The following is a 55,385-nucleotide window of genomic DNA, read 5'->3' as shown; positions in this document are numbered from 1 at the left end:
GCGCTGCCGGCCCTGGTGCGCAGGCTGCTCGCCGAGCGGGGCTGAACCGGGCGGGGGCCGGAGCGGGAGAGGTCAGGGCGGGAAGGGGTTAAACCGGACACGCCGCGTGCGTACGATGATCACTCCGGCTCCCCCTCACGGCCTGGAGTGATCGATCAATGACGACGACGGCGAAGTTCGACCCCTGGTCGGCGGAGTTCGTGGCTCATCCGTACGACGCGTACGCCGAGCTGCGCGAGCACGCGCCCGTGACGTACTACGAGCCCACCGGCCAGTGGCTGGTCTCCCGCCACGAGGACGTCAGCGCGCTGCTGCGGGACCGCCGGCTCGGCCGGACGTACACCCACCGCTTCAGCCACGAGGAGTTCGGCCGACCCGCGCCCGACCCGGCGCACGAGCCCTTCCACACCCTCAACGACAACGGGCTGCTCGACCTGGAGGCCCCCGACCACACCCGGATCCGCCGGCTGGTCTCCAAGGCCTTCACCCCGCGCATGGTCGAAGGGCTGCGGCCGACCGTCCGGCGGCTGGCCGGAGAGCTCGTCGACGATCTGCTCGCGGCCGGAGGCGGCGACCTGATCGGCGCCGTAGCCGAGCCGCTGCCGGTCGCGGTGATCGCCGAGATGCTCGGCATCCCGGAGGCCGACCGCCACCTGCTGCGCCCGTGGTCCGCCGACATCACCGGCATGTTCGAGCTCAACCCCGGCGAGGAGACCGCGCGCCGGGCCGTCACCGCCAGCATCGAGTTCTCCGAGTACCTGCGCGTCCTGATCCGCGCGCGCCGGGCCGAGCCGGGCGACGACCTGATCAGCGCGCTGATCCGGGCCCAGGAGGGCTCGGACGCGCTCAGCGAGCAGGAGATGGTCTCCACCTGCGTCCTGCTGCTCAACGCCGGCCACGAGGCGACCGTCAACACCACCGGCAACGGCTGGTGGGCGCTGTTCCGCAACCCGGACGAACTCGCCCGGCTGCGCGGCTCGGTGGACGCGCTGCTGCCCACCGCCGTCGAGGAGCTGATGCGCTGGGACACCCCGCTGCAGATGTTCGAGCGCTGGGTGCTGGAGGACGTCGAGGTGCGCGGCGTCACCATCCCGCGCGGCTCCGAGATCGCCCTGCTGTTCGGCTCCGCCAACCGCGACCCGGCCCGCTTCGCCGACCCCGACCGGCTCGACCTCGGCCGCGCCGACAACCCGCACATCACCTTCGGTGCCGGAATCCACTTCTGTCTGGGCGCCCCGCTCGCCAGACTGGAGCTCACCGAGTCCTACGGCGCACTGCTGCGCCGGGCGCCGGGCCTGCGGCTGGTCCGCGAACCCGGGTGGCGCCCGGGGTACGTGATCCGGGGGCTGGAGGAACTGCTGGTCGAGATCTAGGGTCCGCCGTGAGGACGGCCCCTGGGAGGGGGAGTTGTGGGCAAGGCGACGGGAACACTGCTGGGTCTGGCGATCGGGGACGCGCTGGGCCGGATGACCGAGTTCCGGACGATCGAGATGATCGCCGCCTACGAGGGGCCGGACTGGCGCGCACTGCCGCTCCCGGACAGGGCGCTCGTCACCGACGACACCCAGATGACGCTCGCCCTCGGGCGCGGCCTGCGCACCGCCCTGGAGCGTGGGCCGCTCGGCCCGCTGTTCCTGGAGCGGCCGGTGCGGGAGGAGTTCGTCGACTGGTGGCGCTCGCCGGAGAACAACCGGGCCCCCGGCGGCACCTGTATGCGCTCCTGCCAGCGGCTCAGTGACGGCCGCCGCTGGCAGCAGGCGAGCGACGTCGGCTCCAAGGGCTGCGGCGCCAACATGCGGGTCGCGCCGATCGGCCTGGTCAAGGAACTGACGGTGCAGCAGCTCTCCGGCGCCGCCCAGCTGCAGTCCGCCCTCACCCACGGCCACCCGACCGCACTCGCGGCCAGTGACCTCACCGCGTACGCCGTCCGCAGGCTCACCGAGGGCCTGGCGCCGTCCGCGCTGACCGCCGAGCTGCGGGCGCACGCGCTGGCCAACCGCACCCGGTACGACGGGTTCTGGCTCGGCGACCTCGCGGCGCACGCCCAGGACCCCTCGCCCGAGCACTTCATCGCCCGCGGCTGGGACGAGTGCCTGGGCGTGCTCGACCGGCTGGACGCGGCGCTCGCGGCACCCGACGCCGAGGCGGACCCGTGCCTGGCCACCGGCGAGGGCTGGATCGCCGAGGAGGCCCTCGCCACCGGCCTGCTCTGCTTCCTGCTGTTCCCGGACGACCCGGTCGCGGCCGTCCGCCGGGCCGCGTACTCCTCCGGCGACTCCGACTCGATCGCCTGCCTGTCCGGCGCCTTCGCCGGCGCCCGGCACGGCGAGGCGGTCTGGCCGGAGTCCTGGGTGGAGCGGATCGAGTACCGGGACGAGCTGCTCGCGCTCGGCGCGCTCTGGGACTGAGGCGCGCTCGGCGGCTGAGGCGCGGTCCGGACTGAGGCCCGGTCACGGGGCGTCGGCCGGTCCGACGCCCCGGGACCGGCGGAACCTCCTGGGGGGCTGCCGCGTCGAACCGCCATGAACAGCCGAACCCGCCGAATCCGCCGGGCCAGCCGCGGCCGCCGTCCCTCGGTCCCGTTCCTCGCCGCCGCGCTCGCCGCACTGCTGCTCACCGCCACCGCCACCGCCTGCGGCGGCGGAGCCGACCGGCCGCCCGTGGTCCTGCGGGCCCCCGCGCCCGCCACCCCGGCCCCCGTCGACCCCGCCCAGGCCGCCGCGACCGCCGATGCCACCAACGCCTTCGGCCTGGACCTGCTGCACACCCTCACCGCGGCGCCCGACCAGGCCGGCCGCAACCTCGTGCTCTCCCCGTCCGGCCTGGCCACCGTGCTCGCGATGGTCCTCCCCGGGGCCCGCGGCGCCACCGCCGCGGAACTCGCCAAGGCCCTGCACACCGACCTCACCCCGCAGCAGTACGCCCTCGCCACCGGCGCCCTCGACCGCGGCACCCCGCCCACCGGCGGCCCGACCCTGCGCCGGTCCGACGACCTCTGGGTCCAGCAGGGGTTCCCGCTCGACCAGCAGTACCTGGGGACCCTCGCCGCCGCCTTCGACACCGGCGTACACACCACCGACTTCCGCAAGGACGCCGAGGGCTCCCGGCGGACCGTCAACGCCACGGTGGAGAAGGAGACCGAGGGCCGGATCAAGGACCTCTTCGGCGAGAAGGCGATCGACCCCAACACCCGTCTGGTGCTCACCGACGCGCTCTACCTGAAGGCCGACTGGGCCTCCCCGTTCCGCCACGGGAGCACCACCGACCAGCCCTTCCACCGCCTCGACGGCTCCGCCCCGACGGTCGCCACGATGAGCCGGACCGGCGTGCTCCGCTACGCCGAGGGCTCCGGCGGCATCCTCGGCGAGCCCTGGCAGGCCGTCGAACTGCCCTACGCGGGCGGGACCCTGGCGATGGACCTGGTGGTGCCCGCGCAGGGCGGCTTCGAGGCCTTCCGCAAGGGCCTGGACCAGGCGCAGCTCGCCCTGGTCCTCGGCTCGCTGGCCGACCGCCCGGTCGACCTGGCCCTCCCGCGCTTCCACTTCGACACCGCCGAGGACCTGGTGCCCGCCCTGCGCGCGCTCGGTGTCGCGGCCGCCTTCGACGCGGCCGACTTCGGCGGCATCCCCGGACCGGGGGCGCAGGAGTCGCTGGCGATCGGCGCGGTGGCGCAGAAGGCCACCGTCCAGGTGGACGAGCAGGGCACGGTGGCCGCGGCGGGCAGCGGCGTCGGCATGACGGCGGCGGGCGCGCCCGCCCCGCAGCAGGCCGTCCAGCTGCACATCGACCGGCCGTTCCTGTTCCTGATCCGGGACACCGCCAACGGGTGCCCGCTCTTCCTCGGCCAGGTCACCGACCCGCAGGCGCGCTGAGTCCGGTACGAGGAGCGGCGGCTACCAGGCCGGGTAGCGCCCGCCGAGCGCCGGATGGGCGGGCTCACGGCTGCCGAACAGCACCAGCAGGTCGTCCGCGACCCGAATCAGCGTCTCCCCGCCCTCCACCGCCTCGGTCCAGTCCGCCGGCAGGGCCGAGGCACCGTACGCGGCGCCGACCAGGTTGCCGCAGACCGCACCCGTGGAGTCGCTGTCCCCGGAGTGGTTCACCGACAGCAGCAGCGCCTCCCTCGCCGGATCCGGCCCGGAGGCGGCCAACAGGCAGTACACCGCGATGGCCAGGCACTCCTCGGCGATCCAACCGAGCCCGACCCGCTCCACCGCCTCCGCCGACGGCTCGCTCGCCTCGGCCACCCGCACCGCCCGGTGCAGCGCCTGGACGGTCTCCTTGCCGCCCGGCCACTCGCCGACCTGGTCCACGGTCTGCCCGACCGCCGTCCACGCCTCCATGCCGTCCGCCAGCCGCTCCACCAGCGAGGCGAACGCGCCCGCCGCCAGGTAGCCGGTCGGGTGCCCGTGGGTCAGCTGCGCGCACTGCGCCGCCAGCCCGAAGGACTGCTCGACGCCCAGCCGGCCCAGCCCGAACGGCGCCGAGCGCATCACCGTGCCGCACCCCTTGGAGTGCGCGTTGATCGGACCGGGCTGCCCGAACGCGGCCGGCGCCTCGAACTCCTTGTGGTACGACACCCCGCTCAGACAGGCGTTGCCCGGCGCCCGCCGTGCGTACAGGAACGGGTGCCGCAGCAGCCAGCCGTCGTACGGGCGGGGGAGCGGCCGACGGCTCGGCGCGCCCTGCTGCTGGGTGAGCAGCCAGCGCTGGTAGGCGCCGTGCACGGCCTCCGGCACCGAGCCGCCGTCGCCGGACCAGCCCCGGACGAAGCCGCGGATCAGCCCCTCGGCGGTGAACAGGGTCATCTGGGTGTCGTCGGTGACCTCGGCGATCCGGCCGCCGGTCGGCAGCCCGGCCACCCCGGCCGGGCCGTGCTGCTCCCGGATCTGGTGCAGCTGCTGGAACTCCACCGGCCAGCCCAGGGCGTCTCCGATCCCGCCGCCGAGCAGTGCCCCGCGTACCCGGTCCGCGTACCCAGGCTCCGTCACCGTTGCTCCCCCTTGTTCGTCGCTGTCCGTTCTATCAGGCCCGCCCCGCCGCGCCCGGGGGCCCGGCGTCCACACTCCTAGGAACGGATCTCCCCGGCCCGGCCGTGCAGGGCGGCCCGGTCGGCGGCCGCGCGGCCGGCCGCCCAGCCCTCGCCGTCGCTCACCCGGACCCGCTGCGAGACCAGCTTCGGGAACATCCGCCCGACCTCCTGGTCCACCGCCTCGGCGCGCGCCAGCAGGACCGGCAGCAGCCGCTCGTCGGGCGTCAGCTGCTCCTCGGTGCCGTCCTCGCGCAGGTGCCGGCCGGCCGCCGCGTCGCTGGTGGCCTGCTCGGTGGCGGCGGTGAGCCGCTCGCGGATCCGCGCCGCGTACGCCACCAGGAAGGACTGCCGGAACGCCTTGGTGCGGGAGGCGCCGTCCAGGTGCTGGCGCGAGCCCGCCTTGTGCATCGCCGCCGTCGCCTGCACCAGCAGCGAGGTGTACAGCAGCTCGACGCCGTCCAGGTCCCCGTCGAAGCCGACGATGGTGCAGAAGCCGAACTCCTTCGCCCACACCACCCGGCAGCGGTTGGCCGCCGCCACCGCGTCCAGCAGCATCGTCTTCGGGCTCTCGTAGGGGTTGTCCACCCCGATCCGCAGCGCCGCCGGGGCGTTGCGGTCCGGCACGCCGACGGCCAGCAGGGCCTCGTCGATGCTGTGCTGGGCCATCAGCTGCTGGGCCTTGGCGGTCAGCGCCTCGGCCTCCTCCGGGTACTCGGTGGACTCGGCCTTCGCCAGCAGCGCCCGGATCCGCGACAGCATCCGCGGCTCGCCCGGCACCGGGCCGCTCTGCGGTCGGTTCACCCGGGCGCCGCCGGAGGGCGCCCCCGCCCCCGGAGCCGGGCCGACCGGCGAGATCGGGGGCAGCCGGCCCCAGGTCCGCAGCAGCTCCAGCGCGGCGGTCGCCAGCGCGAAGCGGTCCAGCCGGTGCCGGTGGGCGAAGGCGGCGAGGTAGGCCTCGTCGCCCTGCCACCACACCTCGACCTCCAGCTCGCGCAGCTGCTCCAGCCAGCGGCGGTCCGGCGCGGCCGCCGGGTGGCGCCGGCCCTCGGCGGCGATCAGGTCCACCGCGAGCGCCAGGTGGACGGGCTTCAGCTCCCGCCGCACCACCCGGACCAGGTCCGCCGGGCGCCACCCGGCCGACCAGCACCGCCCCACCGCGGTGTCCGCGTGGCCGAGCAGCGCCCGGCTCACGGCCGGCCACTGCGCGACCGAGGCGGCCAGCAGCGAGGCCCCGGTGTCCAGCGCGAGGTCGAGCCGCTCCTCGGGCGCGACCAGCACCGCCGCCACCGCCTGCTCCAGTAGCGGCCCGGCGCCCCCGTCCGCCCGGTCGCCGCCCTGCTGCCTGCGCTTGCCCACGGTGTGTCCCGTTCCTCGTCGCGTCCGCCCGATGGATCGGAACGGTCTCCCGCCCATGATGCCGGAGCGCCCGGCCCCGCCGACGGGACGTGCCCGGCCTGCGGGGGCCGGGCGCTCCGGCGGGGCCTCAGCGCTGGACGGCCTTGGCGAGGATCTCCGGCGTCCGCTCCAGCAGCCGGCCGGCGGCCAGTCGGATGCCCAGGGCGGCGATCAGCGCGCCGTACGGCGGGCCGACCAGCAGGACCGGCCAGCCTGGCCCGTCCGTCGCCAGCGCCCACAGCAGGAGGCCTCCGACGGGCAGGCCGAGCAGCACGGCGCCGACCATCGAACCCATGCTGTTGAGGATCACCAGTCCGCTCTGGCCGGGCGCGGCGTTGCGCATCGGATTGCTGTCGGAGGGCATGGTGTACGGCGCCAGCACGCTGAGCACCGCGCCGACCGCGAGGCCGCAGCCGAGCAGCGCCAGCGCCAGGCCGATCGCGGGCGCCAGCCCCGCCCAGTCACCGGTGACCGCGGCCAGCACCACCGCCAGCACCACCGTCACCGGCACGGCGTACGACAGCACCGCGTACGCCCGCCCGCGCAGCTCGTCCCGGGCGTCGGCCGGGGTGAGCAGGGTGGCCGCGACCATCCAGAACGCCGAGCCGTCCATCCCGAACAGGTTGAGCATCTGCAGGCCGAGGAACATCCCGGTCATCGCCACCAGGTACACGCTCGCCCAGCCCTGGACCACCGACAGCACGCAGACCACCAGGGTCATCCCGATACTGGTGAACACGGCGGCCTTGGCCCGCGGCTCGCGCCAGGCGTACCGCAGGTGGCGCTGCATCACCGCGCCCACCCGCCCCTCGGGCAGGAAGCCCCAGCCGCGCGAGGCCTGCACGCCGCGCGCCACCTCCAGGGTGGAGGCGTCCGCGGTGACCATCAGCTGCTGGAGGCTGCCCAGCCACCAGCGCAGCAGCAGCGCCAGCAGCGCGGCCGCCGAGGCCAGCTGGAGCACGGCGAGGCCGTAGTCCCCCTCGCCCGCGGTACGGGAGGCGTCCACGGCGCTGACCGGCGGCACCCAGCGCAGCACCGACGCGATCGGCGCCAGCGGGCTGAGGTCCAGGCCGTCCTCGCCGGCCTTGCCGAAGACGCTCTGCGAGCCGATGTTGGCGATCTGGATCAGCAGGGCGAACAGCAGCCCGCCGAAGATCGCGAAGTCCTTGCCGCGCCGGCTGGACAGCAGCCGGGCGTTGCCCGCCGCGACCGAGCGCGACAGGGCCACCAGGGAGACCACCGCGAGCGGCACGCCGACCACCGCGGCCACCGCAGACCCGGCGCCGTCCGCACCCGCCAGCGCCGCACCGGTGGCCAGCACCAGCGTCACCAGCGGGCCCGGGCCGATCAGCGCGGCCAGCAGCGAGCCGCGCAGCAGCGGGCCGGGCCGCAGCGGCAGCATGGTGAGCCGGGTCGGGTCGGAGCTCTCGTCACTGGAGAAGAGGAAGAGCGGCAGCGCGGCCCAGCCGATGGTCAGGACGCCGACCAGCATCACGCCCGCGTCGCCGGCGCCGTCGATCCGGCCCAGGAAGGCGAAGGCCACCGCGACCAAACCGGCGAACAGCAGGCCCAGCACGCTGCCGACGACGTAGACCGCCGTCCGCCCGGGGCTGCGCCGCAGTCCGTTGCGCAGCAGCCGGAGCTTGAGCGCGACCAGGGTGCGCACGACGACCCGGCCGTCGGGGACGGCCGGATGGAGCGGAGCGCTCACCGCTCGCCCCCGAGCCAGCCGAGGGCCTGGCCGTCGTCCTCGCGCACGCCGACCAGCTCCAGGAAGGCGGCGTGCAGGGTGCGTCCGCCGCGCACGGTGTCCAGCGGGCCCTGGGCGATCACCCGGCCGGCGTTGACCACCGCCACCCAGTCGCAGAGCTGCTCGACCAGCTCCATGACGTGGCTGGAGAAGACCACCGTGGAGCCGGCCGCCGCGTAGCGCTTGAGCACCCCGCGGATGGTCTGGGCGGAGACCGGGTCGACGCCCTCGAAGGGCTCGTCCAGGAACAGCACGTCGGGGTTGTGCAGCAGCGCCGCGGCCAGGCCGATCTTCTTGCGCATGCCGGTCGAGTAGTCGGCGACCAGCTTGTCGGCGTCGCCCAGCAGGTCCAGGACGGCCAGCAGCTCCTCGGCACGGCGGTCCACCTCGGCCCCCGGCAGGCCGCGCAGCCGGCCGTTGTACTGGAGCAGCTCCCGCCCGCTGAGCCGCTCGAACATCCGCAGGCCCTCCGGCAGGATGCCGATCCTGGCCTTGACCGCGACCGGGTCGGCCCAGACGTCGGCGCCGTGCACCAGCACGGTGCCCTGGTCGGGCCGGAGCAGCCCGGTGACCATGGACAGCGTGGTGGTCTTGCCCGCGCCGTTCGGGCCGACCAGTCCGATGAACGCGCCGGCGGGCAGCTCCAGGCTCAGCCCGGCGACGGCGGCCTGGCTGCCGAAGTGCTTCCACAGCCCCTGGATGCTGACGGCGGCCGGGGCGCTGGGCACGGGGACGGGGGACGGCGGCGGCGCTGACGCCTGCATTGGCGGCCTACTCTGCTCGGTGGTAGGAGGACGGACCAGCTCAGCCTGCCACTGCCCGACCGCACTGTCTCCTCCGGGGATGATCTTCGTCGGCGGGGCCGGCCGGGCGGGCGCGGAACGTCAACCACTCGCACCGCAAAAGTGGCAACTACTCAGGACCCCCGTTCGTCCTGCACTATGAAGGCCAGTGAGCGCGCACGGCGTGCCGGGGTGTCGGAGGTGGCGGATGGCCGTTCAGCCGTGGGGCGAGCAGGGCCCCGGTTGGGGTGGCCGACCGCCACAGGTGCCGGCGGCCAAGCCGTACGGTCAGCCGTGGCAGCCGGCGCACACCCCGCAGACCGCGATGCGGGCCGCCCACGCCGACCGCGAGCGCACCATCGACGTGCTGAAGGCCGCGTACGCCGAGGGCCGGCTCTCCGCCGACGAGTACGCCCAGCGCTTCGACGTCGCGAGCGCCGCGCAGACCTACGGCGAACTGGCCATGCTGGTCGCGGACCTGCCGTCCGGTCCGATGGGTGCACCGATGGGTGCACCGATGGGTGCCCCGATGGGCAACCCCCTGCCGCTCGTCCCGCCGACCTTCCTGCCCCCGCCGCCGCGCCGCACCAACGCCGCCGCGACGGCCTCCCTGGTCCTCGGCGTGCTGACCATCCCCACCATGGGGATGACCGGTGTACCCGCTGTGATCTGCGGACACATCGCCAAGAACCAGCTGGCCACCCGGAACGAGGAGGGTGACGGCATGGCCGTCACCGGCCTGGTCCTCGGCTGGCTCTCGGTCGCGAGCTGGCTCCTGCTGCTCGCCGCGCTCGTGTTCGCCTCCTGACCATCCGGCCCTGCCACGGGCGGACGGGCGGATCTCGCGTGAACTCTTGTGCGGTCAGGCCTTAGGATTCCGGGAGCAGCTGCCCCGGACCCTCGCCGGGACCCCGCACGTCCTGTGGCGGGCCCGTGAACCGGTGGGCAGCCCGTCGGAGAACCCACCAGCTGAGGGACCAGTCCAGTGACAGTCAGTGCCGAGGACACCAGTACGCCCTCTTCGACGGGGGGCCGCTCCCGGACGGTGGCGACGACCCGGCGGCACGGCTCCGGCGGGTCCTTCTGGAGCTCCTCACCGATCCTGCTGGCCGGCGAGGCGGTGGTCGCCTTCCTGGCGGCCCTGGTCCTGCCGCTGATGGCCCGCGGCTTCGACCTCAACCCGCTCAACCGGATCGCCCAGGTGAGCGGTCTGGCCGCAATCCAGCTGCGGTTCGCGCTGATCGGCCTGTTCCTGCTCGCCGTGGTCGTCGTCGCGATGCGGCTGCGGGCCGGCCGCCACTTCAACCTGGCCGCCCGCTTCGCCAGCGCCGGACTGGCCGGCCTCGCCAGCGGCTTCGTCGCGGCGGGCGCGGTCGTCGCCCTGCTCGGCACCCCGTGGCCGATGTTCGGCCTCAACGGCGACAGCGGGCGGATAGTCGAATGGGCCCACGCGGTGGCCAACGGGCAGCCCTCCGGCTCCCCGGTCTACCCGCCGCTGCCGCTCTACACCCTGGGCTACTACGCCGAGTGGTTCCGCGGCGGCAACACCGCGTACGCCTTCAAGGACCTGCAGATCCTCGGCGCGGCGGCGTTCGGCCCGATGGTCTACCTGGCCTGGCGCACGCTGCTCAGCCCGGTGCGCGCGCTGGCCTTCGGCGTGCTGCCGGCCTTCGCGCTGATCGACGCCTACAAGCCGTACAGCCAGACCGTGCTGGTCCTGCTGGTGCCGGTGCTGGTCGCGATGGTGGTCGAGCTGCGCCGCAGCGGGACGGCCGGCTGGCCCCCGGTGCTGCTCAAGGCGACCGCCTTCGGGGCGGTGCTCGGCGTGCTCTTCCTGACCTACTCCGGCTGGTTCCTGTGGAGCGCGGCGGGCGTCCTGGTCGCGGTGCTGCTCTACTTCCCCTGGCGGACCGGCCGGCTCAAGGGGCTGGCCTTCCTCGGGGCGACCGGCGCGGCCTTCCTGGTCGTCGCGGGGAGCTACCTCGTCACCATGCTGACGGAGGGGCAGGACACCAAGGACTTCAACTTCCGGTTCGACAACTTCGTCGACCCGGCGTACTTCCTGATGTGGCGCACCGACATGCCGGGCAAGGTGGGCGAGTGGCCGCTGCCGGGCGAGTTCGGCGGCATGGGCCTGTTCGCCGTGGTGATGTTCGTCTGCCTGGGCGCCGCACTCTGGCTGGGCCTGCGCAAGCCCCTGGTGGTCACCATATGCTGCATGTTCGCCAGCGCCTGGGTGATGCGGATGTACATCGCCTCGCACATGTACGAGACCCAGACCGTCCAGCTCTACACCCGCACCAACAACCAGCTGCTCTACTGCGGCCTGATCCTGTGCGCCCTGGTCGCCCACCTGGTCTCGCTGCGGCTGGCGGAGCGCCGGGCCGGTACCGGCGAGCTCACCGCGGCCGGGTCGGCCACCGCGTCCGGTGAGGCCTTCCCGAACCTGCGGGCCGCGGTGGTCGGCACGCTGTTCGCGCTGCTGTTCCTGTTCGGCACGGTCTCCTCGTCGATGTCGGACCGCTACATGCCGGCCAAGGAGAACACCTACCGGATCCTGCCCTGGGTGTCGCACACGGTGCAGAAGCTGGACGGCAGCTGCCCCACCTTCGCCCCCGAGGGCAAGTGTTCCAAGGACGGCGACCAGACGTGGCTCACCCTGATCCAGTGACGGCGCGCCGGCGGCTCCGCCGGCGCGCATCCCGACCGACCTGAATCCCATCGAGGCCCAGCAACCGATGATGAACGTCATGAAGCGACTCGCCGACCGGCTCGCGACGACTCCCAGACGCCTCTGGACGGTGTCCTTCGCGCTGTTCCTGGCCCTGGGGGCGTCCTGGTCGGTGGCCACCCCGATCGGGGCGTCGCCGGACGAGCACGCGCACCTGATCCGCGCCGCCGCCGTCGCCCGCGGCCAGATCGAGGGCCGCGAGGTGATGGTCCCGCACATGGTCGCCGGGATCGAGGGCCACTTCGCGGAGACCGGGGTGACGCTGCCCAAGTTCTACCAGGACCTCAAGGACGTCAACGCCTGCTACGTCTTCCAGTCCGAGAAGTCGGCCGCCTGCGCGCCCGCGCTGAAGGACAGCGAGACCGAGGCACTGGTCACCACCGCGGCGGGCCGCTACAACCCGGCCTACTACCTGGCCGTCGGCTGGCCCAGCCTGGTGGTGTCCGGCGAGGGCGGGCTCTACCTGATGCGCCTGATGTCGGCCGTGATCTGCGCCGCACTGCTGGCGAGCGCGGTGGTCTCGGCCGCCGAGTGGCGCCGCCGCTCGCTGCCGATGCTCGGCGTGCTGGCCTCGGCCACCCCGATGGCGCTGTTCATGGCCGGCATGGTCAACCCCAGCGGTCCGGAGATCGCGGCCGGCATCCTGGCCTGGAGCGCCGGGCTGCCGATACTCATGTCGCCGGAGCCGAAGCTGCTGACCCGCCGGCTGGCCCGGCTGGGCATCGGCGCGATCGTGCTGATCAGCATCCGTCCGCTGGGCCTGATCTGGTTCGCCGGCGCGGTGGTGTTCGCCCTGCTGCTGCAGGAGCGCGGAGCCCTGCGCGAGGTGCTGCGCCGCCGCTCCGCCTGGCTCTGGGCCACCGCCGTCGTGGCCGCCTCGGTCGCCGCGCTGGTCTGGTCCTCGGCGCACCCGGACAACTCCGTCATCCGGACCCCGGACACCCTCACCGCGCTGACCGCGGCCCGCAAGACCTTCGACAACACCTTCACCTACATCCAGCAGATGGTCGGCTTCTTCGGCTGGCTGGACACCGCGCCGCCGGCCGCGACGATCCTGCTCTGGGCCGGGATCGTGGTGATGCTGGGCCTGCTCGCGCTCTGCTTCGCCCGCGCCCGCGAGGTGCTGGCCATCGTCGGCTCGCTGATCGGCATCGTGATGATCCCGGTGGTGGCCCAGGCCATGCAGGCGAGCACGCTGGGCATGATCTGGCAGGGCCGCTACCTGCTGCCCTTCGCGGTGGGCCTGCCCATCATGGCCACGGTGATCTGCGCCCGGCAGTCGTGGCGGCCGGGGATGCCCTGGCGCCGGCTGCTGGTGCTGTCCTCGTTCACGCTCTCGGTCGCCAACGCGGCGGCCTTCGTCTGGGCGCTGCGCCGCAACACCGTCGGCACGACCGGGCCGTTCCTGATGCGCCCGGCGCTGTGGGCGCCGCCCGGCGGCTGGCCGCTCTGGGTGGTCGTCTACACGGTGGCGGCCCTGGTCCTGGCCCTGCTGGTGGTGGTGACCGACCGGGAGGATCCGGCCGCCGCGTCCACCGGGAAGCGCGCCCGCGAGGCGGGTGGCCGGCACCGTCCGCTCGCGGCCATACCGGCGGACGCGTAGGGTCGGGACAGCGGGCACCCGGGATGTGTGGTATGCGGAGCGGGCGCCGGGGAGATCCCCGGCCCGCTCCGGTCGCGCTTCCGTCACAACCGCCACGACCTGCGGCGTTACATTTGTTTTGACCGAGCCCGATGCGCTAGGTACGCTCTGACCTTGTGCCTGGGGTGTCCCCGGGTCCTTGTGCGTGCATGCACACCGGTCGCCGCGCCAAGCCGGAGCGCCTTTTCGGCGCGCCGCGCGTGAGCGCCGTCGCTGTACAGCAGCCCATGGGATTCCGTACCGGAATAAGCCCAACACACCCGACCGCGTGGGTCGACCACGGGGCCGTGTGCGATGGGAACACCGCAGGTTAGTTTCACCAAGCCTTGGCACACAGAAAACGGAGAAACGGTGCCTACGATCCAGCAGCTGGTCCGAAAGGGCCGGCAGGACAAGGTCGAGAAGAACAAGACTCCCGCGCTGAAGGGTTCCCCGCAGCGCCGTGGGGTCTGCACGCGTGTGTACACGACCACCCCGAAGAAGCCGAACTCGGCGCTTCGTAAGGTCGCCCGTGTGCGCCTCACCAGCGGGATCGAGGTCACCGCTTACATCCCGGGCGAGGGCCACAACCTGCAGGAGCACTCCATCGTGCTGGTGCGCGGTGGTCGTGTGAAGGACCTTCCTGGTGTCCGCTACAAGATCATCCGCGGTTCGCTTGACACCCAGGGTGTCAAGAACCGCAAGCAGGCTCGCAGCCGCTACGGCGCCAAGAAGGAGAAGTAAGAATGCCTCGTAAGGGCCCCGCCCCGAAGCGCCCGGTCATCATCGACCCGGTTTACGGCTCCCCGGTCGTCACCCAGCTGGTCAACAAGATCCTGCTGCACGGCAAGCGCTCCACCGCCGAGCGGATCGTCTACGGCGCCCTCGAGGGCGTCCGTGAGAAGACCGGCTCGGACCCGGTCGTGGCGCTGAAGCGCGCGCTGGAGAACGTCAAGCCGGCCCTCGAGGTCAAGTCCCGCCGTGTCGGTGGCGCGACCTACCAGGTCCCGGTCGAGGTCCGTCCGGGCCGCGCCAGCACCCTGGCGCTGCGCTGGATGGTCGGTTACTCCCGCGCCCGTCGCGAGAAGACCATGACCGAGCGCCTGATGAACGAGATCCTCGACGCCAGCAACGGTCTGGGCGCTTCCGTGAAGCGTCGCGAGGACACTCACAAGATGGCCGAGTCGAACAAGGCCTTCGCGCACTACCGCTGGTAGTCCTAACCCCGTCACTAGACAGAGAGAGAACGAGCCACCATGGCTGCAACCTCCCTTGACCTTGCCAGGGTCCGCAACATCGGGATCATGGCGCACATCGACGCGGGCAAGACCACCACCACCGAGCGGATCCTGTTCTACACCGGTGTCTCGTACAAGATCGGTGAGGTCCACGATGGCGCTGCCACCATGGACTGGATGGAGCAGGAGCAGGAGCGCGGCATCACGATCACGTCGGCCGCGACGACCTGTCACTGGACGCTCGACGGCGTTGACAACACCATCAACATCATCGACACCCCGGGCCACGTCGACTTCACCGTCGAGGTGGAGCGTTCGCTGCGCGTCCTCGACGGTGCCGTCACGGTGTTCGACGGTGTCGCCGGTGTCGAGCCCCAGTCCGAGACCGTGTGGCGGCAGGCTGACCGCTACGGCGTCCCGCGCATCTGCTTCATCAACAAGCTGGACCGCACGGGCGCGAACTTCTTCTTCTGCGTCGACACCATCGTGGACCGCCTCGGCGCGACCCCGCTGGTGATGCAGCTCCCGATCGGTGCCGAGGCGGACTTCCAGGGCGTTGTCGACCTGGTCCGCATGAAGGCGCTGGTCTGGACGGCCGAGGCCGCCAAGGGCGAGATGTACGACATCGTCGACATCCCGGCCGAGCTGGCCGACCAGGCCGCGGAGTACCGCGAGAAGCTGCTGGACACCGTGTCGAACGTCAGCGACGAGGTGATGGAGCTCGCCATGGAGGGCGAGGACGTCCCCCAGGAGCTGCTGATCTCCGCGATCCGCAAGGGCACGCTGAACTCGGACTTCACGCCGATCTTCTGCGGTACCGCCTTCAAGAACAAGGGCGTTCAGCCCCTGCTCGACGCGGTCGTGAACTACCTCCCGTCGCCGCTGGACATCGAGTCCATCGAGGGCACCAAGCCCGGCGACGACACGGTCAAGATCTCCCGCAAGGCGTCGGACGAGGAGCCGCTCGCGGCTCTGGCGTTCAAGATCATGTCCGACCCGCACCTCGGCAAGCTCACCTTCGTCCGGATCTACTCCGGGCGCCTTGAGGCCGGCACCGCCGTCCTCAACGCGGTGAAGGGCCGCAAGGAGCGCATCGGCAAGATCTACCGCATGCACGCGAACAAGCGTGAGGAGATCGACTCGGTGGGCGCCGGCGACATCGTCGCCGTCATGGGTCTCAAGCAGACCACCACCGGCGAGACCCTGAGCGACGAGAAGCACCCGGTCATCCTGGAGTCCATGGACTTCCCGGCCCCGGTCATCCGCGTCGCGATCGAGCCGAAGTCGAAGGGTGACCAGGAGCGTCTGGGCACCGCGATCCAGCGGCTGGCCGAGGAGGACCCGTCCTTCCAGGTCAACACCGACGAAGAGACCGGCCAGACCATCATCGCGGGTATGGGCGAGCTGCACCTCGAGGTGCTGGTCGACCGTATGAAGCGTGAGTTCAAGGTCGAGGCCAACGTCGGCAAGCCGCAGGTCGCCTACCGCGAGACGATCCGCAAGGCCGTCGAGCGCATCGACTACACGCACAAGAAGCAGACCGGTGGCTCCGGCCAGTTCGCGAAGATCCAGATCGCGATCGAGCCGATCGAGTCCGGCGAGGGCTACGAGTTCGTGAACAAGGTCACCGGTGGCCGCGTTCCGAAGGAGTACATCCCCTCGGTCGACGCCGGTTGCCAGGAGGCCATGGAGTTCGGCGTGCTCGCCGGCTACGCCCTCCAGGGTGTCCGCGTGACGCTGCTCGACGGTGCCTCGCACGACGTCGACTCCTCCGAGCTGGCGTTCAAGATCGCCGGTTCGATGGCCTTCAAGGAGGGCGCTCGCAAGGCGTCCCCGGCTCTGCTCGAGCCGATGATGGCCGTCGAGGTCACCACGCCCGAGGACTACATGGGCGATGTGATCGGCGACATCAACGCTCGCCGTGGCCAGATCCGGTCCATGGACGAGCGTTACGGTGCCCGCGTCGTTTCGGCGCTGGTGCCGCTCTCCGAGATGTTCGGCTACGTCGGTGACCTGCGCAGCAAGACCTCTGGTCGCGCGAGCTACTCGATGCAGTTCGACTCGTACGCCGAGGTTCCGCGGAACGTGGCGGACGACATCATCGCCAAGGCCAAGGGCGAGTAACTCCGGCTCCTGCCGGTAGTCGTGTCAGCCCGACATTCGGGATGATTACGAACCCTTAGGCTTGTAGGAGGCGTTCCGGGAGAATCCGGCCGGATTCTCCCGGGGCCCTCCGGCCCCCCCACCCGCGGGACGGCATGGGGTGCTTCGGCTCCCCGTACCCAACCCGATCAAAGACCAACTGACGTCAGCACGGCGTACAGAACTGTCCTCAGGAGGACTGCAGTGGCGAAGGCGAAGTTCGAGCGGACGAAGCCCCACGTCAACATCGGCACCATCGGTCACATCGACCACGGTAAGACCACTCTTACCGCGGCGATCACCAAGGTGCTGCACGACGCGTACCCGGACATCAACCCCTTCACGCCGTTCGACCAGATCGACAAGGCGCCGGAGGAGCGGCAGCGCGGTATCACCATCTCGATCGCGCACGTCGAGTACCAGACCGAGGCGCGTCACTACGCCCACGTCGACTGCCCGGGTCACGCGGACTACATCAAGAACATGATCACCGGTGCGGCCCAGATGGACGGTGCGATCCTCGTCGTCGCCGCCACCGACGGCCCGATGCCGCAGACCAAGGAGCACGTGCTCCTGGCCCGCCAGGTCGGCGTCCCCTACATCGTCGTGGCCCTGAACAAGTCCGACATGGTGGACGACGAGGAGATCCTGGAGCTCGTCGAGCTCGAGGTCCGCGAGCTGCTCTCCGAGTACGAGTTCCCGGGCGACGACCTGCCGGTCGTGCGCGTCTCGGCGCTCAAGGCGCTCGAGGGCGACAAGGAGTGGGGCGAGAAGCTTCTCGGCCTCATGCACGCTGTCGACGAGGCCATCCCCACCCCGGCCCGCGCCACCGAGCTCCCGTTCCTGATGCCGATCGAGGACGTCTTCACGATCACCGGTCGTGGCACCGTCGTCACCGGTCGTATCGAGCGTGGCATCCTCAAGGTCAACGAGACTGTCGACATCATCGGCATCAAGGAGACCAAGACCACCACCACGGTCACCGGCATCGAGATGTTCCGCAAGCTGCTCGACGAGGGCCAGGCCGGTGAGAACGTCGGTCTGCTCCTCCGTGGCATCAAGCGCGAGGACGTCGAGCGCGGCCAGGTCATCATCAAGCCCGGTTCGGTCACCCCGCACACCGAGTTCGAGGCCCAGTCGTACATCCTGTCGAAGGACGAGGGTGGCCGTCACACCCCGTTCTTCAACAACTACCGCCCGCAGTTCTACTTCCGTACCACGGACGTGACCGGCGTCGTGACCCTCCCCGAGGGCACCGAGATGGTCATGCCGGGCGACAACACCGCCATGACGGTCGTGCTGATCCAGCCGATCGCCATGGAGGAGGGCCTGAAGTTCGCCATCCGTGAGGGTGGCCGCACCGTCGGCGCCGGCCAGGTCACCAAGATCCTGAAGTAATTCAGGTCTAGACCTGCCTGTACCGCACAGGCGAACCGAAGGGCCCCGCACACTCCGGTGTGCGGGGCCCTTCGGCATCGGCCCGGGGGGAGTCCGACCAGGTCGGACGGCTTCCAAGGCGCCGTTCACGGGCTCTCACGGGGGCCTCAGGAGCGGCTGCTATCGTCGGGCCACGATCCAGCCCCAGCAGTGGAAAGCGGGACCAGCCCATGTCTACAGCGCCCCGGTTGTCGGTCGTCATGCCGATCTACAACGAGCAGGAGGCGCTGCCGCTGACCGCCACGAGGCTGCGTCCGATCCTGGACGGGCTCGGCATCGACTACGAGGTCGTGGGGGTCGACGACGGCAGTACGGACGCCACGCCCGTCATCATGCAGAAGCTGCGGCAGGACTGGCCGCAACTGCGCACCGTGCGGCTCGCCCGCAACTCCGGGCACCAGGCGGCGCTGACCGCCGGCATCCACCGGGCGCTCGGCGACTACGTGGTCTCCATCGACGCCGACCTGCAGGACCCGCCGGAGAAGATCCCCGAGATGCTCGCGCTCGCCCGCGAGGAGAACCTCGACATCGTCTACGGGGTCCGCGGGGACCGCGGCACCGACACCTTCTTCAAGCGGCGCACCGCCGGCGCCTACTACTGGCTGATGCGCCGCCTGGTCGGCAAGAAGATGCCCAACCAGGCCGGGGACTTCCGCCTGCTCAGCCGGGCCGCCGTCGACGCGCTGAAGGCGATGCCCGAGCACCAGCCGGTGTACCGCCTGCTGGTCCCGTGGCTCGGCTTCCCCAGCGGCGAGGTCGTCTACATCCGCGAGGAGCGGGTCGCGGGCAGCACCAAGTACCCGCTGTCGAAGATGGTCAACCTGGCCCTGGACAGCATCACCAACTTCTCGGCCAGCCCGCTGCGGCTCGCCACCTGGCTCGGCCTGCTGAGCTTCGTGGTCTGCCTCGGACTGGCGGTCTACTCCACGGCCGCGTTCGCGTTCGGCTCCACGGTGCCCGGCTGGTCCTCGCTGTTCATCGCGATGCTCTTCATCGGCGCCGTCCAGCTGATCTGCGTCGGCCTGCTCGGCGAGTACATCGGACGGATCTACTCCGCGGTCCAGGCGCGACCGGCGTACTTCGTCGGCTACGACTCGGCCGAGGACGAATGGCAGGGAAAATCCCGATGACGTTCACCGGCGAACCGACCAGGCCGCCGAGGCAGCGCCGGGCGCTCCTGCGCCAACTGCCCTCGTTCCTGGTCATCGGGGTCCTGAGCACCCTCTTCTACCTGGGGCTGTTCGTCCTCGCGCGCTGGTTCACCGGCGCGCAGGCCGCCAACCTGATCGCCCTCGCGGTCAGCGCCGTCGCCAACACGGCCGCCAACCGCCGCTTCACCTTCGGGATCACCGGCAGCGAGGGCGCGCTGCGCCACCAACTCCAGGGCGCGGTGGCCTTTCTGATCGGGCTGGGCCTCAGCAGCGGGGCGCTCGCCCTGCTCGACGTGTTCGTGCCGGACGCCTCCCGGCCGGTCGAGCTGGCCGGTCTGATCGCGGCCAACGGCCTTGCCACGGTGGCCCGTTTCCTGCTGCTCAAGACCTGGGTCTTCCGCGGCCGCTGACGGCCCGTCGACCGGCGGCGACGCACAGGGGCCCGGCCGCAGTCGATGCGGCCGGGCCCCTGTGGAGCAGTCGGTATCGGACGATGCCAGGGCGATCGAGGCGGCGGGTCGGTCAGACCCTGAGGGGAGGCCGTTCCTGCTGGTGCGGGATGACGACCGGCTCGCTACCGCGGGCCGCGACGGCCTTCAGCCGGCGGACCGGCCACGGCGTCCAGTCCTTGAGCCGCATCATCGGGGACTCCACCACGTACCAGGAGAGCGCCGCCAGTACGACCGTGCCGGCCAGGGCGAGGGCCAGGTAGACGGCGTGGCCGTGCTTGGCGTAGCCGAGCATCGTCAGGGCCTGCTCGACGGTGAAGCCGTACACGTAGATGCCGTAGGAGAAGTCGCGCTTGCTGCCGACCCGGTGGAAGGCCCGCGGAAGCCGGACGGCGAGCCACAGCAGCAGGTAGGCGATGGCGGGGTAGCCGAGGACGAAGAAGCCGCCCCAGTGCAGACTGACCCCGGCCACGACGGCACACAGTGCGGCGAGCGAGTCGCTGACCGGCAACCGGTCGCGGTAGAGCCGGAAGGTGGCGCCGAGCAGGAAGGTGAATCCGAGATAGACCAGGAAGCCCTGAAGCTGGTCGCCCAGCAGGGGCAGCCGCACCCACAGCTTGGTGTCGACCGGGCCGCCGCCGGTCCAGAGCGGTGCGGTGATCCAGTCGCGGAGCATCAGGATCCACAGTGCGAGGGCCATCAGCGGGACCGTTCGGCGGGCGTTGCGCAGTGCGCCGCCTGCGGCGAGCAGGCCGATGACGATGTAGCACATGATCTCGTACGGCAGCGACCAGAGCACACCGTTGAGCCCGGTGTGGTGCAGCAGGCCCGCGTTCACAGCGCCACTGGTGAGGCCGGCGACGTCGTAGCCGTTCGACATCGAGAGGTTCCAGGCGCCCTCGAGGTAGTGGCGGGGCCCGCCCCCGGCGGTCCAGAAGGCGTCGGCGCTTCCGTACTGCCAGCGGTACAGCAGTGGAGCGATCACCAGGGCCGAGACGGCGAGCGAGACCCAGAACCCGGGCAGGATGCGCAGCGCCCGGTGCCATGCGTAGCGGCCGATGGTGGTCCGCAGCCCGCTTCCGGTGATCATGAAGCCGGATATCACGAAGAAGCCGACCACGGCTATCTTTCCGAGGTCGCTCTGGTTTCGGCTGAGGTGGGCCAGCGGCTCCAGGGTGCCCCACCCCAGCGGGTACATGTGGGAGACGACTACCGCGACGGCGAGGATGGTCCGCAGTAGGCCGAAGCTGTTGGCCCGGCCGGAGAAGACATCGGCGAGGGTGCCGCGATAGCCGGGCCAGCGTGAGATCTTCATGGGAGTCCCCCCAGGACGGAGCGGGTTCGAGCCCGCGAGGAGCGCTGCTCGGTGCACGACGGTGCGCAGCTGGACGGACGACCGCCCGGGGCCTCCCCCAGCGAGGGCGGCTCCGGGCGGTCGTCGGTGACCTGAAGGTCAGATGGTGCGCAAGGACTCGGTGAAGGCCTTGACGGCCTGGTAGTCCGGGAGCAGGCCGCTCGCCAGGGCGTCGGCCAGCGACGGGGCCTCGGCGTCCTTGGCGGAGAGCTGCGGCGCGTCGGCCGGCCACTCGATGCCGAGGTCCGGGTCGAGCGGGTGCACGCCGTGCTCGCCGGTCGGGTTGAAGGTCTCCGAGCAGAGGTAGGACAGCGTGGCGTCGTCGCTCAGCGCGCAGAAGCCGTGGCCCAGGCCCTCGGAGATGTAGACGGCCTTGCGCTCGGTCTCGTCGAGGCGCACGCCCTCCCAGCGGCCGAAGGTCGGCGAGCCGACCCGCAGGTCCACGATGACGTCCAGCACCGCGCCGCGCACGCAGGTCACGTACTTGGCCTGGCCGGGCGGGACGTCGGCGAAGTGGATGCCGCGCACGACGCCCTTGCTGGAGACCGACAGGTTCGCCTGGGCGAGCCGCAGCGGGTGGCCGACGACCTCCGCGAGCTTGTCGTAGCGGAACCATTCGGTGAACAGACCGCGCGGGTCGCCGTGCAGCTGCGGGGTGATCTCCCAGGCGCCCTCGATGGACAGCTCGTTGAACTTCACCGGGAGCCCTCCTCGTCCAGCAGCGCCACCAGGTACTGGCCGTAGCCGCTCTTGAGCAGCGGCTCGGCGAGCTCGCGCAGCTGTGCGTCGTCGATCAGGCCGGCCCGCCAGACCGCCTCCTCGATGCAGCCGATCTTGAAGCCCTGGCGCTCCTCGATGACCCGGACGAACTCCGAGGCCTGCACCATCGAGACGAACGTGCCGGTGTCCAGCCAGGCGGTGCCCCGGTCGAGGATCGTCACGTGCAGGTCGCCGGCCTGGAGGTAGGCCTCGTTGACCGCGGTGATCTCCAACTCGCCGCGGGCGCTGGGCTTCAGGCCGCGGGCGATCTCGACCACGCGGTTGTCGTAGAAGTACAGGCCGGGGACGGCGTAACGGGACTTGGGCTCGGTCGGCTTCTCCTCGATGGAGATGACCTGGCCGTCCTCGTCGAACTCGACCACGCCGTAGGCGGTCGGGTCGGCCACCGGGTAGGCGAAGACCCGGCCGCCCTTGGCACCGGTGTGCTCGGAGAGCCGGGTGCCGAGGCCGCTGCCGTGGAAGATGTTGTCGCCGAGGATGAGCGCGACCGGCTCGTCGCCGATGAAGTCGGCGCCCAGCACGAAGGCCTGGGCGATGCCCTCGGGGCGCTCCTGGACGGCGTACTCCAGGCGGAGGCCGAACTGGGAGCCGTCGCCCAGGAGGCGCTCGAACTGCTCCCTGTCGTTCGGGGTGGTGATGATCAGGATCTCGCTGATCCCCGCCATCACCAGGGTCGAAAGGGGGTAGTAGATCATCGGCTTGTCGAAGACCGGGAGGAGCTGCTTCGACACCGCCCGGGTCAGCGGCCAGAGCCGCGAGCCGGTGCCGCCGGCCAGAAGGATTCCACGCATGCGTGCACCTTATTCGAGTCCGGGCGGGCGGGTGAGGCCCGGGTCGGTGGGGGTACCGGCGCGACGGTAGACTACGGCGCACTATGCGCATCCTCGTGACCGGCGGTGCCGGCTTCATCGGTTCTGAATTCGTCCGCCAGCTGCTGGGCGCCGACACCACTGACCAGATCACGGTCTTCGACAAGCTCACCTACTCGGGCGTCGAGGCCAACCTGGCGCCGGTGGCGGGCCACAGCGGCTACACCTTCGTCCGTGGCGACATCTGCGACGCCGACGCCGTCGACCAGGTCATGCCCGGCCACGACGTGGTCGTCCACTTCGCGGCCGAGTCGCACGTCGACCGCTCGATCGCGGGCGCCGGCCCGTTCGTGCTGACCAACGTCGTCGGCACCCAGGTCCTGCTGGACGCCGCCCGCAAGCACGGCGTGGGCCGCTTCGTGCACATCTCCACCGACGAGGTGTACGGCTCGATCAGCGAGGGCTCCTGGACGGAGGAGTGGCCGCTGGAGCCGAACTCCCCGTACTCGGCCTCCAAGGCCTCCTCGGACCTGCTGGCGCTGGCCTACCACCGCACGCACGGCATGGACGTCGTGGTGACCCGCTGCTCCAACAACTACGGGCACTACCAGTTCCCGGAGAAGGTCATCCCGCTGTTCACCACCAACCTGATCGACGGCCGCAAGGTGCCGCTGTACGGCGACGGCGGCAACATCCGTGACTGGCTGCACGTCTCCGACCACTGCCGCGGCATCGAGCTGGCCATGCGCAAGGGCCGGGCCGGCCACGTCTACAACATCGGCGGCGGCACCGAGGTCACCAACAAGGAGCTGACCGGTCTGCTGCTGGAGGCCGCCGGCCTCGGCTGGGACATGGTCGAGCACGTCGAGGACCGCAAGGGCCACGACCTGCGCTACTCGATCGACATCAGCAAGATCCGCGAGGAGCTCGGCTACGAGCCGCAGGTCCGCTTCGAGGACGGCCTCGCCGCGACCATCCAGTGGTACCGCGACAACCGCGCCTGGTGGGAGCCCCTGAAGACGAAGGCGGCCCTGGCCAAGTGAGCGCCAACGCCTCGGGGCAGGTCCGCTGGCTCGTCACCGGCGCGGCCGGCATGCTCGGCCGGGACCTGCTGACGGTGCTCGCCGCCGACACCACGGCCGAGGTCACCGCCCTCGGCCGGGCCGGCCTGGACATCACCGACGCGGCGGCCGTGCAGGCCGCCGTCGACGGCCACGACATCGTGGTCAACTGCGCGGCCTGGACGGACGTCGACGGCGCCGAGACGGCCGAGGAGGCCGCCACCGCCGTCAACGGCACCGGTGTCGCCCACCTGGCCGCCGCCTGCGCCAAGGCCGGCGCCCGGCTGCTGCACGTCTCCACCGACTACGTCCTGGCCGGCGACGCCGACCAGCCGTACCCGGAGGACGCGCCGACCTCCCCGGTCAACGCCTACGGCCGCAGCAAGCTGGTGGGGGAGCAGGCCGTCGCCGAGCTGCTCCCGGAGCACGGCTACACCGTGCGCACCGCCTGGCTGTACGGCGAGCACGGCCCGAACTTCGTCGCCACCATGCTCAAGCTCGCCGCCCAGCGGCCCAGCCTGGACGTGGTCGACGACCAGCAGGGCCAGCCGACCTGGTCGTACGCCCTGGCCCGGCAGCTCGTCGCGCTCGGCCACGCCGCGCTCGCCGGGCAGGCGCCGGCCGGTGTCTACCACGGCACCGCGACCGGCCGGACCACCTGGTTCGGTCTGGCGCGCGAGACCTACCGGCTGAGCGGCCTCGACCCCGAGCGGATCCGCCCCACCACCTCGGCGGCCTTCGTCCGCCCGGCGGTGCGGCCCGCGTTCAGCGTGCTGGGCCACGACCGCTGGTCCGCCGCCGGCCTGACGCCGCCGGCCGACTGGCGCGAGCAGCTCGGTGAGGCGCTGGGCACGCCCGTGTTCACCGAACTGGCCGCTGCGGCCGGGACGACCGAGAGCGACAGACCTCAGTGAAGAATCCGCTGACGAAGGTGGCCGCCGCGCTACCGCCGGGAACCCTGGCGGTGGCGGGCGGCACCGTCGTGCTCGGCGCGGCGTCGTACATCCACCTCGGTGTGGCGGGTCACAGCCTGTCCGTCGACGACATGGCGAACGTCTCACTGCTGTGGACGATCGTGATGTCCGTCGGCATCGGCGTGTTCTTCCCGATCGAGCAGGAGCTCACCCGGATCGTCGCCGCCCGGGCCGCGCTCGGCCACGGCGCCGGGCCGGTCCTGCGCCGGGCCACCCTGCTGACCGGTGCCATCCTCGGCGCCGTGCTGCTGGCGATCGGCGTCGGCTCCGGGCCGATCGCCGACCTGATGTTCCACGGCGACCGCTCGCTGGTGTTCGCCCTGGGCGGCGCCTTCGCGGGCATGGCCGTCTGCTACCTCACCCGCGGTGTGCTGGCCGGCCTCGGCCGGTTCGGCGCCTACGGGACCCAGCTGGGCATCGACGGCGGCCTGCGGATCGGGCTGGCCTTCGGCTGCGGCCTGGCCGGCGTGCACTCCGCGCTGGCGTTCAGCCTGATCCTCGCCGCCGCACCGATCGCGGCGACCCTGGTGACGCTGCCCGCGCTGCTGCGGGTGGTCAAGCCGGGCCCGCGGATCCCCTGGTCCGAGCTCTGCTCCGGGCTGGGTCTGCTGATCTGCTCGACCCTGCTCTCCCAGGTCGTGGTGAACGCCGCGGTGGTGAGCACCAAGCTGCTCGCCCCGTCCGACTCGGCCCTGATCGCCGCACTGCTCAACGCGCTGGTGCTGGCCCGGGTGCCGCTGTTCGTGTTCGGCTCGCTGCAGGCCTCGCTGCTCAACGGCCTCTCCGCGGCGATCGCGGTCGGCGACCGGGCGGCGTTCAGCGGCATGCTCCGCCGGATCGGCGCCGTGGTCGGCCTGCTCGGCGTGCTCGGCGGGATCCCCGCCGTGGCCCTGGGGCCCTGGCTGATCCAGGTGCTGTTCGGCGCGAAGCCGGTGCTCGGCTGCGTCGACTTCTTCTGGCTGTCCGCAGGAACCGTGGCGTACATGTTCGCGATGGTGCTCGGACAGGCGCTGATGGTATTCAAGCGGCACAACCTCCAGCTGCTCTGCTGGGCGGTGGGCACCGGCGTCCTCGCGGGCGTCACCTTCCTGCCGGGCGAGGTGGCCACCCGTGTGATCCTCGCCTACGCGGCGGGCTCCGTGGCCACCGTGCTCGGTATGCTGGCCGCCCTCAGGCGCAGCTTCCCCGGTTCGCCCGCGAAGCAGGCCGCTCCCGCGCAGAGCGCATCGGAGCAGACCATGCCTACCCTGAGTGCCGGGGTGGTCGGCGAATGACCGCATCGGCCCCCGACATACGGATTGCCGCGCACGAGCGCGGGAGACACCCCGAACATGGAGCCCCCGTGTCCCAGTACGACGATGTCTGGCTGGTGATCCCGGCCTACAACGAAGGCCAGGTGATCGCTGACGTTGTGGAGGGAGCGCGCAAGACGTTCCCCAACATCGTCGTGGTCGATGACGGCAGCGCGGACGACTCCGCCAAGCACATCATGACGACCGGTGCCCACCTGGTGCGGCACCCGGTCAACCTCGGCCAGGGCGCTGCACTGCAGACCGGTCTGGCCTACGCGCTCGCCCAGCCGGGCGCCCAGTACTTCGCCACCTTCGACGCGGACGGGCAGCACCAGACCGCCGACGTCGAGAAGATGGTCGAGTTCCTGCGTGCCGGCGAGGCCGACGTCGTCCTGGGCTCGCGCTTCATCGAGCAGAACGGCCAGGTGCCCTGGATCAAGCGGGTCGTCCTGCGCACCGCCGCGACGGTCAGCCCGACCGCGCGCAAGCTCAAGCTCACCGACTCGCACAACGGCCTTCGCGTGCTCAACCGCGAGGCGGCCGGCCGACTGCGGATCACCATGAACGGCATGGCCCACGCGTCGGAGATCGTCAGCTTCCTGGCCGGTTCCGACCTGCGGGTCGCCGAGCTGCCGGTGGACATCCTGTACACCGACTACTCACGCGCCAAGGGTCAGTCCCTGATCAACGGCGTCAACATCATCTTCGACATCTCGCTGCGGGAGCGTGGCCGCCGATGAACTACTTCTGGATCCAGCTCGTCCTCATCCTGGGCTCGGTCATTCTGGCCTTCACGTTCATCCGGCGCTGGGACGCCGCGAACACCCGGGCCTGGAAGCGCATCGCCTTCTCGGTGTTCGTGGTGGTGAACATCTACGCCGTGCTCCGGCCGACCGATGTCACCTGGATCGCGCACAAGCTCGGTGTCGGCCGCGGCACCGACCTGGTGCTGTACGTGATGGTGCTGGCGATGGGCTTCCTGACGCTGAACACCTTCCTGCGCTTCCGCTCGCTGGAGAAGAAGCTCACCGACCTCGCCCGGACCGTGGCGATCAACGAGGGCGCCCGGCTGAACGAGGAGCGCTTCGACCTGGACCTGCCGGTCTCGGCGCCGGTCGACCGCAGCGGGGTCTGAGCACCATGGCCACCTTCGAGTTCATGCTGCCGTACTACGGCGACGTGGGTCTGATGCAGGCCGCGGTGCGCAGCATCCTGGGGCAGACCGACCCGGACCTGCGGCTGACCGTCGTCGACGACGGCAAGGAGCCGGACGTCCCGGGCTGGTTCGCCGAGCTCGGCGACGACCGGGTCCGCTACCTGCGCAACGAGCAGAACCTCGGGATCACCCGGAACTTCCAGAAGTGCGTGGAGCTCTCGACGGCGGACCACGTCGTCATCATGGGCTGCGACGACCTGCTGCACCCGCACTACCTGGAGACCGTCCGGGGGATCCTCAAGGCCAACCCGGACCTGGGCATGGTCCAGCCGGGCGTCGAGGTGATCGACGGTGAGGGCGTGGTGACCGCCGGCCTGGCCGACAACGTCAAGGGGCGGATCTACGCGCCGAGCGTCAACGGCCGTCGGCTGATGGGCGGCGAGGAGCTGGCCGCCAGCGTGCTGCGCGGCAACTGGATGTACTTCCCGTCGATCTGCTGGCGGGGCGAGGCCCTGCGCGCGGTCAACTTCCGCGACGAGTACTCGGTGATCCAGGACCTGGCCCTGGTGGTCGACCTGCTGGAGCGGGGCGAGCAGATGATGGTGGACAACACCACCACCGTCTTCCAGTACCGCCGGCACGCGGTCAGCGAGTCCTCGGTGCAGGCCTTCTCCGGCACCCGGTTCACCGAGGCCGAGCGCTACTTCAACGCGGTGGCCGAGCGGATGGAGGCGCGCGGGTGGCCGAAGGCGGCGCGCGCCGCCAAGGTCCGCAGCGCCTCGCGCTTCCACGCCATCACGATGATCCCCGGGGCCCTGCGCCGGGGCCAGGGCGCCGGTGTGCGCACCCTGGCCCGGCACGCCTTCACCTCCGGGCAGCGTCACGAGGGCTGAACCGCGGCCCCGAGCCGCCGCCCCGGTCCTCCGGGGGAGGGCGGACGACGCAAGCCCGGCCCGGCTGCTCAGGCAGCGGGGCCGGGCTCGCCGCATCTCGCGCCGAGGGCTACCTGATATGACGGTGGACTATATATGCTGGCCTTCGGCAGGTAAGGCGTGCCCGCGCGGCACGCCTGCCCGGCCCGGCCCCGGGGCGCCCCGCCCCCGGCCGCCGAGGCCCCTGGCGCACCGGTCCTGGTGGCCGGACGCGGCCGTACCGCGGGGTAGTGTCCACGAGAAGCCGACCCGCCTGGCACCGTTCAGCAGCCGTCCGCAGTCCTACGGAAGTGAAGCGACATGACCGACCTGGCAACCGACCGGCCCAGCACATCGGACCTGTCCCCTGACAGAGACGGCGCCGCCCGCTCCGACGACGCGGCGCAGGGCGGCTGGAGCGAGCGCCGCTGGGTGCTGGTGACCGCGGAGATCGTGGTCAGCGTGGTGGCCGCACTCGGCTTCACCCTGCTCTGCCGGCACATCAGCGTGAACCCGCTGAACCGGATCGGGCAGGTCAGCGGCCTGGCCAAGATCCAGCAGTACGCGGCCCTGATCGGCCTGCCGATCCTGGCGGTGCTGGTCTACACGGCCTACCGCGGCGGACTGCGCCGCCACCGGCTGACCCAGCGGCTGGTCTGCGCGGCCCTGGCGGGCCTGGCGACCGGCGTGATCGCCGGCGGCGTCGTGGTCGCCCTGCGGGGCACCCCCTGGCCGCTCGGCGGGCAGGAGGGCGACCCGAGCCAGCTGGTCGACATGGCGACGTCGATGATGCACGACAAGGGCCTGCCCGGCGTCTACCCGCCGCTCTTCCCGGCGGCCGTGGCGCTCTGGTCCGAGCTGCACTACGGCGGGGTCGGCGGCGCCGGCTTCGCCCTGCACGACCTGCAGATCATCTGCAGCGCCCTGGTCGGGCCGATGAGCTACCTGGCCTGGCGCCTCGTGCTGCGGCCGTTCTGGGCGCTGGCCATCGCGGTGCCCTCCGCGCTGGTGTTCCTGGACCCGATCCGCCCGTACAGCCACGTCACGATGATCGTCCTGGTCCCGCTGCTGGCGGCCTGCCTGCGCGAGCTGCGGCGGGTGGGGGAGCTGTCGACCCGGTCGGCGCTGCTGCGCGGCCTGGGCTTCGGCGTCATCTTCGGCGTGCTGTTCCTCTGGTACTCCGGCTGGTACCTGTGGTCGGCGCCCGGCGTGTTCCTGCTCACCCTCTTCGTCTTCCCGTGGCGGCGCGGCCGCGACACCGTCCGCCGGGGCCTGCTCTTCCTCGCCGCGACCGTGGTCACCGCCGCGGCCATCGGCTCCCCGCTGCTCTACCAGATCCTCAAGCTCGGCGCCGACACCCCGGACCGGTACGCCTACATCGTCAACTACGTCGACCCGGCCTACGTGCTCGGCTGGATGTCGGACCGCAACGGCGACCTGACCTACCACAACTGGCCGCAGGCCGGCGAGCTGGCCGGCCAGACCGGCTTCGGGATCCTGCTGATCACCGCGGTGGGCATCGGCGTGGGCCTGGGCCTGCGCAACATCGTGGTCCGCACGGCGGCGGCGGTGCTGGCCGGGGCCTGGCTGCTGCGCTTCTGGTTCGCCTCGCACATGGCCCACTCGCAGATGGTCCAGCTCTACCCGCGGACCACCTGGATCATCATGTACTGCCTGCTGATCCTGGCCGTGGTCGGCCTGATGGCCGGCCTGGAGCGGGGGACCGGCTGGCTGGAGCGGACGCTGCGCTCGGCGGGCCGCACCGAGGAGGGCCCGGCCATCCCGCGCCGGGTCACCCGGCAGCTGGCCGCCGGGCTGGTCTGCGCCCTCGCGCTGTTCGCCACGATGGGCGCCTCCTGGTCGGTGGACCGCTACATGCCGCAGGCGGAGACCACCAACACGATGGGCCTGGACGCCTGGCGGGCGCACACCATCAAGAAGAAGGACGGCACCTGCCCGAAGTTCTCCCCGGTGCCCAAGTGCGCGGACATCATCACCAAGGACTGGAAGCCCACCCCGGACGACAAGAAGTTCATCTGGTGCGCCAACGTGCGCACCGAGGACTGGCCGGCGGTCTGCGGCCGTGAGGCGCCCTGGCTGAAGGAACAGAAGTAGCCGTCCCGCGGGTTTCGATCGGGGCCGGTGGGGGAGACCTCATCGGCCCCGATTGGCTTTTCGGCTGCTCCATGTGGCAGTATGTCCAAGTTGCTCGGTTGAGTGCCGATGCTGCGCGCCTCCCGCCGGGAGGACTGGAAGCGAGTCCCATGTACTCGTCGTTCCCGTGATGGCCGTTCATGTGGTCCGCCTTGACCCCCTGGGTGAGGGTGTGGACCGCAGTGGTGTGAAGTCGACACCGCGGCAGCTGCGGGGCGGACGTACGGGAATCTTCCGGGAAGCGCGGACGGGGCCTCGATCCGGCGCCTGGTGGGTGCAAGACCTCACCGAACCCGTGGGAAATCCGCAGGAGGGAGACCTCGTGTCGGATTTTTTGCAAGCGGCAGGGCGACACGCCCGACCGCGGGGGTCGGAGGTAACCACCCACAGGTGCCACCGGACACAGTCCACCTGGATGAATCCGGCCGTAGAAGCAACAGACGACACGAAGGACTACTGAGTAGCCATGGCGGGACAGAAGATCCGCATCCGGCTCAAGGCCTACGACCACGAGGTGATTGACTCCTCGGCGAAGAAGATCGTCGAGACCGTCATTCGCACTGGTGCGCAGGTCGCGGGCCCGGTGCCGCTGCCCACTGAGAAGAACGTGTACTGCGTCATCCGCTCGCCGCACAAGTACAAGGACTCGCGCGAGCACTTCGAGATGCGCACTCACAAGCGTCTGATCGACATCCTCGACCCCACGCCGAAGACGGTTGACTCGCTGATGCGTCTCGACCTGCCGGCTGGTGTCGACATCGAGATCAAGCTCTGAGAGGCACACCGAAGATGGCTAAGCAGATTAAGGGCATCCTGGGCGAGAAGCTCGGCATGACCCAGGTCTGGGACGAGAACAACCGGATCGTTCCGGTGACCGTCGTCAAGGCTGGGCCGAATGTCGTGACCCAGGTCCACACCGCTGACGGTCCGACCGGCTACGACGCCGTCCAGATCGGCTTCGGCGAGATCGACCCCCGCAAGGTGAACAAGCCCCTCGCGGGCCACTTCGCCAAGGCCGGTGTCACCCCGCGCCGCCACCTGGTCGAGCTCCGTACGACGGACGCGTCCGAGTACACCCTGGGCCAGGAGATCACCGCCGAGCTGTTCGAGGCGGGTGTCAAGGTCGACGTGACCGGCACCTCCAAGGGCAAGGGCTTCGCCGGTGTCATGAAGCGTCACAACTTCAAGGGCCTCGGCGCCGGTCACGGCACGCAGCGCAAGCACCGTTCCCCCGGCTCCATCGGTGGCTGCGCCACCCCGGGCCGCGTGTTCAAGGGCATGCGCATGGCTGGTCGGATGGGTCACGAGCGGGTGACCACCCAGAACCTGACCGTGCACGCGGTCGACGCGGAGAAGGGCCTGCTCCTGATCAAGGGCGCCGTCCCGGGTCCGAACGGCGGCCTCGTCCTCGTCCGCACCGCGGCGAAGGGGCTGTGAGCAAATGAGCACCATTGACATCCTGTCGCCGGCTGGCGACAAGACCGGCAGCCTCGAGCTGCCGGCCGAGATCTTCGACGCGAAGGTCAGCGTTCCGCTGATGCACCAGGTCGTCGTGGCGCAGCTCGCTGCGGCCCGTCAGGGCACCCACAAGACCAAGACTCGTGGCGAGGTCCGCGGTGGCGGCAAGAAGCCGTACCGCCAGAAGGGCACCGGCCGCGCCCGTCAGGGCTCGACCCGTGCGCCGCAGTTCGCCGGCGGTGGCGTTGTGCACGGTCCCGTGCCGCGCGACTACTCGCAGCGGACCCCGAAGAAGATGATCGCCGCCGCTCTGCGCGGTGCGCTCACCGACCGGGCCCGCCACAACCGCATCCACGTCGTCACCGACGTGATCGCGGCCGAGGCGCCGTCGACCAAGGCCGCCAAGAGCCTGTTCGGCAAGATCACCGAGCGCAAGAACGTCCTCCTGGTCGTCGAGCGCGCGGACGAGCTGGGCCTCAAGTCCGCTCGCAACCTGCCGAACGTGCACATCCTGGACGCCGGTCAGCTGAACACCTACGACGTGCTCGTCTCCGACGATGTGGTCTTCACCCAGGCCGCCTTCGAGCGTTTCGTGGCGGGTCCCGCCGCGTCCGCCAAGGCTGTGGCTGCTGAGGGCGAGCTCGAAGGGAGCGCCGCCTGATGGCTGCACAGATCACGAGCAAGACGTTCACGGACCCCCGTGACGTCCTGGTGAAGCCGGTCATCTCCGAGAAGAGCTACTCGCTCCTCGACGAGAACAAGTACACGTTCGTCGTGTCGCCGGGTGCCAACAAGACCCAGATCAAGCAGGCCGTCGAGGCGGTCTTCTCGGTCAAGGTCGAGTCCGTCAACACGCTCAACCGTCAGGGCAAGCGCAAGCGCTCCAAGACGGGCTTTGGCAAGCGCAAGGACACCAAGCGCGCCATCGTGACGCTGGCTGAGGGCAACCGCATCGACATCTTCGGTGGTCCGGTCTCCTAACGGGGATCGTGATCGTCGATAAGGACGAGGACGAGAGAGCCAAATGGGCATCCGCAAGTACAAGCCGACTACGCCGGGCCGTCGTGGCTCCAGCGTGGCCGACTTCGTAGAGATCACGCGGTCCACGCCGGAGAAGTCGCTGGTTCGCCCCCTGCACAGCAAGGGCGGCCGTAACAACGCCGGTCGTATCACCGCTCGCCACCAGGGTGGCGGCCACAAGCGCGCCTACCGCGTGATCGACTTCCGTCGTCACGACAAGGACGGCGTGCCGGCCAAGGTCGCTCACATCGAGTACGACCCGAACCGCACTGCGCGCATCGCGCTCCTGCACTACGTGGACGGCGAGAAGCGCTACATCATCGCCCCCCGCGGCATCGCGCAGGGTGACCGGATTGAGAACGGCCCTGGCGCCGACATCAAGCCCGGCAACAACCTGCCGCTGCGCAACATCCCGGTCGGTACCACCATCCACGCGGTGGAGCTGCGTCCCGGCGGCGGTGCCAAGATGGCCCGCTCCGCCGGTGCCGGCATCCAGCTGCTGGCGCGTGAGGGCAAGATGGCGCACCTGCGCATGCCCTCCGGTGAGATCCGCCTGGTGGACGCGCGCTGCCGCGCGACCGTCGGCGAGGTCGGCAACGCCGAGCAGTCGAACATCAACTGGGGCAAGGCCGGCCGTATGCGCTGGAAGGGCGTTCGCCCGACCGTGCGTGGTGTGGCCATGAACCCGATCGACCACCCGCACGGTGGTGGTGAGGGTAAGACCTCCGGTGGTCGCCACCCGGTCTCGCCGTGGGGCCAGAAGGAGGGTCGCACTCGTAGCCCGAAGAAGGCTTCGAACGCCCTCATCGTGCGCCGCCGCAAGACCAACAAGAAGCGCTAGGAGCAGGTCAGATGCCGCGCAGTCTCAAGAAGGGCCCCTTCATTGACGGCCACCTTCTCAAGAAGGTGGACGCGCAGAACGAGGCGGGTACCCAGAACGTCATCAAGACCTGGTCCCGTCGTTCCGTGATCTTCCCGGCCATGCTCGGCCACACGATCGCGGTTCACGATGGCCGCAAGCACGTCCCGGTGTTCGTCACCGAGTCGATGGTCGGCCACAAGCTCGGCGAGTTCGCTCCGACCCGCACCTTCCGCGGCCACGTCAAGGACGACCGCAAGTCGAAGCGTCGCTAGTCGCCTGAGCTTCAGCGCCAGAACGACGACTCAAGTGACTTACTCCATTAAGGGGACAACCATGGAAGCCAGGGCCCAGGCGCGGTACATCCGCGTCACGCCCATGAAGGCCCGCCGCGTGGTGGACCTCATCCGTGGCCTGAACGCCACGGAGGCCCAGGCGGTCCTGCGTTTCGCTCCGCAGGCCGCCACCGTGCCGGTCGGCAAGGTGCTCGACAGCGCCATTGCCAACGCCGTGCACAACTACAACCACAACAACGTGGACGACCTCGTCATCAGCGAGGCGTACGTTGACGAGGGTCCGACCCTGAAGCGGTTCCGCCCGCGTGCCCAGGGCCGTGCCTACCGGATCCGCAAGCGGACCAGCCACATCACCGTGGTCGTCAGCAGCAAGGAAGGGACCCGGTAATGGGCCAGAAGGTTAACCCGCACGGGTTCCGCCTCGGCATCAGCACGGACTTCAAGTCCCGCTGGTACGCCGACAAGCTGTACAAGGACTACGTCAAGGAAGACGTTGCCATTCGTCGCATGATGACGAAGGGCATGGAGCGCGCCGGCATCTCGAAGGTTGAGATCGAGCGCACCCGCGACCGCGTCCGCGTCGACATCCACACCGCTCGCCCCGGCATCGTCATCGGCCGCCGTGGCACCGAGGCCGACCGCATCCGCGGCGACCTCGAGAAGCTGACCGGCAAGCAGGTCCAGCTGAACATCCTCGAGGTCAAGAACCCCGAGCTGGACGCCCAGCTCGTGGCTCAGGGCGTCGCGGAGCAGCTGTCCTCGCGCGTCTCCTTCCGTCGTGCCATGCGCAAGAGCATGCAGGGCACCATGAAGTCCGGCGCCAAGGGCATCAAGGTCCAGTGCTCCGGTCGTCTCGGCGGCGCCGAGATGAGCCGTTCGGAGTTCTACCGCGAGGGTCGTGTGCCGCTGCACACCCTTCGTGCGAACGTCGACTACGGCTTCTTCGAGGCCAAGACCACCTTCGGCCGTATCGGCGTGAAGGTCTGGATCTACAAGGGCGACGTCAAGAACATCGCCGAGGTCCGCGCTGAGAACGCCGCCGCCCGCTCGGGCAACCGCCCGGCCCGCCCCGAGGGTGGTCGTCCCGCCCGCGGTGGCGAGCGCCGCGGTGGCGAGCGCGGTGGCCGTGGCCGCCGTCCCGCCTCCGAGGCCCCCGCGGCCACGGCGAGCGAGGCCCCGGCCGCTGAGAACACCGGAACGGAGGCCTGACCGACATGCTGATCCCCCGTCGGGTCAAGCACCGCAAGCAGCACCACCCCAAGCGCCGTGGCGCTGCCAAGGGTGGCACCGAGCTCGCGTTCGGCGAGTACGGTATCCAGGCCGTCACCCCGGCCTACGTGACGAACCGGCAGATCGAGTCCGCTCGTATCGCCGTCACCCGTCACATCAAGCGTGGCGGCAAGGTCTGGATCAACATCTACCCGGACCGTCCGCTCACCAAGAAGCCGGCCGAGACCCGCATGGGTTCCGGTAAGGGTTCGCCCGAGTGGTGGATCGCGAACGTGCACCCGGGTCGGGTCATGTTCGAGCTGTCGTACCCCAACGAGAAGGTGGCTCGTGAGGCGCTGACCCGCGCAGCTCACAAGCTCCCGATGAAGTGCCGGATTGTCCGGCGCGAGGCAGGTGAGAGCTGATGTCGGCCGGCACCAAGGCTGCTGAGCTTCGTGAGCTGGACAACGAGGGTCTCGTTGCCAAGCTCCGTGAGGCCAAGGAGGAGCTGTTCAACCTCCGCTTCCAGGCGGCGACCGGGCAGCTCGACAACCACGGACGGCTCAAGCTCGTCCGTAAGGACATCGCGCGGATCTACACCCTGATGCGCGAGCGCGAGCTGGGCATCGAGACGGTGGAGAACGCCTGATGACTGAGAACACCAACGAGACGCGCGGTTTCCGCAAGACCCGTGAGGGTCTCGTCGTCAGCGACAAGATGGACAAGACCGTCGTCGTCGCCGTCGAGGACCGCGTCAAGCACGCTCTGTACGGCAAGGTCATCCGCCGTACGAACAAGCTGAAGGCGCACGACGAGGCCAACGCCTGCGGCATCGGCGACCGGGTCCTCCTCGCGGAGACCCGCCCGCTGTCCGCGACGAAGCGCTGGCGCGTCGTCGAGATCCTCGAGAAGGCCAAGTAACGAAGCCGATGAGGTACGGCCGTATGTGCATCGGGTCCCTCCGGGGACGCCGGTGTGAGCAGCGGCCGGCCCGTCGACTCTCGTTGACGATCAGGAGAAAGCTGTGATCCAGCAGGAGTCGCGACTGCGTGTCGCCGACAACACTGGTGCCAAGGAAATCCTTTGCATCCGTGTTCTCGGTGGCTCCGGTCGCCGCTACGCCGGTATCGGGGACGTCATCGTCGCCACCGTCAAGGACGCGATCCCCGGTGGCTCGGTGAAGAAGGGTGACGTCGTCAAGTGCGTCGTCGTCCGCACCGTCAAGGAGCGTCGTCGTCCGGATGGCTCGTACATCCGTTTCGACGAGAACGCTGCGGTCGTTCTGAAGAACACCGACGGTGACCCCCGTGGCACCCGCATCTTCGGCCCGGTGGGCCGCGAGCTGCGCGACAAGAAGTTCATGAAGATCATCTCGCTGGCGCCGGAGGTGCTCTAACCCATGGCGAACAGCATGAAGATCAAGAAGGGTGACCTGGTTCAGGTCATCACCGGCAAGGACCGCGGCAAGCAGGGCAAGGTCATCCAGGCCATCCCCGCCGAGAACAAGGTCCTGGTCGAGGGTGTGAACCGGGTCAAGAAGCACACCAAGCCGGGCCCGGGCACTCAGGGTGGCATTGTCACCGTCGAGGCCCCGGTGCACGTCTCCAACGTCCAGCTGGTCGTGGAGAAGGACGGCAAGAAGGTCGTCACCCGCGTTGGCTACCGCTTCGACGACGAGGGCAACAAGATCCGCGTTGCCAAGCGAACCGGTGAGGACATCTGATGTCTGAGACGACTGTTGAGAAGGTGACCCCCCGTCTCAAGGAGCGTTACAACTCCGAGATCAAGGGTCAGCTGCAGGAGCAGTTCTCGTACGAGAACGTCATGCTGACTCCCGGCCTGGTCAAGGTCGTGGTCAACATGGGTGTCGGCGAGGCCGCCCGTGACAGCAAGCTGATCGAGGGCGCGATCCGCGACCTGACCGCCATCACCGGTCAGAAGCCGGCCGTGACCAAGGCTCGTAAGTCCATCGCGCAGTTCAAGCTGCGCGAGGGCCAGCCGATCGGCACCCACGTCACCCTCCGTGGTGACCGCATGTGGGAGTTCCTGGACCGTCTGGTGTCGCTGGCTCTGCCGCGTATCCGCGACTTCCGTGGCCTCTCCCCCAAGCAGTTCGACGGCCGTGGCAACTACACCTTCGGTCTGACCGAGCAGGTTATGTTCCACGAGATCGACCAGGACAAGGTCGACCGTCAGCGCGGTATGGACATCACCGTCGTGACCACCGCTCAGACCGACGACGAGGGCCGGGCGCTCCTGCGTGCTCTGGGCTTCCCGTTCAAGGAGGCGTGAGCCAATGGCGAAGAAGTCCCTCATCGCGAAGGCCGAGCGTAAGCCGAAGTTCGGCGTCCGGGCCTACACCCGGTGCCAGCGCTGCGGCCGTCCGCACTCGGTGTACCGCAAGTTCGGCCTGTGCCGTGTGTGCCTCCGTGAGATGGCGCACCGCGGCGAGCTGCCGGGCGTGACCAAGAGCTCCTGGTAGTCCTCTTCTCGTAAGAGCTCCAGAGCTTGAAGGCACACCAAGCGAAGCAAGGTGCCCGACCCCACATCGCCCGCTTTTGGGCTCCCGTACGGAATCCCGTAAGGTAGTGGGGTCGGGCCCCCTGTCACGGTTGCTCCATAGCGACCGCTGATCCTCTTCGGAGGGCTCGCACCCAGACTTACTACGTCGTAGGTCCCCTGCGCCTGTGCCCCGCACTCCTCGGAGTGCGGGGGACCTCGCGCGGAGAAACCACGGCGAGAGAGGCCTGAGGCCATCATGACCATGACCGACCCCATCGCAGACATGCTCACGCGTCTGCGTAACGCGAACTCGGCGTACCACGACTCCGTGGCGATGCCGGCCAGCAAGATCAAGGCGCACGTCGCCCAGATCCTGCAGCAGGAGGGGTACATCTCCTCCTACAAGGTTGAGGAGCCCGTTGAGGGCGAGGTCGGCAAGAAGCTGACCATCGAGCTCAAGTTCGGCCCCAACCGTGAGCGCTCGATCGCTGGCATCAAGCGGATCAGCAAGCCGGGCCTGCGGGTCTACGCAAAGTCCACCAACCTGCCGAAGGTGCTCGGCGGCCTGGGCGTGGCGATCATCTCCACGTCCTCGGGTCTCCTCACCGACAAGCAGGCTGCCAAGAAGGGCGTAGGCGGAGAAGTTCTCGCCTACGTCTGGTAATTCGGGAAACGGAGGTACAGCAATGTCGCGCATTGGACGGCTGCCCATCCCGGTTCCCGCCGGCGTGGACGTCACCATCGATGGCCAGGCGGTCTCGGTGAAGGGCCCGAAGGGCTCCCTCACCCACCATGTCGCCGCGCCGATCGAGATCGGCAAGGGCGAGGACGGCACGCTGCTCGTCACCCGCCCCAACGACGAGCGTCTGTCGAAGGCCCTGCACGGCCTTTCCCGCACGCTGGTGGCGAACATGATCACCGGCGTGACCGCGGGCTACCGCAAGTCGCTGGAGATCAGCGGTGTTGGCTATCGAGTTCTGGCGAAGGGCTCCGACATGGAGTTCCAGCTGGGCTACAGCCACCCGATCCTGGTCGAGGCCCCTGAGGGCATCACCTTCGTCGTCGAGTCGGCCACCAAGTTCCACGTGGACGGCATCGACAAGCAGAAGGTCGGCGAGGTCGCCGCAAAGATCCGCAAGCTGCGCAAGCCCGACCCGTACAAGGCCAAGGGCGTCAAGTACGCGGGCGAGGTCATCCGCCGCAAGGTCGGAAAGAGTGGTAAGTAAGCGATGAGCGTCTCTGTCAAGATCGGCAAGGGCAACGCCTACAAGAGCGCCGCTCGCAAGCGCCGCGCTATCCGTGTTCGCAAGCGCGTCACCGGCACCGAGGTGCGTCCGCGCCTCGTCGTGACCCGCTCGAACCGCCACATGGTCGCCCAGGTCATCGACGATGCCAAGGGTCACACCCTGGCGTCGGCGTCCACCCTCGACGTGTCCATCAAGGGCGTCGAGGGCGACAAGACCGAGCTGGCCAAGAAGGTCGGGAGCCTGGTCGCCGAGCGCGCCAAGGCCGCCGGCATCGAGTCGGTCGTCTTCGACCGCGCGGGCAACCGGTACGCAGGCCGCATCGCCGCTCTGGCCGATGCCGCCCGTGAGGCCGGGCTCGACTTCTAAGCCGCTCGTCGGCTCAGTCGACGGACGTAATCGAGAGAGGTAATTCCAATGGCTGGACCCCAGCGCCGCGGTAGCGGCGCCGGCGGCGGCACCGGCGGTGGCGAGCGGCGCGACCGTAAGCGTGACGACCGGGGCAACGCCCCCGCCGTCGAGAAGACCGCTTACGTCGAGCGTGTCGTCGCGATCAACCGTGTCGCCAAGGTTGTCAAGGGTGGTCGTCGTTTCAGCTTCACCGCGCTGGTCGTGGTGGGCGACGGTGACGGCACCGTAGGTGTCGGCTACGGGAAGGCGAAGGAGGTTCCGGCCGCCATCGCCAAGGGTGTTGAGGAGGCCAAGAAGAACTTCTTCAAGGTCCCCCGTATCCAGGGCACCATCCCGCACCCGATCCAGGGCGAGAAGGCTGCCGGCGTCGTGCTCCTGAAGCCGGCCGCCCCCGGTACCGGTGTTATCGCCGGTGGCCCGGTGCGTGCCGTGCTGGAGTGCGCGGGCATCCACGACATCCTGTCGAAGTCGCTCGGCTCCGACAACGCGATCAACATCGTGCACGCCACCGTGGCTGCTCTGAAGGGCCTCGTGCGCCCCGAGGAGATCGCCGCGCGTCGTGGCCTGCCGCTGGAGGACGTGGCTCCCGCGGCTCTGCTGCGGGCTCGTGCTGCAGGGGTGAGCGCCTGATGGCTCGCCTGAAGATCACGCAGACCAAGTCCTACATCGGCAGCAAGCAGAACCACCGCGAGACGCTGCGCTCGCTGGGTCTGAAGCGCATGCACGATGTGGTCGTCAAGGAGGACCGTCCCGAGATCCGCGGGATGGCCCAGACCGTGCGTCACCTCGTCACGGTCGAGGAGGTGGACTGAGATGGCTGACTCGCCGATCAAGATCCACAACCTGCGTCCCGCCCCGGGTGCCAAGACCGACAAGATCCGTGTCGGCCGTGGTGAAGGCTCCAAGGGTAAGACCGCCGGTCGTGGTACCAAGGGCACCAAGGCCCGCTACCAGGTTCCGCAGCGCTTCGAGGGTGGCCAGATGCCCCTCCACATGCGCCTGCCGAAGCTGAAGGGCTTCAAGAACCCGTTCAAGATCACGTTCCAGGTTGTCAACCTCGACAAGCTGGCCGAGCTCTACCCGCAGGGTGGCGAGGTCACTGTCGAGGACCTGATCGCCAAGGGCGCGGTTCGCAAGAACTCCCTCGTCAAGGTGCTCGGCACCGGCGAGATCTCGGTTGCGCTGCAGGTGACGGTGGACGCCGTCTCCGGCTCCGCCGCCGAGAAGATCACCGCCGCCGGCGGTACCGTCACCGAGCTCGTCTGAGCCCGCTGACCTCCCACGAGCCCCGCACCTCCCCTTCGGGAGGTGCGGGGCTCGTGTGTTTTCGCCTTCGCGGCTCCCGAGCGGGTACGGGCCTCGTTCTTTTGTGTGGCAAACCCGGGCATCCCGTACCCCATGCGTGGGGGAGGGGCCGTACGCGCTTCTTTCGAGTGGCTGCGCACTGTTAGAGTCCGTGGAGTTCCCTTGTAGGCTGCGCTAAGGCTCGCCTGTGCCGTCTGTACGGGAGCCCGAACCGCAAACTCCCCATTCAGGACCGACCCTCCCGCCGACGACGTGCGGGAGGCGCAGGAGGCACCGTGCTCAGTGCGTTCGCGCGGGCGTTCCAGACGCCCGACCTGCGCAAGAAGCTGCTGTTCACGCTGGGCATCATGGTGCTGTTCCGCCTGGGCTCGCACATTCCCGTACCGGGGGTCAGCTTCGAGGCCGTCAATGCTTGTGTGAAGGACACCAAGAACAGCGGCCTCTTCGCGCTGGTAAATCTCTTCAGCGGTAACGCGCTCCTTCAGCTGACGATCTTCGCGCTCGGCATCATGCCGTACATCACGGCCAGCATCATCCTCCAGCTCCTCACCGTCGTGATCCCGCGACTCGAGGCGCTGAAGAAGGAGGGTCAGGCCGGTACGGCGAAGATCACCCAGTACACGCGCTACCTGACCATCGCCCTCGCAGTCCTGCAGGGCACCGGCATCGTGGCGACGGCCTCCAGTGGGGCGCTGTTCTCGGGCTGCGTCTACGCCAACCAGATCGTGCCGGACCAGTCGGTCTTCCGGATCGCCGTCATGGTGATCACGATGACCGCGGGTACCACGTGCATCATGTGGCTCGGCGAGCTGATCACCGACCGCGGCATCGGCAACGGCATGTCGATCCTGATCTTCACCTCGATCGCCTCGGGCTTCCCGGGCTCGATGTGGGCGATCAAGACCTCCGGCACCATCGGCGGCGGCTGGGTCGAGTTCCTCTCCGTGGTCGCGGTCGGAATCATCGTTGTGATGCTGGTCATCTTCGTGGAGCAGGCACAGCGCCGGATTCCGGTGCAGTACGCGAAGCGGATGATCGGCCGCAAGGCGTTCGGCGGCACCTCGACCTACATCCCGCTCAAGGTGAACCAGGCCGGTGTCATCCCGGTCATCTTCGCCTCGTCGCTGCTGTACATTCCCGCCCTGGCGGTCCAGCTGACCAACAGCCAGGCGGGCTGGGCGACGTGGATCAGGACGAACTTCGTCAAGGGTGACCACCCCGTCTACATGGCCACCTACTTCCTGCTGATCGTCTTCTTCGCCTTCTTCTACGTGGCCATCTCCTTCAACCCCGAAGAAGTTGCCGACAATATGAAGAAGTATGGTGGGTTCATCCCGGGTATCCGGGCCGGCCGGCCGACGGCCGAGTACCTGAACTACGTGCTCACCCGCATCACGTGGCCGGGTTCGCTCTACCTGGGCCTGATCGCGTTGATCCCGATGATCGCCCTGGTCGCCTTCGGACAGCAGACCAACTTCCCGTTCGGCGGCACCAGCGTGCTCATCGTCGTCGGCGTCGGACTCGAAACTGTGAAGCAGATCGAGAGCCAGCTCCAGCAGCGCAATTACGAAGGGTTCCTCCGCTGATGCGTATCGTCCTCGTCGGGCCTCCCGGGGCCGGGAAGGGTACTCAGGCGCACCTGCTCGCCAAGACCCTGTCCATCCCCCACATCTCCACCGGCGACCTCTTCCGCGCCAACATCGGCCAGGGCACCCCTCTGGGGCTCGAGGCCAAGAGCTACATGGACGCGGGCCGGCTGGTGCCGGACGAGGTCACGATCGGGATGGCCAAGGACCGCATGCTCCAGCCGGACGCCGTCAACGGCTTCCTGCTGGACGGCTTCCCGCGCAACCTCGGCCAGGCCAAGGCGCTGGACGAGTTCCTCGCCGAGCACGGCATTGCGCTGGACGGCGTGCTGGACCTGGAGGTCCCCGAGGACGAGGTGGTCCGTCGGATCGCCGGTCGCCGACTGTGCCGCAACGACGGCGGCCACGTCTTCCACGTGGACTACAACCCGCCGAAGTCCGAGGGCGTCTGCGACGAGTGCGGCGGCGAGCTGTACCAGCGCTCGGACGACACCGAGGAGAAGGTGCGCACGCGCCTCGAGGTCTACCACACGGAGACCGAGCCGATCATCGACTACTACCGCCAGCAGGGCCTGGTCGAGACGATCCCGGCCCTCGGCAAGGTGGGCGAGGTCACCCAGCGCGCGATCGAGGCGCTGAAGCAGAACAGCTGAGCAACATCACGTACGTACGGCCGCGCACGCCCTTCGGGGCAGCGCGGCCGTACGGCGTCGTACGGTGGAACGAGTGCACGGCCGCCAGGCAAGGACCGGGCGGGAACCCAAGGAAGGCGTGACCAGATGGTGGAGATCAAGACCCCCGAGCAGATCGCGAAGATGCGAGTGGCCGGGCTGGTCGTCGCCGAGGCGCTGAAGGCCTGCCGGGAGGCGGTGGCTCCGGGGGTGACCACCCAGGAGCTCAACGACATCGCGGACAAGGTCATCACCGGCCACGGCGCCACCTCCAACTTCCGCGCGAACCACGGCGGCCTCTGGTTCCCGGGGGTGATCTGCGCCTCGGTGAACAACGAGGTCGTGCACGGCATCCCGGGGGAGCGGGTGCTCCAGGAGGGCGACCTGATCTCGATCGACTGCGGCGCCATCGTGGACGGCTGGCACGGCGACGCGGCGATCTCCGTCACGGTCGGCGAGGTCCGCCCCGAGGTGGAGATGCTCAGTCGGGTCACCGAGGGCTCGATGTGGGCCGGCATCGCCCAGATGAAGAAGAACAACCGGCTGGTCGACGTCTCCAAGGCGATCGAGGGCTTCATCCGCCGCCAGCCGCTGCCCCCCAAGGGCAAGTGGGGCATCACCGAGGGCTACGGCGGCCACGGCATCGGCACGGCCATGCACATGGAGCCGCACGTCCTGAACTACGTCGAGCGCGGCCGCGGCAAGGGCCCCAAGCTCGTCCCGGGCACCGTGCTGGCGATCGAGCCCATGGTCTCGCTGGGCACCCCCCACACGACCGTGCTGGAGGACGACTGGACGGTCGTCACCAACGACGGCACCTGGGCCTCGCACTGGGAGCACTCGGTGGCCGTCACCGAGCAGGGGCCGCTGGTCCTGACCTCCTTCGACGGCGGTCGGGCCGAACTGGCCAAGCTGGGTATCACCGCAGCTCCGGACCCCCTCGGCTAGCCGACGGCCGCGTCTGACAAGGGATCGGAGCCCTGGAGGTTTGGACCTCCAGGGCTTTTGTCCTATTTTTATCGGCTGGCAGTGGCTTCGAGCGACCAGGAGAGAGCAGTGTTCAAGGGATTCCGCGACTTCATGATGCGCGGCAACGTCGTCGACATGGCGGTCGGTGTCGTCATCGGCGCCGCCTTCACCGGTGTGGTGACCGGGTTCGTGTCGGCGTTCCTCACCCCGCTGGTGGGTGTGGTGGTCGGCGCGGCCGGCGACTTCAGCTCGTACAAGGCGACGGTGGCCGGCGTCACCTTCCCGTACGGGCAGTTCCTGAACGTGCTGATCGCGTTCATCATGACCGCCGCGGTGCTGTACTTCTGCGTCGTGCTGCCGGTGACCAAGGCCACCGCCCGCTACATGCCGAAGAAGCCGAAGGCCCCGAAGCGCCCGTGCCCCGAGTGCCTGACCGAGATCCCGGAGGCGGCCCGCCGCTGCTCGGCCTGCACCGCGCACGTCGAGCCGCTGGCGATCATGGCCAAGCGCTGACCCTCCGGGCTCCGTTTTGGTGCATCCGACGTGCTGGCGTAGGATGGACCGTCGGCTCACTCGTAGCGTGCTTCAGCACGCCCTCTTCCCTCACGGGTCGGGGTGAACCCAGGTTCGCACGAGCGTGCCGCATACGGTAGCCGGTCCCGGAAGGTGGATCTCGCAGTTCATGGCTAAGAAGCAAGGCGCCATTGAGATCGAGGGCACCGTGATCGAGTCTCTTCCGAACGCGATGTTCAAGGTCGAGCTGCAGAACGGTCACAAGGTCCTCGCGCACATCAGCGGCAAGATGCGCATGCACTACATCCGCATCCTGCCGGACGACCGGGTCGTCGTGGAGCTCAGCCCCTACGACCTCACGCGCGGCCGGATCGTCTACCGCTACAAGTAACAACGTCAGATCTAGACCCGGAGAACCTGAGACATGAAGGTCAAGCCGAGCGTCAAGAAGATCTGCGACAAGTGCAAGGTGATCCGCCGTCACGGCCGGGTCATGGTGATCTGCGACAACCTGCGCCACAAGCAGCGCCAGGGCTGATTGCTCTCCCCCAGCATTTCTCGTAGTACTTCGCGCGACGCGAAAACGTCATAAGCGGGCCACCCGATCCGTCCCACGAAGGGCGGACTGCCGCCCCCGGTCAGAGGCCGGGGCTCCCTCACCGTGAGGTGTCGGAGTAGGTGGCACGCAAGACCTCTGAAGAAACACAGGAGCCATGAATGGCACGCCTCGCCGGCGTTGATCTCCCCCGTGAGAAGCGGATCGAGATCGCCCTTACGTACGTGTACGGCATCGGCCGTACCCGCGCTCAGCAGACCCTGTCCGAGACCGGTGTCAACCCGGATGTCCGCGTTCGCGACATCTCCGAGGAAGACCTTGTGAAGCTCGGCCAGTACATCGACGCCAACTACACGGTCGAGGGTGACCTCCGCCGTGAGGTGGCCGCCGACATCCGCCGCAAGGTCGAGATCGGTTGCTACGAGGGTCTGCGTCACCGCCGTGGCCTGCCGGTCCGCGGTCAGCGCACCCACACCAACGCGCGTACCCGCAAGGGCCCGCGTCGCGCGATTGCCGGTAAGAAGAAGCCGGGCAAGAAGTAGTCCGTCCCGTAACCGGACATCCCTCCGGCCCGCGGGTCAGCGGACCGACCACCTCAGTAGGAGAACAGACTTATGCCCCCCAAGGGTCGTCAGGCTGCCGGCGCGAAGAAGATCCGCCGCAAGGAAAAGAAGAACGTCGCTCACGGCCACGCGCACATCAAGAGCACGTTCAACAACACCATCGTTTCGATCACCGACCCCGCGGGCAACGTGATCTCCTGGGCCTCCGCCGGCCACGTCGGCTTCAAGGGCTCGCGCAAGTCCACCCCGTTCGCCGCGCAGATGGCCGCCGAGGCCGCTGCCCGTCGCGCGCAGGAGCACGGCATGCGCAAGGTTGACGTCTTCGTGAAGGGTCCGGGCTCCGGCCGCGAGACCGCGATCCGTTCGCTCCAGGCCACCGGCCTGGAGGTCGGCTCGATCCAGGACGTCACCCCCACCCCGCACAACGGCTGCCGTCCGCCGAAGCGCCGCCGCGTTTGATGGTGGGCCTTCGGGCATCGGTGTTGCTTTAAACCACGTACGGGGTCCTGCGCAGTGAATGTCGCTGTGTGCAGGACCCCGTACGCTGGTTCTGTTCGGCATCAAATAGTGGGTGCCGAAGACAACTGGAGGATCTGAACATGCTGATCGCTCAGCGCCCCTCGCTGACCGAAGAGGTCGTCGACGAATTCCGCTCGCGGTTCGTGATCGAGCCGCTGGAGCCGGGCTTCGGCTACACCCTCGGCAACTCCCTGCGCCGTACCCTCCTGTCGTCGATCCCGGGTGCCGCTGTCACCAGCATCCGCATCGACGGCGTCCTGCACGAGTTCACCACCGTGCCGGGCGTCAAGGAGGACGTCACCGACCTCATCCTCAACATCAAGCAGCTGGTCGTCTCCTCGGAGCACGACGAGCCGGTCGTGATGTACCTGCGCAAGCAGGGCCCGGGTGTCGTCACCGCCGCCGACATCGCGCCGCCGGCCGGTGTCGAGGTGCACAACCCCGAGCTGGTCCTCGCCACGCTGAACGGCAAGGGCAAGCTGGAGATGGAGCTGACCGTCGAGCGCGGTCGCGGCTACGTCTCCGCGGTCCAGAACAAGGCCTCCGGCCAGGAGATCGGCCGCATCCCGGTCGACTCGATCTACAGCCCCGTGCTGAAGGTCACCTACAAGGTCGAGGCCACCCGTGTCGAGCAGCGGACCGACTTCGACAAGCTGATCGTCGACGTCGAGACCAAGCCCGCCATGCGCCCGCGTGACGCCATGGCCTCGGCCGGCAAGACCCTGGTGGAGCTGTTCGGTCTCGCCCGCGAGCTGAACATCGACGCCGAGGGCATCGACATGGGCCCGTCCCCGACGGACGCCGCCCTGGCCGCCGACCTGGCGCTGCCGATCGAGGAGCTGGAGCTCACCGTTCGGTCGTACAACTGCCTCAAGCGCGAGGGCATCCACACCGTGGGTGAGCTCGTCGCCCGCTCCGAGGCCGACCTGCTCGACATCCGCAACTTTGGTGCGAAGTCGATCGACGAGGTCAAGGCGAAGCTGGCCGGCATGGGCCTGGCCCTCAAGGACAGCCCGCCCGGGTTCGACCCGACCGCCGCCGCCGACGCCTTCGGCGCCGACGACCTGGACGACGCGGGTTACGCGGAGACCGAGCAGTACTAAGAGTTTGGGGCGGGGGCGGCTCCCCGGAGCCGTCCCCGCCACCACGAAAGTCGTACGGGCAACAGTGCCGGTACGCCCGCTGCGGTACCTGATACGGCCGTAGTCGGAGATTCAAGGAGTAATCCATGCCGCGTCCCACCAAGGGTGCCCGCCTCGGCGGCGGCCCGCACCACGAGCCGCTGCTGCTCGCCGGTCTGTGCCGGGAGCTCTTCCAGTACGGCCGCATCACCACGACCGAGGCCAAGGCCCGTCGGATGCGCCCGCTGGCGGAGAAGCTGATCACCAAGGCGAAGAAGGGCGACATCCACAACCGTCGCCTGGTTCGCAAGACGATCACCGACGTCTCGGTGCTGCACACCCTCTTCACCGAGATCGCGCCGCGCTACGAGAACCGCCCGGGTGGTTACACCCGTATCACCAAGATCGGTCCCCGTCGTGGCGACAACGCCCCGATGGCCGTGATCGAGCTGGTCGAGGCGCTGACCGTCGCGCAGACCGCCGTCGGCGAGGCCGAGGGCGCCACCAAGCGCGCCGTCAAGGAGGCCGAGGCGGCCAAGGTCGAGGAGACCAAGGCCGACGAGGCCGTCGAGGCCGAGCAGGCCTGACACCTTTAGGTGTTGCGGGCCCGTTCTCCCATTCGTGGGGGAGCGGGCCCGTTCCTTATCCCCTGGGAGTAGTAGCAGTGGCCAACGATTGCGTGGAGCAGCCCCCCGTGAAGGACGGCCCGGCCGACGGGCACGTCCGGATCCGGCTCGACCTCGCCTACCACGGCGCCGAGTTCTCCGGCTGGGCCCGCCAGCGCGGTGGCCGCCGGACGGTGCAGGAGGAGATCGAGAGCGCGCTGCAGATCGTCACCCGCAGCCCCGGGTCGTTCCCGCTGACGGTCGCCGGGCGCACCGACGCCGGGGTGCACGCGCGCGGCCAGGTCGCCCACGTCGACCTCCCGGAGGAGCTCTGGGCCGAGCACGGCGGGAAGCTGCTGCGCAGGCTGGCCGGGCGGCTGCCCGGTGACATCCGGATCTACCGGGTGGGCGAGGCGCCGGCCGGCTTCGACGCGCGGTTCTCGGCGGTCTGGCGGCGGTACGCCTACCGGGTCGCGGACCACCCCGGCGGGGTCGACCCGCTGCTGCGCGGGCACGTGCTCTGGCACGACCGGCCGCTGGACGTCGACCGGATGAACGAGGCCGCCGAGCTGCTGCTCGGCGAACACGACTTCGCCGCGTACTGCAAGAAGCGCGAGGGCGCGACCACCATCCGCACCCTGCTGGAGCTGCACTGGGACCGCGTCCCGGTGGACGGCTACGCGGCGCAGGAGGGCTCGCTCGCGGTCGCCACCGTCCGGGCCGACGCCTTCTGCCACAACATGGTCCGGGCCCTGGTCGGCGCGATGCTGCTGGTCGGGGACGGGCACCGGCCGGTGGACTTCCCCGGGGAGGTGCTGGCCGGGGGGGTGCGCAACTCCGCGGTCAACGTGATCCGGCCGTACGGGCTGACGCTGGAGGAGGTCGGCTACCCGCCGGACGACCAGCTCGCCGAGCGCAACCGGGCCGCCCGGCGGATGCGCACGCTGCCCGGTGCCGACCGGGCGACGGTCTGATCGGACGGCGGGGCGGCCCGGGCTGGTCGGGTCTGGCCGGGTCCGGGCTGGCCGGGTCCGGGCTGGTCGGGTCGGGGGCTGCCGAGGGCTGCAACGAAGGGGTCCGCCCGGTCTGGTCGACCGGGCGGACCCCTTCAGGCGTTCAGGCGTTCAGGCGTTCCGCTGACGGGGCCCGGCGGTGCTCGCCGGGCCCCGTCCGCGGTGCCGGGTCAGCCGAGGGTCTCCGCGCCGTCCGATCCCGACCGCTCCGCCATGGCGTTCCAGGCCTCCCGCAGCCGGTCGGGCTCGACCAGCTCCGCGTGGGTGCAGGCGATCGGGTGCTCCCGGACCCCGCCGGAGGCGTAGGGCTCCCAGATCCCGGCCGGGCGGGCGCTCGCCGGCTTGTCACCGGTGGCGACGACGAGCAGCAGCTCCCCGTCGAAGGTGCGCGGCGTGTGCTCCCGCATCAGCCTGGCGTTGTTCCGGATCACCCGGGCGGCCGTCTCGACCTCCTCGTCGGTGAGCTCGATGACCGAGTCGCCGCCCCGGATGATCTCCGCGAGGTCGGCCATCTCGGCGGCCTCGGCGGCCTCGGCGGCCTCGGCGTTGTCGGTCGTCCCGGCGCCCGGTGCCTGACCGGCCGCGTCGCCGGAGCCGCTCGGCGGGACGGTCACCATGGTCTCCAGCAGGTTCAACGGGTAGGAGTCCAGCAGGGTCAGCCCTGCCACCTGCTCGCCGGCGGCCCTGAGCTGTACCGCCATCTCGTGCGCGACCACGCCGCCGAAGGACCAGCCCATCAGGTGGTACGGGCCGGACGCCTGGACGGTGCGGATCCGCTCGACGTACTCCGCCGCCATCTCCTCGATGGAGAGGGGCAGTTCGGGCGAACCGTCGAGCCCCCGGGCCTGCAGCCCGTAGAGCGGGTGCTCCGTCGGCACGATGCGGGCCAGCGGCGAGTAGCACCAGCTCAGCCCCCCGCCGGGGTGGATGGAGAACAGCGGTGCGCGCTCCCCGTGCGGGCGGATCGGCAGCAGCATGCCGAGGGCGTCCTGCGAGGTGCCGAGGCCCAGCCGCGCGCCGAGGCCGGCGATGGTGGGCGTCTCGAACAGCGCCCGGATGCCGACCTCGATGCCCAGCACCGCACGGATCCGGCTGACCAGCGTGGTCGCCAGCAGGGAGTGGCCGCCGAGCTCGAAGAAGTTGTCGTCGATGCCGACGCCCGGCAGGCCGAGGACCTCGGCGAAGACCGTGCAGAGGACCTCTTCCTGGGCGGTGCGGGGCGCCCGCCCGGAGGCGCCGACCGCGTAGTCCGGCGCGGGCAGCGCCCGGTGGTCGAGCTTGCCGTTGGCGGTCAGGGGCAGGGCCTCCAGCTGCACGATGGCGCTGGGGACCATGTAGTCGGGGAGCTCCGAGGCGATGTGCTTGCGCAGCAGCAGGGTGTCCACCGCCTCCGGTGCGGCGGCGACGACGTACGCGACGAGGCGCTTGTCCCCGGGGTTGTCCTCGCGGGCGACGGCGGTGGCCTGGGCGACCGAGGGGTGTGCGGCCAGGACCGATTCGACCTCGCCGAGCTCGATCCGGAAACCGCGGATCTTCACCTGCGCGTCGGCCCGGCTCACGTACTCCAGGTTGCCGTCGGCGCGTCGGCGCACCAGGTCGCCGGTGCGGTACATCCGCTCGCCGGGCTCGCCGAACGGGTTGGCGGTGAAGCGCTCGGCGGACAGGCCCGGGCGGCCCAGGTAGCCGCGGGCCAGCTGGGCACCGGCGACGTAGAGCTCGCCGACGGTGCCGGGCGGGACGGGCTGGAGGTGGGAGTCCAGGACGTAGAGGCGGGTGTTCCAGATCGGGTGCCCGATGGGGACGGCCCGGTCCGGTACCGCGTCCGAGGGGAGGACCCGGTACTCCATGCACCCGACCGTCGCCTCGGTCGGACCGTACTCGTTCACCACGGTGGCCCCCGGGCGGACCTTCCGCCAGGCGTCGAGGACCTCGCCGAGCAGCTGCTCGCCGCCGACGACCAGCTCGCCGCTCGGTGAGAAGCCCTCCGGAAGCACCGAGAGCAGGGGGATGTGACTGGGCGTCCCCTTGAGGAACGTCAGCCGGTCGCCGCCCTGGACGCGTGCGCCGTCCTCCAGGGGCGCGATCTCGATGCGGCCGCCGCTGATCAGCGGCGCGTACAGCGTCGTCACGGCGAGGTCGAAGGCGACCGAGGAGTGCAGCAGCGTCCCGCCCCGGACGGAGGGGTAGGCCTCGACGCTCCACCGCAGGTAGTGGGCCAGGGCGCTGTGCTCGATCACGACGCCCTTGGGGCGGCCGGTGGAGCCGGAGGTGTAGATGACGTAGACGGGGTGGCTGGGCAGGAGGGCGCTGACGGGGTCGGTGGTGTCGAGCCCGGCGAGGCGGGTGAGGGTGTCCGGGTCGTCGAGGACGATCCGGGCGACGGACTCGGCCTCGGGGAGGGTCCGCCGGGTGCGCTCGCTGGTGATGACCAGGGCGGGCCGGGCGTCGCCGAGCATGTAGCCGATGCGCTCGGCGGGGTAGTCGGGGTCGATCGGCAGGTAGGCGCCGCCGGCCTTGAGGACCGCGAGGAGCGCGGTGACGAGGTCGGTGGAGCGTTCCAGGTGGATGCCGACCAGGGTCTCGGGGCCGACGCCGTGCTCGGTCAGCAGGTGGGCGAGGCGGTTGGCGCGCTCGTTCAGCTCCGCGTAGGTCGACTCCGCGCCCTGGTGGACGAGGGCGGTGGCGTCGGGGGTGCGGGCCGCCTGGGCCTGGAACAGCTCGGGCAGGGTGGTGGCGGGGAGCTCGCGGTCGGTGTCGTTCCAGCCGGTGAGGATGAGGGCGCGCTCGGCCGGGTCGAGGATCTCGATCCGGCTGACGGGCTGCTCGGGGTCGGTGACGGCGGCCGTCAGGACCCGGGTGAAGCGCTGGGCCATGGTGGCGACGGTCGCGTGGTCGAACAGGTCGAGGGCGAAGGTGACGGCTCCCTGGAGGCCGGCGGGTCGGCCCTGTGCGTCGAAGAGTTCGCCGAACTGGAAGTCCAGGTCGAATTTCGCGGGGAGCTCGCCGCTGGGCAGGGCGGTGGCGGTGAGGCCGGGGAGGTGGAGTCGGGTGCTGCTGTTGTTCTGCAGGGTGAGCATGACCTGGAACAGCGGGTGCCGGGCCATCGAGCGGGTGGGGGCGAGCTCCTCGACGAGGCGCTCGAAGGGGATGTCCTGGTGGGCGAAGGCGCCGAGGCCGGCGTCCTGGACACGGCCCAGGAGCTCGCCGAAGCTCGGGTCGCCGTCCAGGTCGGTGCGCATGACCAGGGTGTTGATGAAGAAGCCGACCAGGTCGTCGAGGGCTTCGTCGGTGCGTCCGGCGATGGGCGTGCCGAGCGGGATGTCGGTGCCCGCGCCGAGGCGGGAGAGCAAGGCCGCCAGGGCCGTCTGGAGGACCATGAACATGGTGACGCCGCGGGAGCGGGCCAAGTCGCTGAGCTGCTGGTGCAGTTCGGCGGGCACCTGGACGGGCAGGGTGGCACCCCGGTGGGTGGCGACGGGCGGGCGGGGCCGGTCGGTGGGCAGCTGGAGTTCCTCCGGCAGGTCGGCGAGGGCCTTGCGCCAGTGGGTGAGCTGCTGGGACAGCACGCTGGCGGGGTCGGTGTCCTCGCCGAGGAGCTGCTGCTGCCACAGGGTGTAGTCGGCGTACTGCACCGGCAGCGCCGCCCAGGTGGGGGCGTTGCCTTCGAGTCGGGCCGCGTAGGCGGTGGAGATGTCGCGGGCGAGCGGGCCCATGGACCAGCCGTCGCCCGCGATGTGGTGGACGATCAGCAGCAGGACCTGCTCCTGCGGCCCGGTGGTGAACAGCTCCGCACGCAGCGGGACCTGGGTGGACAGATCGAAGACGTACCCGGCCGCGTCCGCCAGGGCCTGCTCCAGACCGGCCTCGGTGACCTCGGTGACGGGGAGGTCGAAGGCGACCGCCGCGGGGTCGAGGACGTGCTGGTGGGGCTGACCGTCGGCGGTGCGGAAGACGGTGCGCAGGACTTCGTGGCGCTTGATGACGTCGTGCAGTGCGGCTCGGAGGGCCTCGTGGTCGAGGGTGCCGCTGAGCCGCAGTGCGGTGGGGATGTTGTAGGTGGCGCTGGGGCCTTCGAGCTCGCCGAGGAACCAGAGTCGGCGCTGGGCGGCGGACAGCGGTACCGCGTCCGGGCGCTCGTCGGCGGTCAGCGCGAGCCGGGTCGTGCCGGCTGCGCCCAGGCGCTCGGCCAGGCCGGCGACGGTCGGGGCCTCGAAGAGGGTGCGGATGCCGACCTCGACACCGAGTGCGGTGCGGATGCGGCTGACCAGGCGGGTGGCGAGCAGGGAGTGGCCGCCGAGCTCGAAGAAGCTGTCGTCGATGGTCACCGAGGTGACGCCGAGGACCTCGGCGAAGACGGTGCAGAGGGCCTCCTCCTGCTCGGTCCGCGGTGCCCGGCCGGAGGCGTCGGCCGTGAAGTCCGGGGCGGGCAGGGCCTTGCGGTCGAGCTTGCCGTTGGCCGTCAGCGGCAAGGTCTCCAGCAGCATGATCGCGCTGGGGACCATGTAGTCGGGGAGCTCCGAGGCGAGGTGCCTGCGCAGCGCCTCGGTGTCCGCGGCCTGCGGTGAGACCGGGACGACGTAGCCGATCAGGCGCTTGTCGCCGGGGTTGTCCTCGCGGACGATCACGGTGGCCTGGGCGACCGAGGGGTAAGCGGCCAGTGCGGACTCGACCTCGCCGAGCTCGATCCGGAAGCCGCGGATCTTCACCTGGTCGTCGGCGCGGCCGGCGAACTCCAGGGTGCCGTCCGCGCGCCAGCGCACCAGGTCACCGGTGCGGTACATCCGCTCGCCGGGAGTGCCGAACGGGTCGGCGACGAAGCGCTCGGCCGACAGGCCCGGGCGGTTCAGGTAGCCGCGGGCCAGACCCGCACCCGCCACGTACAGCTCACCCACCGCTCCCGGCGGGACCAGCTGCAGTCCGCCGTCCAGGACGTAGACGGCGGTGTTGTCCAGCGGTCGGCCGATCGGCAGGGTGCTCCCGACGTTCGCGGCGGCGTCCACGGAGTGCTGGGTCGCGCAGAGCGTCACCTCGGTCGGCCCGTACAGGTGCCGTACGACGATCCCGGCGTTCGCGTCCAGCACGCGCCGGACCGCTCCGGAGGGCACGACATCCCCTCCGGTGAGGACCTCGCGCACGCCGGCGAAGGACCCCGGGTCCTCCTCGGCCATGACCCGGAACAGGCCGGCCGTGACGTGGATGTGGGTGATCCCGTGCCGCACGATCAGCGAGCGCACGGCGGCGGCGTCCAGGTCCCCGGTCGGGGCGACCACGACCTCGCCGCCCGCGAGCAGCGGGACCCAGAGCTCGTAGGTCGAGGCGTCGAAGGCGTGCGGGGCGTGCAGGAGCACCCGGTCGGTGTGGCCCAGGTGCCAGCAGCCGTCCGAGGCCAGCTCCACGACGTCACGGTGCGTGGTCGCGATGCCCTTCGGCGTCCCGGTGGAGCCGGAGGTGTACATCACGTACGCGAGGTGCTCCGGCCGGGTGGCGTGGGCCGGGTCGGTGGCGTCCGCGATGCTGCTCCCGGTCTCCGGCCCGACGGTCAGGACGGTCACGCCCTGCTCGGCCGCCGTCGCCGCGAACCCGTGGCCGCTCATGGCCGAGTCGACCAGCAGGATCCGCGCGGCGGTGTCCTGGAGGATCAGGTTCATCCGGTCGGCGGGCGCCCGGGTGTCGATGGGGAGGTAGGCGCCGCCGGCCTTGAGGATCGCGAGCAGGGAGACGACCAGCTCGGTGGAGCGCTCCATGAGCACGCCGACGAGGCTGTCGGGGCCGACGCCCTGCTCGGCCAGCAGCCGGGCGAGGCGGTTGGCGCGGGCGTTCAGCTCCGCGTAGGTGAGCCGGTCGTCCCGGTGGCTGAGCGCGACGGCGTCGGGGGTGCGGTTCACCTGGGCTTCGAACAGCTGGTGCAGCGTCCCGGCGGGGGTGTGCGCCGCCGTGTCGTTCCAGTCGGCGAGCAGCCGGTGGCGCTCGGCGTCGTCGAGGACGCCGATGCTGTGCAGCGGGGTGTGGGGTGCCGTTTCGAGCGCCGCGGTCAGGTTGTCGGTCGCGGTGTGCAGCAGGGTGGCGACGAGGGCCGGGTCGATGGGTGCGGCGGCCTGGACGGTGAGGAGGAAGCCGGTGCCGGTGTCGTCGACGGAGACCGCGAGCGGGTAGGTGGCGCCCTCCTGGCTGTGCAGGAGCTCGACGCCTTCGAGCGCGGACTCCGGTCCGTGCTCGGCGCCGCCGCTGTGGCGGTAGTTGAGGAAGGAGCTGAACAGCGGGGTCTGAGCAGGGAGGTCGCTGGCCTGCTGGGCGAGGACGAGGGGGGCGTGCTCGTGGACGAGGAGGTCCGCGAGCTGCGTCTGGGTGGCGCGCAGGGCCTCGATGGCGGTCGTGTCACCGGTGCGGACGCGGACGGGGAGGGTGTTGATGAACAGTCCGGGGACGCGGTCGGCGCCCGAGCCGGCCTGCATGCGGCCGAACAGGACGGTGCCGAAGACGACGTCGTCGAGGGTGGAGGTGGCCGCGACCACCCGCGCCCACGCGAGGTGCAGGACGGTGGCCGGGCTGACGCCGAGCCGGCGGGCCTGGTCCCTCAGCCGCTGGGCGAGCGAGGCGTCCATCGGCACGGTGGCCTCGGCGTCGGGCTCGTCCGCCCTGGTGGTCAACTGGCCGAAGGGTGCGGTGGGTTCGGTGATGTCGCCGAGGAGGTTGGTGAAGAACTTCTGGTGTTCTTCGCGGGGGATGCGGAGGCGGGCTTGGGCGAC

The 55,385-nt window shown here is 70.2% G+C and carries 60 protein-coding genes (1 of these 60 running past the window's edge); 52 read left to right on the top strand and 8 right to left on the bottom strand.

The annotated features are described in order from the left end of the window. The 4 genes from ACIGZJ_RS10885 to ACIGZJ_RS10870 all read left to right on the top strand — a co-directional run. Positions 1-45: the final stretch of an SIR2 family NAD-dependent protein deacylase gene (locus tag ACIGZJ_RS10885; RefSeq protein ID WP_396456897.1), read on the top strand. 696 nt of this gene lie to the left of the window's left edge; only the last 45 of its 741 coding nucleotides appear in the window; its start codon lies off the left edge, out of view; it ends in the stop codon at positions 43-45. A 113-nt stretch (positions 46-158) separates the two neighbouring features. Next, positions 159-1,373 carry a cytochrome P450 gene (locus ACIGZJ_RS10880; protein WP_396456896.1) on the top strand — a complete coding sequence of 405 codons (1,215 nt, stop codon included), beginning with the start codon at positions 159-161 and terminating at the stop codon, positions 1,371-1,373. 36 nt (positions 1,374-1,409) lie between these two features. Further along, entirely contained in the window at positions 1,410-2,408 is a 999-nt protein-coding gene (locus tag ACIGZJ_RS10875) for an ADP-ribosylglycohydrolase family protein (protein ID WP_396456895.1), read from the top strand. Between the two features lie 114 nt (positions 2,409-2,522). Further along, positions 2,523-3,872, top strand: coding sequence for a serpin family protein (locus ACIGZJ_RS10870; protein WP_396456894.1), 1,350 nt, complete (start codon positions 2,523-2,525; stop codon positions 3,870-3,872). A 21-nt stretch (positions 3,873-3,893) separates the two neighbouring features. Here ACIGZJ_RS10870 and ACIGZJ_RS10865 read toward each other — a convergent pair whose 3' ends face one another. The 4 genes from ACIGZJ_RS10865 to ACIGZJ_RS10850 form a co-directional block, all read right to left on the bottom strand. Further along, the gene (locus ACIGZJ_RS10865) at positions 3,894-4,991 is read right to left on the bottom strand and encodes an ADP-ribosylglycohydrolase family protein (protein WP_396456893.1); all 1,098 of its coding nucleotides are present in this window, start codon (positions 4,989-4,991) and stop codon (positions 3,894-3,896) included. 77 nt (positions 4,992-5,068) lie between these two features. Next, on the bottom strand, positions 5,069-6,388 hold the full coding sequence (locus ACIGZJ_RS10860; protein WP_396456892.1) for a DUF2786 domain-containing protein: 1,320 nt from the start codon (positions 6,386-6,388) through the stop codon (positions 5,069-5,071). A gap of 127 nt (positions 6,389-6,515) precedes the next feature. Beyond that, positions 6,516-8,138 (bottom strand): transporter, encoded by a 1,623-nt coding sequence (locus tag ACIGZJ_RS10855; protein ID WP_396456891.1) that lies wholly within the window; start codon positions 8,136-8,138, stop codon positions 6,516-6,518. Further along, complete coding sequence (locus ACIGZJ_RS10850; protein ID WP_392941170.1) at positions 8,135-8,941, bottom strand: ABC transporter ATP-binding protein; 807 nt, start codon at positions 8,939-8,941, stop codon at positions 8,135-8,137. The genes ACIGZJ_RS10855 and ACIGZJ_RS10850 overlap by 4 nt, the downstream gene beginning before the upstream one ends. 226 nt (positions 8,942-9,167) lie before the next feature. Here ACIGZJ_RS10850 and ACIGZJ_RS10845 point away from each other — a divergent pair, with 226 nt between their 5' ends. The 9 genes from ACIGZJ_RS10845 (at position 9,168) to ACIGZJ_RS10805 (ending at position 19,689) form a co-directional block, all read left to right on the top strand. Further along, positions 9,168-9,767 (top strand): DUF1707 and DUF4190 domain-containing protein, encoded by a 600-nt coding sequence (locus ACIGZJ_RS10845; RefSeq protein WP_396456890.1) that lies wholly within the window; start codon positions 9,168-9,170, stop codon positions 9,765-9,767. A 177-nt stretch (positions 9,768-9,944) separates the two neighbouring features. Then, positions 9,945-11,630 (top strand): hypothetical protein, encoded by a 1,686-nt coding sequence (locus ACIGZJ_RS10840; protein ID WP_396456889.1) that lies wholly within the window; start codon positions 9,945-9,947, stop codon positions 11,628-11,630. Between the two features lie 79 nt (positions 11,631-11,709). Further along, entirely contained in the window at positions 11,710-13,293 is a 1,584-nt protein-coding gene (locus ACIGZJ_RS10835) for a DUF2142 domain-containing protein (protein WP_396456888.1), read from the top strand. Positions 13,294-13,683: 390 nt separating this feature from the next. After that, complete coding sequence (gene rpsL / locus ACIGZJ_RS10830) at positions 13,684-14,055, top strand: 30S ribosomal protein S12 (RefSeq protein WP_014144289.1); 372 nt, start codon at positions 13,684-13,686, stop codon at positions 14,053-14,055. Between the two features lie 2 nt (positions 14,056-14,057). Then, positions 14,058-14,528 (top strand): 30S ribosomal protein S7, encoded by a 471-nt coding sequence (gene rpsG / locus ACIGZJ_RS10825; RefSeq protein ID WP_148644378.1) that lies wholly within the window; start codon positions 14,058-14,060, stop codon positions 14,526-14,528. Positions 14,529-14,567: 39 nt separating this feature from the next. Then, the gene (fusA, locus tag ACIGZJ_RS10820) at positions 14,568-16,673 is read left to right on the top strand and encodes an elongation factor G (RefSeq protein WP_396456887.1); all 2,106 of its coding nucleotides are present in this window, start codon (positions 14,568-14,570) and stop codon (positions 16,671-16,673) included. Positions 16,674-16,895: 222 nt separating this feature from the next. After that, positions 16,896-18,089, top strand: coding sequence for an elongation factor Tu (tuf, locus tag ACIGZJ_RS10815; protein WP_396312037.1), 1,194 nt, complete (start codon positions 16,896-16,898; stop codon positions 18,087-18,089). Between the two features lie 209 nt (positions 18,090-18,298). Next, positions 18,299-19,258, top strand: coding sequence for a glycosyltransferase family 2 protein (locus ACIGZJ_RS10810; RefSeq protein ID WP_396456886.1), 960 nt, complete (start codon positions 18,299-18,301; stop codon positions 19,256-19,258). Then, entirely contained in the window at positions 19,255-19,689 is a 435-nt protein-coding gene (locus ACIGZJ_RS10805) for a GtrA family protein (protein WP_396456885.1), read from the top strand. Before ACIGZJ_RS10810 ends, ACIGZJ_RS10805 begins: the two co-directional genes overlap by 4 nt. 112 nt (positions 19,690-19,801) lie before the next feature. Here the strand turns inward: ACIGZJ_RS10805 and ACIGZJ_RS10800 are convergent, their stop codons facing one another. The 3 genes from ACIGZJ_RS10800 to rfbA all read right to left on the bottom strand — a co-directional run bounded on the left by ACIGZJ_RS10800 (position 19,802) and on the right by rfbA (position 22,653). After that, on the bottom strand, positions 19,802-21,043 hold the full coding sequence (locus tag ACIGZJ_RS10800) for an acyltransferase family protein (protein WP_396456884.1): 1,242 nt from the start codon (positions 21,041-21,043) through the stop codon (positions 19,802-19,804). Between the two features lie 138 nt (positions 21,044-21,181). Next, positions 21,182-21,781 (bottom strand): dTDP-4-dehydrorhamnose 3,5-epimerase, encoded by a 600-nt coding sequence (gene rfbC / locus ACIGZJ_RS10795; protein ID WP_396456883.1) that lies wholly within the window; start codon positions 21,779-21,781, stop codon positions 21,182-21,184. Further along, complete coding sequence (gene rfbA, locus ACIGZJ_RS10790) at positions 21,778-22,653, bottom strand: glucose-1-phosphate thymidylyltransferase RfbA (RefSeq protein ID WP_387949094.1); 876 nt, start codon at positions 22,651-22,653, stop codon at positions 21,778-21,780. Before rfbA ends, rfbC begins: the two co-directional genes overlap by 4 nt. An 83-nt stretch (positions 22,654-22,736) precedes the next feature. Here rfbA and rfbB point away from each other — a divergent pair, with 83 nt between their 5' ends. The 39 genes from rfbB to truA all read left to right on the top strand — a co-directional run bounded on the left by rfbB (position 22,737) and on the right by truA (position 48,600). Next, the gene (gene rfbB / locus ACIGZJ_RS10785; RefSeq protein WP_396456882.1) at positions 22,737-23,714 is read left to right on the top strand and encodes a dTDP-glucose 4,6-dehydratase; all 978 of its coding nucleotides are present in this window, start codon (positions 22,737-22,739) and stop codon (positions 23,712-23,714) included. Continuing rightward, the gene (rfbD, locus tag ACIGZJ_RS10780; protein ID WP_396456881.1) at positions 23,711-24,646 is read left to right on the top strand and encodes a dTDP-4-dehydrorhamnose reductase; all 936 of its coding nucleotides are present in this window, start codon (positions 23,711-23,713) and stop codon (positions 24,644-24,646) included. Before rfbB ends, rfbD begins: the two co-directional genes overlap by 4 nt. Further along, a complete protein-coding gene (locus ACIGZJ_RS10775) occupies positions 24,643-25,980 on the top strand; it encodes a lipopolysaccharide biosynthesis protein (RefSeq protein WP_396456880.1) in 1,338 nt (445 codons plus the stop codon). The genes rfbD and ACIGZJ_RS10775 overlap by 4 nt, the downstream gene beginning before the upstream one ends. Positions 25,981-26,048: 68 nt before the next feature. Then, positions 26,049-26,738 (top strand): glycosyltransferase family 2 protein, encoded by a 690-nt coding sequence (locus tag ACIGZJ_RS10770; RefSeq protein WP_392941150.1) that lies wholly within the window; start codon positions 26,049-26,051, stop codon positions 26,736-26,738. Beyond that, complete coding sequence (locus ACIGZJ_RS10765) at positions 26,735-27,133, top strand: DUF2304 domain-containing protein (protein WP_387949099.1); 399 nt, start codon at positions 26,735-26,737, stop codon at positions 27,131-27,133. The genes ACIGZJ_RS10770 and ACIGZJ_RS10765 overlap by 4 nt, the downstream gene beginning before the upstream one ends. A gap of 5 nt (positions 27,134-27,138) precedes the next feature. Then, entirely contained in the window at positions 27,139-28,047 is a 909-nt protein-coding gene (locus tag ACIGZJ_RS10760; protein WP_396456879.1) for a glycosyltransferase family 2 protein, read from the top strand. 339 nt (positions 28,048-28,386) lie between these two features. After that, positions 28,387-30,180: a hypothetical protein gene (locus ACIGZJ_RS10755; RefSeq protein WP_396456878.1), complete on the top strand. Its 1,794-nt coding sequence runs from the start codon at positions 28,387-28,389 to the stop codon at positions 30,178-30,180. A 505-nt stretch (positions 30,181-30,685) separates the two neighbouring features. Continuing rightward, positions 30,686-30,994, top strand: a complete 309-nt coding sequence (rpsJ, locus tag ACIGZJ_RS10750) for a 30S ribosomal protein S10 (protein ID WP_012785157.1) — start codon at positions 30,686-30,688, stop codon at positions 30,992-30,994. Between the two features lie 14 nt (positions 30,995-31,008). Then, on the top strand, positions 31,009-31,656 hold the full coding sequence (rplC, locus tag ACIGZJ_RS10745; RefSeq protein WP_396456877.1) for a 50S ribosomal protein L3: 648 nt from the start codon (positions 31,009-31,011) through the stop codon (positions 31,654-31,656). A gap of 4 nt (positions 31,657-31,660) precedes the next feature. Continuing rightward, complete coding sequence (rplD, locus tag ACIGZJ_RS10740) at positions 31,661-32,338, top strand: 50S ribosomal protein L4 (RefSeq protein WP_392941144.1); 678 nt, start codon at positions 31,661-31,663, stop codon at positions 32,336-32,338. Next, positions 32,338-32,658, top strand: coding sequence for a 50S ribosomal protein L23 (gene rplW, locus ACIGZJ_RS10735; protein WP_387949104.1), 321 nt, complete (start codon positions 32,338-32,340; stop codon positions 32,656-32,658). Before rplD ends, rplW begins: the two co-directional genes overlap by 1 nt. Before the next feature lie 43 nt (positions 32,659-32,701). Next, entirely contained in the window at positions 32,702-33,538 is an 837-nt protein-coding gene (rplB, locus tag ACIGZJ_RS10730; protein ID WP_387949105.1) for a 50S ribosomal protein L2, read from the top strand. A gap of 11 nt (positions 33,539-33,549) precedes the next feature. After that, positions 33,550-33,831, top strand: a complete 282-nt coding sequence (rpsS, locus tag ACIGZJ_RS10725; protein ID WP_030055821.1) for a 30S ribosomal protein S19 — start codon at positions 33,550-33,552, stop codon at positions 33,829-33,831. Between the two features lie 61 nt (positions 33,832-33,892). Then, positions 33,893-34,240 carry a 50S ribosomal protein L22 gene (gene rplV / locus ACIGZJ_RS10720; RefSeq protein ID WP_033824229.1) on the top strand — a complete coding sequence of 116 codons (348 nt, stop codon included), beginning with the start codon at positions 33,893-33,895 and terminating at the stop codon, positions 34,238-34,240. Further along, a complete protein-coding gene (rpsC, locus tag ACIGZJ_RS10715) occupies positions 34,240-35,061 on the top strand; it encodes a 30S ribosomal protein S3 (protein WP_396456876.1) in 822 nt (273 codons plus the stop codon). Before rplV ends, rpsC begins: the two co-directional genes overlap by 1 nt. 5 nt (positions 35,062-35,066) lie before the next feature. Then, complete coding sequence (rplP, locus tag ACIGZJ_RS10710; protein WP_396456875.1) at positions 35,067-35,486, top strand: 50S ribosomal protein L16; 420 nt, start codon at positions 35,067-35,069, stop codon at positions 35,484-35,486. After that, positions 35,486-35,710: a 50S ribosomal protein L29 gene (rpmC, locus tag ACIGZJ_RS10705; protein WP_030055825.1), complete on the top strand. Its 225-nt coding sequence runs from the start codon at positions 35,486-35,488 to the stop codon at positions 35,708-35,710. The genes rplP and rpmC overlap by 1 nt, the downstream gene beginning before the upstream one ends. Then, positions 35,710-35,982, top strand: a complete 273-nt coding sequence (rpsQ, locus tag ACIGZJ_RS10700) for a 30S ribosomal protein S17 (protein WP_030055826.1) — start codon at positions 35,710-35,712, stop codon at positions 35,980-35,982. Before rpmC ends, rpsQ begins: the two co-directional genes overlap by 1 nt. A 103-nt stretch (positions 35,983-36,085) precedes the next feature. Continuing rightward, positions 36,086-36,457, top strand: a complete 372-nt coding sequence (rplN, locus tag ACIGZJ_RS10695) for a 50S ribosomal protein L14 (RefSeq protein WP_030300391.1) — start codon at positions 36,086-36,088, stop codon at positions 36,455-36,457. A gap of 15 nt (positions 36,458-36,472) precedes the next feature. Then, on the top strand, positions 36,473-36,784 hold the full coding sequence (gene rplX, locus ACIGZJ_RS10690; protein ID WP_371503333.1) for a 50S ribosomal protein L24: 312 nt from the start codon (positions 36,473-36,475) through the stop codon (positions 36,782-36,784). Beyond that, on the top strand, positions 36,784-37,353 hold the full coding sequence (gene rplE / locus ACIGZJ_RS10685; RefSeq protein ID WP_030393302.1) for a 50S ribosomal protein L5: 570 nt from the start codon (positions 36,784-36,786) through the stop codon (positions 37,351-37,353). Before rplX ends, rplE begins: the two co-directional genes overlap by 1 nt. A 4-nt stretch (positions 37,354-37,357) precedes the next feature. Then, entirely contained in the window at positions 37,358-37,543 is a 186-nt protein-coding gene (locus tag ACIGZJ_RS10680) for a type Z 30S ribosomal protein S14 (protein WP_030393303.1), read from the top strand. A gap of 276 nt (positions 37,544-37,819) precedes the next feature. Next, positions 37,820-38,227: a 30S ribosomal protein S8 gene (gene rpsH, locus ACIGZJ_RS10675; protein WP_031063036.1), complete on the top strand. Its 408-nt coding sequence runs from the start codon at positions 37,820-37,822 to the stop codon at positions 38,225-38,227. Positions 38,228-38,249: 22 nt separating this feature from the next. Further along, positions 38,250-38,789 carry a 50S ribosomal protein L6 gene (rplF, locus tag ACIGZJ_RS10670; protein ID WP_387949107.1) on the top strand — a complete coding sequence of 180 codons (540 nt, stop codon included), beginning with the start codon at positions 38,250-38,252 and terminating at the stop codon, positions 38,787-38,789. Positions 38,790-38,792: 3 nt separating this feature from the next. Further along, a complete protein-coding gene (rplR, locus tag ACIGZJ_RS10665; RefSeq protein ID WP_360631627.1) occupies positions 38,793-39,176 on the top strand; it encodes a 50S ribosomal protein L18 in 384 nt (127 codons plus the stop codon). Between the two features lie 48 nt (positions 39,177-39,224). Next, positions 39,225-39,848 carry a 30S ribosomal protein S5 gene (gene rpsE, locus ACIGZJ_RS10660; RefSeq protein WP_030055834.1) on the top strand — a complete coding sequence of 208 codons (624 nt, stop codon included), beginning with the start codon at positions 39,225-39,227 and terminating at the stop codon, positions 39,846-39,848. Further along, on the top strand, positions 39,848-40,030 hold the full coding sequence (gene rpmD, locus ACIGZJ_RS10655; protein WP_030300409.1) for a 50S ribosomal protein L30: 183 nt from the start codon (positions 39,848-39,850) through the stop codon (positions 40,028-40,030). Before rpsE ends, rpmD begins: the two co-directional genes overlap by 1 nt. A 1-nt stretch (position 40,031) precedes the next feature. After that, on the top strand, positions 40,032-40,484 hold the full coding sequence (rplO, locus tag ACIGZJ_RS10650) for a 50S ribosomal protein L15 (RefSeq protein ID WP_392941139.1): 453 nt from the start codon (positions 40,032-40,034) through the stop codon (positions 40,482-40,484). 314 nt (positions 40,485-40,798) lie between these two features. Further along, positions 40,799-42,109, top strand: coding sequence for a preprotein translocase subunit SecY (gene secY / locus ACIGZJ_RS10645; RefSeq protein ID WP_392941137.1), 1,311 nt, complete (start codon positions 40,799-40,801; stop codon positions 42,107-42,109). Further along, entirely contained in the window at positions 42,109-42,762 is a 654-nt protein-coding gene (locus ACIGZJ_RS10640) for an adenylate kinase (RefSeq protein ID WP_392941135.1), read from the top strand. The genes secY and ACIGZJ_RS10640 overlap by 1 nt, the downstream gene beginning before the upstream one ends. Positions 42,763-42,888: 126 nt before the next feature. After that, a complete protein-coding gene (gene map / locus ACIGZJ_RS10635) occupies positions 42,889-43,728 on the top strand; it encodes a type I methionyl aminopeptidase (RefSeq protein WP_396456874.1) in 840 nt (279 codons plus the stop codon). A 108-nt stretch (positions 43,729-43,836) separates the two neighbouring features. After that, on the top strand, positions 43,837-44,262 hold the full coding sequence (mscL, locus tag ACIGZJ_RS10630) for a large conductance mechanosensitive channel protein MscL (protein WP_396456873.1): 426 nt from the start codon (positions 43,837-43,839) through the stop codon (positions 44,260-44,262). A 169-nt stretch (positions 44,263-44,431) separates the two neighbouring features. Continuing rightward, positions 44,432-44,653 (top strand): translation initiation factor IF-1, encoded by a 222-nt coding sequence (gene infA, locus ACIGZJ_RS10625; protein WP_003956442.1) that lies wholly within the window; start codon positions 44,432-44,434, stop codon positions 44,651-44,653. A gap of 33 nt (positions 44,654-44,686) precedes the next feature. Next, on the top strand, positions 44,687-44,800 hold the full coding sequence (rpmJ, locus tag ACIGZJ_RS10620; protein WP_003956441.1) for a 50S ribosomal protein L36: 114 nt from the start codon (positions 44,687-44,689) through the stop codon (positions 44,798-44,800). Positions 44,801-44,979: 179 nt separating this feature from the next. Further along, positions 44,980-45,360: a 30S ribosomal protein S13 gene (rpsM, locus tag ACIGZJ_RS10615; protein ID WP_392941131.1), complete on the top strand. Its 381-nt coding sequence runs from the start codon at positions 44,980-44,982 to the stop codon at positions 45,358-45,360. A gap of 72 nt (positions 45,361-45,432) precedes the next feature. Further along, positions 45,433-45,840, top strand: a complete 408-nt coding sequence (rpsK, locus tag ACIGZJ_RS10610) for a 30S ribosomal protein S11 (protein WP_030232513.1) — start codon at positions 45,433-45,435, stop codon at positions 45,838-45,840. 140 nt (positions 45,841-45,980) lie between these two features. Further along, a complete protein-coding gene (locus tag ACIGZJ_RS10605) occupies positions 45,981-47,003 on the top strand; it encodes a DNA-directed RNA polymerase subunit alpha (RefSeq protein ID WP_030055844.1) in 1,023 nt (340 codons plus the stop codon). Between the two features lie 125 nt (positions 47,004-47,128). Beyond that, positions 47,129-47,608, top strand: coding sequence for a 50S ribosomal protein L17 (rplQ, locus tag ACIGZJ_RS10600; protein WP_396456872.1), 480 nt, complete (start codon positions 47,129-47,131; stop codon positions 47,606-47,608). Between the two features lie 77 nt (positions 47,609-47,685). Continuing rightward, positions 47,686-48,600 carry a tRNA pseudouridine(38-40) synthase TruA gene (gene truA, locus ACIGZJ_RS10595; protein ID WP_396456871.1) on the top strand — a complete coding sequence of 305 codons (915 nt, stop codon included), beginning with the start codon at positions 47,686-47,688 and terminating at the stop codon, positions 48,598-48,600. A gap of 209 nt (positions 48,601-48,809) precedes the next feature. Here the strand turns inward: truA and ACIGZJ_RS10590 are convergent, their stop codons facing one another. Continuing rightward, entirely contained in the window at positions 48,810-55,286 is a 6,477-nt protein-coding gene (locus ACIGZJ_RS10590; RefSeq protein ID WP_396456870.1) for an amino acid adenylation domain-containing protein, read from the bottom strand. Positions 55,287-55,385: the final 99 nt, after the last annotated feature.

It is taken from the genome of Kitasatospora sp. NPDC052868 (genome assembly GCF_044547105.1).
Lineage (GTDB): Bacteria > Actinomycetota > Actinomycetes > Streptomycetales > Streptomycetaceae > Kitasatospora.
Note: the sequence above shows the minus strand (reverse complement) of the source record. Positions and strands in the feature narration are given on the sequence as shown.

Bases quoted from the DNA above. Each gene is read 5' to 3' on its own strand.
- rpmJ (WP_003956441.1), top strand. From the start codon at position 44,687: ATGAAGGTCAAGCCGAGCGTCAAGAAGATCTGCGACAAGTGCAAGGTG.
- rpmC (WP_030055825.1), top strand. From the start codon at position 35,486: ATGTCGGCCGGCACCAAGGCTGCTGAGCTTCGTGAGCTGGACAACGAG.
- ACIGZJ_RS10810 (WP_396456886.1), top strand. From the start codon at position 18,299: ATGTCTACAGCGCCCCGGTTGTCGGTCGTCATGCCGATCTACAACGAG.
- fusA (WP_396456887.1), top strand. From the start codon at position 14,568: ATGGCTGCAACCTCCCTTGACCTTGCCAGGGTCCGCAACATCGGGATC.
- rplW (WP_387949104.1), top strand. From the start codon at position 32,338: ATGGCTGCACAGATCACGAGCAAGACGTTCACGGACCCCCGTGACGTC.
- rpsH (WP_031063036.1), top strand. From the start codon at position 37,820: ATGACCATGACCGACCCCATCGCAGACATGCTCACGCGTCTGCGTAAC.
- ACIGZJ_RS10680 (WP_030393303.1), top strand. From the start codon at position 37,358: ATGGCGAAGAAGTCCCTCATCGCGAAGGCCGAGCGTAAGCCGAAGTTC.
- ACIGZJ_RS10845 (WP_396456890.1), top strand. From the start codon at position 9,168: ATGGCCGTTCAGCCGTGGGGCGAGCAGGGCCCCGGTTGGGGTGGCCGA.
- ACIGZJ_RS10850 (WP_392941170.1), bottom strand. From the start codon at position 8,941: ATGCAGGCGTCAGCGCCGCCGCCGTCCCCCGTCCCCGTGCCCAGCGCC.
- rplC (WP_396456877.1), top strand. From the start codon at position 31,009: ATGGCTAAGCAGATTAAGGGCATCCTGGGCGAGAAGCTCGGCATGACC.
- ACIGZJ_RS10755 (WP_396456878.1), top strand. From the start codon at position 28,387: ATGACCGACCTGGCAACCGACCGGCCCAGCACATCGGACCTGTCCCCT.
- rplX (WP_371503333.1), top strand. From the start codon at position 36,473: ATGAAGATCAAGAAGGGTGACCTGGTTCAGGTCATCACCGGCAAGGAC.
- ACIGZJ_RS10800 (WP_396456884.1), bottom strand. From the start codon at position 21,043: ATGAAGATCTCACGCTGGCCCGGCTATCGCGGCACCCTCGCCGATGTC.
- ACIGZJ_RS10640 (WP_392941135.1), top strand. From the start codon at position 42,109: ATGCGTATCGTCCTCGTCGGGCCTCCCGGGGCCGGGAAGGGTACTCAG.
- ACIGZJ_RS10870 (WP_396456894.1), top strand. From the start codon at position 2,523: ATGAACAGCCGAACCCGCCGAATCCGCCGGGCCAGCCGCGGCCGCCGT.
- rpsK (WP_030232513.1), top strand. From the start codon at position 45,433: ATGCCCCCCAAGGGTCGTCAGGCTGCCGGCGCGAAGAAGATCCGCCGC.
- map (WP_396456874.1), top strand. From the start codon at position 42,889: ATGGTGGAGATCAAGACCCCCGAGCAGATCGCGAAGATGCGAGTGGCC.
- ACIGZJ_RS10760 (WP_396456879.1), top strand. From the start codon at position 27,139: ATGGCCACCTTCGAGTTCATGCTGCCGTACTACGGCGACGTGGGTCTG.
- ACIGZJ_RS10605 (WP_030055844.1), top strand. From the start codon at position 45,981: ATGCTGATCGCTCAGCGCCCCTCGCTGACCGAAGAGGTCGTCGACGAA.
- ACIGZJ_RS10765 (WP_387949099.1), top strand. From the start codon at position 26,735: ATGAACTACTTCTGGATCCAGCTCGTCCTCATCCTGGGCTCGGTCATT.
- rpsC (WP_396456876.1), top strand. From the start codon at position 34,240: ATGGGCCAGAAGGTTAACCCGCACGGGTTCCGCCTCGGCATCAGCACG.
- rpsJ (WP_012785157.1), top strand. From the start codon at position 30,686: ATGGCGGGACAGAAGATCCGCATCCGGCTCAAGGCCTACGACCACGAG.
- rplR (WP_360631627.1), top strand. From the start codon at position 38,793: ATGAGCGTCTCTGTCAAGATCGGCAAGGGCAACGCCTACAAGAGCGCC.
- rplE (WP_030393302.1), top strand. From the start codon at position 36,784: ATGTCTGAGACGACTGTTGAGAAGGTGACCCCCCGTCTCAAGGAGCGT.
- infA (WP_003956442.1), top strand. From the start codon at position 44,432: ATGGCTAAGAAGCAAGGCGCCATTGAGATCGAGGGCACCGTGATCGAG.
- rpsQ (WP_030055826.1), top strand. From the start codon at position 35,710: ATGACTGAGAACACCAACGAGACGCGCGGTTTCCGCAAGACCCGTGAG.
- rplP (WP_396456875.1), top strand. From the start codon at position 35,067: ATGCTGATCCCCCGTCGGGTCAAGCACCGCAAGCAGCACCACCCCAAG.
- rpsG (WP_148644378.1), top strand. From the start codon at position 14,058: ATGCCTCGTAAGGGCCCCGCCCCGAAGCGCCCGGTCATCATCGACCCG.
- rpsS (WP_030055821.1), top strand. From the start codon at position 33,550: ATGCCGCGCAGTCTCAAGAAGGGCCCCTTCATTGACGGCCACCTTCTC.
- rplO (WP_392941139.1), top strand. From the start codon at position 40,032: ATGGCTGACTCGCCGATCAAGATCCACAACCTGCGTCCCGCCCCGGGT.
- rpsM (WP_392941131.1), top strand. From the start codon at position 44,980: ATGGCACGCCTCGCCGGCGTTGATCTCCCCCGTGAGAAGCGGATCGAG.
- rpsE (WP_030055834.1), top strand. From the start codon at position 39,225: ATGGCTGGACCCCAGCGCCGCGGTAGCGGCGCCGGCGGCGGCACCGGC.
- rfbA (WP_387949094.1), bottom strand. From the start codon at position 22,653: ATGCGTGGAATCCTTCTGGCCGGCGGCACCGGCTCGCGGCTCTGGCCG.
- ACIGZJ_RS10805 (WP_396456885.1), top strand. From the start codon at position 19,255: ATGACGTTCACCGGCGAACCGACCAGGCCGCCGAGGCAGCGCCGGGCG.
- rplD (WP_392941144.1), top strand. From the start codon at position 31,661: ATGAGCACCATTGACATCCTGTCGCCGGCTGGCGACAAGACCGGCAGC.
- rfbB (WP_396456882.1), top strand. From the start codon at position 22,737: ATGCGCATCCTCGTGACCGGCGGTGCCGGCTTCATCGGTTCTGAATTC.
- ACIGZJ_RS10835 (WP_396456888.1), top strand. From the start codon at position 11,710: ATGAAGCGACTCGCCGACCGGCTCGCGACGACTCCCAGACGCCTCTGG.
- rplF (WP_387949107.1), top strand. From the start codon at position 38,250: ATGTCGCGCATTGGACGGCTGCCCATCCCGGTTCCCGCCGGCGTGGAC.
- rplQ (WP_396456872.1), top strand. From the start codon at position 47,129: ATGCCGCGTCCCACCAAGGGTGCCCGCCTCGGCGGCGGCCCGCACCAC.
- rplB (WP_387949105.1), top strand. From the start codon at position 32,702: ATGGGCATCCGCAAGTACAAGCCGACTACGCCGGGCCGTCGTGGCTCC.
- rpmD (WP_030300409.1), top strand. From the start codon at position 39,848: ATGGCTCGCCTGAAGATCACGCAGACCAAGTCCTACATCGGCAGCAAG.
- ACIGZJ_RS10880 (WP_396456896.1), top strand. From the start codon at position 159: ATGACGACGACGGCGAAGTTCGACCCCTGGTCGGCGGAGTTCGTGGCT.
- rplV (WP_033824229.1), top strand. From the start codon at position 33,893: ATGGAAGCCAGGGCCCAGGCGCGGTACATCCGCGTCACGCCCATGAAG.